The organism is Thorsellia anophelis DSM 18579 (genome assembly GCF_900111395.1).
Lineage (GTDB): Bacteria > Pseudomonadota > Gammaproteobacteria > Enterobacterales > Thorselliaceae > Thorsellia > Thorsellia anophelis.
The window spans coordinates 1-44,905 of record NZ_FOHV01000023.1 but is presented as its reverse complement, the minus strand read 5'-3'; the positions used below and the strand labels follow the sequence as shown (position 1 = coordinate 44,905).

Genomic DNA, 44,905 nt, shown 5'->3' with positions numbered 1-44,905 from the left:
AACTCTTCATCATCAACCATGTCACATTTGTTTAAGAAAACAAGAATGTAAGGTACACCTACTTGACGACCAAGTAAGATATGCTCACGTGTTTGTGGCATTGGGCCATCTGTTGCCGCAACAACTAGAATTGCACCATCCATCTGTGCTGCACCTGTGATCATGTTTTTAACATAGTCAGCATGTCCTGGGCAGTCAACGTGCGCGTAATGGCGAGTTGGTGTGTCATATTCTACGTGTGATGTATTAATTGTAATACCACGTGCTTTTTCTTCTGGTGCATTATCAATTTGTGAATAATCACGAGCTTGACCACCATAAGTTTTTGCTAATACTGTTGTAATTGCAGCAGTTAACGTTGTTTTACCATGGTCAACGTGACCGATAGTACCTACGTTCAAATGCGGTTTTGTACGTTCAAATTTTTCTTTAGACACGGCTGTGTTCCTCGATATAAAAGCGCAATGTAATTTATTTCACAATGCGCTGGTTTCATTTTAATAAAAATATAGGTGCATTCAGCTTTTAATTAAAGCTTACTTGCCTCTACGAGCTTCAATAATTGCTTGTGCAACATTTGATGGCGCTTCATTATACTTCAAGAATTCCATCGAGTATGACGCACGTCCCTGAGTTTGTGAACGTAAATCAGTTGCGTAACCAAACATTTCTGATAATGGTACTTGTGCACGCACAGTTTTACCTGTTGAGGTATCATCCATGCCTTCAATCATACCACGACGACGATTCAAGTCACCAATAACATCACCCATGTAATCTTCTGGTGTTTCCACTTCAACTTTCATGATAGGTTCAAGTAGAACAGGTTTCGCTTTCATGAAACCTTCTTTGAATGCCATTGATCCTGCTATTTTAAACGCTAATTCTGATGAGTCAACCTCATGGTATGATCCATCATATAACGTTACTTTAACATCCACAATTGGGTAGCCTGCAAGTACACCTGTTTTAAGTTGTTCTTGGATACCTTTATCAACAGCTGGGATGTATTCTTTAGGAATTACACCACCAACGATTTCATTGATAAATTCATAGCCCACACCACCTGGTTCGAGTGCTTCAAGGCGAATACGCACATGACCAAACTGTCCACGACCACCAGATTGTTTAGCATGCTTACCTTCTTGTTCAACCATAGAACGAATCGTCTCACGATAAGCTACTTGTGGTTTACCCACGTTTGCTTCAACATTGAATTCACGACGCATACGGTCAACAAGTACATCAAGATGAAGCTCACCCATACCTGCGATGATTGTTTGACCTGATTCTTCATCACTGCTCACGCGGAATGAAGGATCTTCTTGTGCTAAACGACCTAAAGCAAGACCCATTTTTTCTTGGTCAGCTTTTGTTTTTGGCTCAATTGCAACAGAGATAACTGGCTCTGGGAATTCCATACGCTCAAGGATGATTGGCTTAGCAACATCACATAAAGTATCACCAGTAGTAACATCTTTCAGCCCAATTGCTGCAGCAATATCACCTGCACGAATTTCTTTAATTTCTTCACGCTTGTTAGCATGCATTTGTACAATACGACCAATACGCTCACGTTTATCTTTAACAGAGTTAAGGACTGTATCACCTGAGTTAACCACACCCGAATAAACACGGATAAAGGTTAATGTACCAACAAATGGATCTGCTGCGATTTTAAATGCTAATGCAGAGAACGGTGCTTCATCCGTTGATTCACGTGTGTCAGGTGTATCTTTACCATCTGGTAAAAGTCCCTTTATAGCTTCAACATCTGTTGGTGCAGGTAAGTATTGAATTACCGCATCTAACATGGCTTGTACGCCTTTGTTTTTAAATGCTGAGCCACACGTTACTAGAATGATTTCGCTGTTTAATACTCTTTGACGAAGTGCATTAACAATTTCTTCCTCAGTTAAGTCTTCACCACCAAGGTATTTATCCATTAGCTCTTCAGAAGCTTCTGCTGCTGATTCAACTAAATTTGCACGCCATTCTTCAACTAACTCTTCCATATCAGCTGGAACATCTTCATAAGTAAAGGTTTTTCCTTTATCTTCTTCGCTCCAGTTGATTGCTTTACGTTTAACAAGATCGATAACGCCTGTGAAATTATCTTCAGCACCAATTGGTAATTGAATAGGCACAGCATTTGCAGCTAAACGTTTTTTCAATTGCTCAACAACGCGTAAGAAGTTTGCACCAGTACGGTCCATTTTATTAACAAACGCGATACGAGGTACTTTATATTTGTTAGCTTGGCGCCATACTGTTTCAGATTGTGGTTGAACGCCACCTACTGCACAGTAAACCATTACAGCACCATCAAGTACACGCATTGAACGCTCAACTTCAATTGTGAAGTCAACGTGTCCCGGAGTATCAATGATATTAATGTGATGTGATGGGAATTGATTTGCCATACCAGACCAGAAACAGGTTGTCGCAGCAGATGTGATAGTAATACCACGCTCTTGCTCTTGCTCCATCCAGTCCATAGTCGCAGTACCTTCATGGGTTTCACCCACTTTATGGTTTACACCTGTATAAAACAAAATACGTTCAGTTGTTGTTGTTTTACCGGCATCGATATGTGCGCTGATACCGATATTACGGTAAAGCGAAATGGGGGTTTTACGTGCCATTTTGTTCCTCTAATCCTTTTAACGTTTGCTTTCGGGTAAAACGGACTTACCTTCTTTGGTTTGCCCTTAATTTATTCATTTAAAATCTAAACTCCCAAAATAAATTATTTTGAGAGTCTTAATCATATTACCAACGATAATGCGCAAACGCTTTATTCGCTTCCGCCATACGATGAACATCTTCACGTTTTTTAACAGCAGAGCCTTTATTTTCAGCCGCATCACTTAACTCATTAGCTAAGCGAAGTGCCATTGATTTATCACCACGTTTACGAGCTGCATCCACAATCCAACGCATTGCTAAAGCATTACGGCGAACAGGACGAACTTCTACAGGCACTTGATAGGTAGAACCACCTACACGGCGAGATTTAACTTCAACTGTTGGGCGAACATTATCTAATGCAGCCTCTAACGCTTCTAGGTGCGCTTTACCTGTACGTTGAGCTAATGCATCTAACGCAGAGTAAACAATTGATTCTGCGATTGATTTTTTACCATCAACCATTAAGATATTGACAAATTTAGCCAATAATTCTGATCCAAATTTAGGGTCAGGTAAAATTTTACGCTGACCGACATCGCGACGACGTGGCATGGAAATACTCCGTTTAATAATTTCAGGATTGTCCAAAACTCATATAGATAAGTTTGACATTGTTTTTTTTAAAATTAACGTTTGGCCTTACTTAACGGAATCCATTAAGACTTAGGTCTTTTAACGCCATATTTTGAGCGTGCTTGTTTACGATCTTTTACACCTGCGCAGTCTAATGCACCGCGAACTGTATGATAACGCACACCTGGTAAATCTTTAACACGACCACCACGGATTAAAATCACGCTATGTTCTTGTAAGTTATGACCTTCACCACCGATGTAGGAAGTCACTTCAAAGCCATTAGTTAAACGAACACGGCATACTTTACGCATTGCTGAGTTTGGTTTTTTTGGCGTTGTCGTATAAACGCGCGTACAAACACCGCGTTTTTGTGGGCAAGCTTCTAATGCAGGAACGTTGCTTTTCACAACTTTCGATGCACGTGGCTTACGCACTAACTGATTAATTGTTGCCATTAAAAAATCTCCAAAGAGGTTCTACTGTGATTAAATGAGAGGGCAAACTCCCAGTTAATCGCCTTAAATAAACGTGTGATAACCCTTTTGCTTATCCAACAAAGAGTTATGTTATATCTCAAAATGAAAAATAACTGATAACCTTAATACGTTAAATGATAACAAAAAGGACGCAACATTCTATTCATCTATTGCCCGTATGTCAAGCGCTCTAGAAATGCAGTTACGCATAAGTTTAATATTCAATTTAGTATTAGGTAACATGCGGATTATTTATATATTCAGATTAAAAAACATGCGCATAAAGTGCAACCAACTGAGCTTGAGGGATTTGGTATGGTATCTGCAAATTGCACTTATTTTCGTCAAAACAACTTCAACGTCATCTACATAATTAGCATCCCTATCAGAAACACATATGTTACAGCAGGGATGTTAAATGAGACATGAATAGTTATTCTAGCTTGAATTTACTTAACGCGTGAAACATACTCACCACTTCTTGTATCAACGCGAATCACTTCACCAAGCTGCACAAAAAGAGGAATTTTTACGACTGCACCCGTAGATAATGTAGCAGGTTTACCACCTGTCCCTGCAGTATCGCCTTTCAGACCAGGATCGGTATCAACAATTTCAAGTTCAATAAAGTTAGGTGGTGTAACTGCTATTGGCTGTCCATTCCAAAGGGTTAAGATACACTCAGAATTTTCAACTAACCACTGCGCGTTATCCCCAACTGCTTTAGCATCAGCAGACAATTGCTCAAATGTTTGGTTATTCATAAAATGCCAGAACTCACCATCTGTGTAAAGATAATCCATATTTAAATCCATAACATCAGCACCATCTACTGATTCATTGGATTTGAACGTTTTATCTAATGTTTTACCAGATATTAGTTTCCTAACACGAGTACGGGTAAATGCCTGTCCTTTGCCAGGTTTAACAAATTCAGTATCTAAAATAACACAAGGTTCGCCATCTAACATGATTTTAAGACCATTTTTTAGGTCATTACTTCCATAAGTCGCCATTGGGGGCCTCTTTAAAATTTAAAAAATATACGTTTTAAGTTGAGTCATCTGTTGGTTTTTCAATGCTCAATGATTAAAGACAAGGCATAAAAAATTCAAAGCTTAAATTCTTTTATGCTATCTTTTAATATTCTATCATAGAATTAATATTTGTGTTGACGATTGTGCTTACCTTATTTAATGACTTCTTACCACTCTAACTAGGCGATACCTATTATTTTATTTACCGTTGCAAGTAAGATAGCATAGAAACTTATTCAGCATTTTACATACGATATGCACTAGAATATAAAACTTGAGAGCAGAAAGAAACCCATAAAAATCTATATATAGCAAACATAAATAAAACAGTTGAATGGGTTTATGCCCCATAATTAAGCCTACATTTTTGCACATACCTTCGCTAATATTGTTTGTGCATTTAGCTCATTACAAGATTAGTCTAATCTATTTTTTATTTCCTCTAATCATCCTATCTAATTTTTATTGCCCTTAGTAATATCAATGTAATATCAATAAAATTATTCAAACAATGTCATCTGTTTAAATATCTTTACCTTTTAGAGCTCTAATTCGATGATGTTCATTTTAGTATCAATAAGTAAATGAGTTCTGTATAATCAAAAATCATAATTTACTGTACAAGTAACCTATTAAGAGGGTTAAATGAAATTACTTAGTGAAACATTCAGCCAAAATAGTAATAACGCTTTTCATACGCTTGATTTGAATTATAACGGCAAGCTAATATCTGTTGAGTTATTTTTTCTTCCTGATTTCTATCAAAATCAAATTTTTCTAGATAAAGCAGCTCAACTTCTACCAAATTTAGAGCAACATTTACCTGAAATTATCAATTTCTTACATTTAGATCTACAAAATAACCCTAAAAGTACAGTAAGAGAGTACTGCATTTTTCATCTAGAAGAGTTAACCTCGGAAGTTTTAGCGAGAATATTTCCTAATACCCCACTAGACGCCATGACACCAGCATTTTTAATTGATAATTTCTTAATTGATGGTATGTTTCTGTGTGTAAATCAAAATGACGAACCACGTTTAATGATTGCTTTTGCTGTCAATACTGATTATTCGGATGAACTATTTACAGTATATCTCACGCTTGATGGTAAGTTATCTTCGATGAGATGGTAAAGCTAATCCATCAATGATTAAATTCAATTAAATATTCCTCTTTGCAAGCTCTGGTAATAATCAATGAGTGTGGCGCTTTAATCGACAATTAGTGAGTTTATACTAAATTATTTGACTGCTTAAAAAAATGACACAAAAAACTATTAATAATTTAACCATACCTATGACGCAGGTAGAAAAAACATCTATTCATAACTGGGTTCTAGACCTTAAGCAAGTGATAACAAACCCTTATGATCTATTAAAGCGCCTTGAAATCCCCCTTTCTGAAAAATTAGAAGCTGATATCCAAGCACGAAAACAATTCGCATTACGTGTTCCTATTGCATATTTATCACGGATTGAAAAAAACAATTTAAACGATCCTCTTTTCTTGCAAGTATGGACTGATGCAAAAGAATTAATTGACGTACCTGGTTTCACACTGGACCCATTAGAAGAACAGGACTCCGTCGCACCTGGTTTACTTCATAAATATCCCTCGAGAGTACTGATGATTCTAAAAGGAAGTTGTGCGATTAACTGCCGCTATTGTTTTAGGAGACATTTTCCTTATGATGCCAACCCCGGCAATAAGAAGACTTGGCAGCTAGCGATAGATTACATTAAAAACACCCCTAAGATTGATGAAGTCATCTTATCTGGTGGTGATCCTTTAATGGCTAAAGATAGTGAACTTGCCTGGCTATTTGAGAAAATTAATCAGATCCCTCATGTTAGAACAATCCGCCTGCACAGTAGATTAGCTGTTGTTATTCCAAGCAGAATAACTGATACACTTCTCGATATTTTTAGAGATTCAAATAAAAAAATTGTATTAGTAACACACATTAATCATTCGAATGAAATTGATGAGATTGTTATGGATAAAATGTATCGCCTTAAACAGGTTAACGTTTTATTATTAAATCAGAGCGTTTTACTTAAAGACGTTAACAATTCGTCATCAGCAATTATCCAATTAAGCCACAAGTTGTTTGAAGCAGGTATATTACCCTATTATTTGCATCTATTAGATAAAGTGCAAGGGGCAGCACATTTTTATGTTTCAGATGACTCCGCAAAGTTAATTATGAAAGAAGTAATTAGTGAACTATCAGGCTACTTAGTTCCAAAACTTACTAGAGAAATTGCAGGCCAAAAAAGCAAAACCCCTATCCATTATTATGACTGATAACGCTAAATTAATTATAACGGTAATCACTTTGCTCAAAAGGCAATACTGTTTAGTGTTGTTAAGAATATACTAGTTTTCGGTATTAACCCTTTTTATACCAAAGAGGCAAAGCAATTCTTTAGCTCTTTGGCATCTAAACATTATATTAATCAATATCCGATAATTTGAATTCTAAATTAATACCACTCACCATATCGTTTGATATAAATAGTTTTAACAATTTGCGTCAATGTCATATAAGCGACCATAGTTGCAACAAGCCAGTAAAAATAACTTCCATCTAATGGAATAAACCCAATACTTGATGCTAAAGGTGAAAATGGTAAGTAACACGCGATGGCGATGGCAATTGTTGTTGAAACCACAATTGGCCAAGAAGCACAGCTTTGAATAAAGGGTATTTTACGTGTTCTTAGCATATGCACGACAAGCGTCTGAGAAACCAAGCCTACGACAAACCAACCTGAGTTCATAATATCTTGCCCTGCAGTGCCACCATGAAGGGCATAAGCAGCCCCAGCACCAAAAACAGTCCACATTAAAATATAAGTACTAATGTCAAACACTGAAGAAGTCGGACCTAACCATAACATGAATCGACGAATATTGGGTGCATTCCATTTTCGAGGTGTTTTCAAAAACTCTTTATCCATTTTATCCCACGGTAAAACCATTTGTGATATATCATAGATAAGGTTTTGTATTAATAGATGGATAGCTAGCATTGGTTCCCAAGGTAACCAAGCAGAAGCAACCAGAACTGAAAACACATTTCCAAAATTTGAGCTCGCCGTCATATTTAAATATTTAAGAATATTACCAAACGTCTCTCTTCCTTTAACCACACCCTCTTCAAGCACCATCAAACTTTTTTCAAGTAGTATAATATCTGCTGTTTCTTTCGCAATATCTGCGGCTGTATCAACTGAAATCCCCACATCAGCATCTCTTAATGCAGGGGCATCATTAATACCATCCCCTAAAAATCCAACAGTATGCCCATTAGCTTGGAGAGCTTTAATTACTCTGGATTTTTGAAGTGGGGTAAGCTTTGCAAATAAAACTGTATTTTCAACTAATTGACATAGCTCCACATCATCCATTTTATCAATATCAGACCCTGTAAGAGGTTTATTCACTTCAAGGCCGACTAAATCACACACTTTCGCAGCAACAGATACTGAATCCCCTGTCAAAACCTTCACTGCAACACCATAATTCTTAAGTGCTAATATTGCAGCTTCTGCTGTTTCTTTTGGTGGATCTAAAAAGGTTAAAAACCCTCTTATCACTAACTGAGTTTCATCAGCAGTTGTATATTGACTCTTCGTTTCTTCATCCATTATCATTTTACTGGCAATAAGTAGGACTCTAAACCCGTCTTCATTAAAAAATTCAGCTTGAGATAAAATGGCATGTTTAGACGCTGCATCTAAGGGTTTAACTTGGTTATCATCTACAAAATGCGTACTAACTTCTAGCATCTCTTCTACTGCACCTTTAGTAATCATGATATGTTTACCATTAGGTTCACTTAATACTACAGAAAGTCTTCTTCTAATGAAATCAAATGGTAACTCATCAATTTTTTGATACACTTGGGTTCTATTAGGGATATCGGCATCAACAGCACCTTTAAGGATTGCCCTATCCATCAGATTTTTCTGGCCACTTTGATGAAACGAGTTTAACCATGCGAAGCTAAGAACATTCGAATCAGTTTGTCCTTTGACATTTAAATGATGCTCTAAGATGATATGGTCACGTGTTAAGGTACCCGTTTTATCAGTACATAAAACATCCATCGCCCCAAGGTTTTGCACTGAATTTAGTCGCTTTACCACAACTTTTCTTCGCGCCATGGTAATGGCACCTTTAGCTAAATTAGTTGAAACTATCATAGGTAGCATTTCTGGTGTCAATCCTACCGCGACAGCTAATGCAAATGTCAAAGCGCTCAGCATATCGCCTTTGGTATACCAGTTTATCGCAAAAACAATCGGTACCATTACAAGCATGAACTTGATTAATACCCATGAAACACTATTCACTCCTCTATCAAAATGTGTTTCAACACGTTTTTGCGTCGTCACATTTTTTGCAAGTGACCCAAAATACGTTTCGCCACCTGTTGCAATAACAAGCCCTCTCGCACTGCCACTAACAACATTTGTCCCCATAAAACATAAACTAGGCGCATCTAAAGCACCTAATTCTACATTTGACTCTTGTCTATTTGCTGTTTTAGCCGCAATTGCCCCTAAAGTATCGTATTTTTCTACAGGTAAAGCCTCTCCTGTTAGCACAGCTTGACTCACAAACAAATCCCTAGATTCTAGCAGCCTGATATCTGCAGGAATCATATCACCTGCTTCTAGTTGAACGATATCACCGACCACTAGCTTTTTCATTTCAATTTCTCTTAATACCCCAACTTCATTTTTATTCTCACGTCTTAGAACCGTAGCACGATTACTGACAAGTGATTTTAAATTTTCAGAGGCTTTACTAGAACGATACTCTTGAATAAACCTTAACAGTCCACTTAACGAGACCATGATGATGATAATCATAATACTGACCCAACTTTGGTCCTCAGGCTCAGCAAATTTTATATCTGTGAAGTAACTAATAACAGCTAGTCCTAATAGAACATAGATAAATGGACTATTGAATGATCTCAATAGTTGGACAATAAAATGAGGCGGAGCATCATGGCGGATTTCATTTAAGCCGTTTCTATGCAAGCGAGCGTCTGCATCTGATTGTGTTAATCCCTGATAATCAGAATTAAAAAATTTAACAGTTGCATCGATAGAGGGATTAGCCCATTTAACAACCTTGGCCTCTATCGTCTCGTTCTGCCGTAGCTTTTTGCGATCGGTTCTTTTACTAGTTCGATTTTTAGAATCAGCACCTTTATCGTGACTGATATTGCTATTTTTATCGATTTGATAAGTCATACTCACTCCTATAGCAGCACGATTACGCTGCTTATAGAAATCTGTCTAACTTAAGTTTGACGGGTTTGTAATAGGCGTGCGTATTCGTCCTGCATCAAAATACAGACTGTTCGATTAATGATTATTTGAATTACACTAGGGCTTTTGTAACGAATGCTCGTTATATATAAACCACTCGGATCATCGTCCATTATTCGTACCTTTATTAATGAAAAATATACAATTGATTTCAATAACATCTCAAATGAGAGAACTTTTGCGCTATACGTAACTGAAATAAATTGTTGCGATTGCTAAATTCACTAAAGCTTAGAATTATCAGCATTAAGTCGGTTTATAACAGACCTAAAAATAATCACTTTAGTTATCAAGCTTTATGAATTTAATTGATTTCATTATAAAAATCAAACCAAAGATATGTACAACTATTAACCAATCAGGTAATCATTTTTGCACCATACATATTGATAACACTAAACATAACAGTCTCATCTCCTAATTATCAATACTGTTAACGGACATACCCTCTTAATTTCTTTTACACATTGACATAAAGCTATTCACTTAAAAGCTAATGTACTTCTCGAATAAAAAATTTTCTCCCGTTATTTGTTTTGCAAACTGACCAAAAACACATCAATCAAATGGATTTATTAAAAAAAACATTGACGCACAAGGATTATGCCTTTATTATTCGCCTCGTTCTAAACAGTTACCTTTCAGCGGAGCGGTAGTTCAGTTGGTTAGAATACCTGCCTGTCACGCAGGGGGTCGCGGGTTCGAGTCCCGTCCGTTCCGCCAATTTATTAACCAATAATATAAATACTCCCCAATCTCTCAATTAAAGCCAGCTGTCTAGTATTTTTCCAACATATTGCTCATTTAATCTATGTTCTTGCTCTGGTACAACTGATAATTTTACTTTCCATTGTAATGCAATTTCCTTCATTACCTCTATAGGACATTGCCAGTCTTTTTCTCCCACATGAATTTCTAATTGTTTTGGAATAGGATAAAGCCCTTGAGATGTCATTAATTCAATTCTCTTAGACTGAGGTGGAATAAAATATCTCCCTAATTCTAAATTAATGACTTCTCCTATGATAGGAGAAAGCAATAAGACGCGCCCAATATAAGGTGAGATTTCAGCTTGTGCTTGTAAAAATAGATAGGCCCCAAATGAAATAGCAATAACTTTAGACGAATCAGACCAACAATAATTTGCCAGATCCTCCCTGACTATTTCAAGCTGTTTTTCAAAAGGGTATTTACCAAATTCACTTTCCAAATCTCTCCCTCTTAATGAGTACCCTCTTCTGATCAGTTCACTACCTAACCCTTCTGTCAATTGCCTTCCACGCCCAGGCAAGAGATAAATTGATTCTTGCGTCATATTACTATCCTTAAAAAATTCCCGAAAAAAAACGCTTGGCATAGAAATCTAAAACCAAGCGTTTAAATATTAACTAGTGAAATTTTAAAATTTCATTTTATTAAATGATCATTATAAAGCGTAACGTAATACCGCAACAACATTTGATGCACCAGCTGGTAATTCATTTGCACGCACAGCAACAATTTTAGCACCTGTTTCTAATGCACGCTTTGTGATTTCATCAATTACATCACCTTTTTCTGCACTCGACTTATCAAATAATGTCACTTTACCTTCTTCACAAATTAAACCTGGCACGCATGCATCAATATCAATAAGTAATGTGTCTACTGCACCATAAGTCACTTTACGTGCAACATCAGTTAAATCAAATGCAGTACGATTTTGATTTTGACGTTCTGTCACTAATGCTAAAGCAGAATCTAATTGAGCTTTATGGTGTTCAGCTAAGATTGGACGAGCTAAAGTCACGATATCTGCAACTGAAGTATTATCTGCGCTCAAGTTAACATGTTTTTGAATTAAGTTTGGTAATGTGCAGTGTTTTTTAAATAATGCAGCAATGTGATCAGTTGCAACTAAGATAAGCGGTTGATTGTTTTGTAAGTAATAAGGACGAAGCACTTGGTTAATATAACGTACGTACTGTACTAAACGCGCATTTTCTTTATGCATCGCTACTTGCCCCATTCCATCTGGATTAGCTAGCAAAGCATGCATCCCTTTTGAAGGCAACTCAGCGATATGCTCTTCAACTGATTGACCATTTTCAAAAAATTCGATTAAGCGGACGCTATTTTCAGTTAACACAAGTACATCGGCAGAATGAGAGAATGTAAGTGAACGAAGTAGTGGTTTAATATAAAAACGATTCGAAACTTCTACTCTTGAAGTCAAATCATTTGGTAAACGGTAAGTGATAATTTTTTCTGGGGTAACAAATACCGCAAGTGAGCTTGAATGTAAACGCCAAAATGAATCATCTTCTAATAGCTCATCAATTTGTTCGCTAATAAGAGCAAGGCGACGTTTATCAAGTTTGATTCCTTCTAGTTTCTGATACGCAGTTTTTGCTAAATTTGACAGCTCTACTTTGCTTGCATGCAACTCTTCTCTAAGAGGAGACGTCTTAACATAAATGCTCACGCATGCATCAGAATTCTCATTCGCTAACTGACTAATTTCAGAAACACAAGGCAAATCAATATGTAACATTTTTTTTCTCCAAATTATAATGAACATGCGTTTTTAATCTAATTTAAAAACGCATAAATACTTTTTAATACTAATAATCAAATCTTAAGCATTGATTACCAATCAATTGCATCACGGCTAATAGGACAAGTCATACAGTGGCCACCACCTCGTCCCCTTCCTAATTCACTACCAGAGATAGTGATGACTTCAATACCCTCTTTACGTAATAATGTATTTGTATAAGTATTTCTGTCATAAGCCATAACGACACCAGGAGATAAGGCAACTAGATTAGCGCCACTATCCCACTGAGTCCTTTCACGCATATAGGCATTTCCACCTGTCTCAATAACACGTAATTTTTTCAAGCCTAATGCAGCTGCAACAACATCAACAAAAGGTTTGTTTTCTTTCACTAATTCAACTCCTCCCGGTTTATCACTTGGATAGTAGGAATAGGTTTGAACATGATTCATGATATCTGGATATAATAAACACACATCCCTGTCAGCAAAAGTAAAGACTGTATCTAAATGCATTGCAGCTCTAAGTTTAGGCATAGCACACACGATCACTCGTTTCGCAACATTTTGAGCAAAAAGAGCTGCTGCAACTTGACTTATTGCTTGGCGAGAGGTTCTTTCACTCATCCCTATCAATACAACACCATTACCAACAGGCATGACATCTCCACCTTCTAATGTCGCACTGCCCCAATGCTGAGTAGGATCTCCCCACCATACGTTTACTTTTTCTTCACCAAAATCAGGATGAAACTTATAAATTGCTGAAGTTAGTATAGTTTCTTCATGACGAGCAGGCCAATACAGTGGATTTAATGTTACCCCTCCGTAAATCCAACATGTTGTATCACGTGTATAAAGCGTATTTGGTAATGGTGGAAGGAGATATTCGGTAATGCCTGCTGCATCTTTAACGATTTTAAGCATTTCTCCACCACGAGTTTCAGGAAACTCTTCGGTAGATAAACCGCCTATTAAAGTCTCTGCTAGTTGTCTCGCTGGCATTTCATCAAGATAAGAACGGACTTCATCTACCAGCCCTAATCCAATTTCATTAGGAACAATTTGTTGGTCTAAAATCCACTTCCTAGCTAGTGGATTTTCTAATGTTTCAGCAAGTAGATTATGCATTTCAACAACATCAACACCACGCTCACGCATTTTATTAATAAAATCAAAATGATCTCGCTTAGCCGTTTCTACCCATAAGACATCATCAAACAATAATGAATCACAGTTACTAGGTGTTAATCTTGTGTGAGCAAGACCAGGCGCACATACCATTACTTTTCTTAATTGACCAACTTCTGAATGTACACCGTATGCTTGATTTGTAGAACTAGACATAGACTTATCTCCTTCGTTGAGAATAATTAAGGTTTTTCTACTGAAATAGACGTATTAATATCATTTTCAATAAGAGGTACATCTGTAGCTTGACATTCATAGTGGCCATCTTCAAATAAAACAGTGACCTTGCCAAAACAATTATCAATATCTTCAATATCACTTGAAATCGGAGCTGATACATTAAAAATTGTACTTTTACCAGCAGCAATACCATACACTGTCACTACAGATGCTAATACAATTACACCAAATACAATGCTCTCAGATCGCGTAAACCATTTTTGTTTCTGCTCACGCTTAGCCAAAATATACATGATTGAGCCAGGTAAGAATATCAATACTGTAAGTAATAATTTTTCAATCCCTGCAGTTAATAACATGGCGAAAGAGTATAGTGTTGCAATAGATGCAATTATCAAATCGCTACGTTTTCCAAGTGGTTCAGTTGCGTAACTTGAGTCATTTATCAAAACTAATTTTGCAGCGTAGGCAGCAACTAGAAAATAAGGTATTAAACTTAATGAGCTTGTTAAATTCTGTGTAACAACGAATGCATCATTAGAAAAATAAGTTAAAATTAAAAAGCCTTGAATAGTCAGATTGGTTAACCATAAAGCAGCAGCAGGTACTTTTTTATCACTTTCTATCGCTAAACGTTTAGGAACAATATGATATTTAGCTGCAGACCATAAAACTTCAGCTGCTAATAAAGACCAAGATAAATATGCGCCTAATACAGAGACAATCAATCCTATTCCAATTAAAATTCCACCCCAAGTGCCAACTAATTCGGTGAGCAAACTCATCATAGAAGGATTTGGCATATTCGCTAATTGCTCTTGTGCAACCACACCATATGAAAGTAGAGTAACAAGCATCATAATACACAAAACACCAATAAATCCAAGAACCGTAGCGACACCTACATCTTGTCGATTTTTAGCGTATCTAGAATAAACACTCGCCCCTTCAATCCCAACGAAAACAAATACAGTAATTAGCATTGTTCTATTGACTTGGCTCATAATACTAGAAAAGCTATTATCCCCTGCACCCCAAAAATTTCCAGTGAATAGATCTAGCTGGAAAAAACGAATTAAAACTAAGATGAAAATAAAAATAGGCAGAATTTTTGCAATTGTGACAATCTTATTAAGACCAGATGCTTCTTTAACACCGCGTAAAATCAGCATATGAAATAGCCATACAGCAACGGAAGACACGATTAATGCTTGCAAACTGACTTCACCTGTAGGACCAGTAAAACCTGATAAAAATTTTAATACAAAACCAGTCTCTTCTGTTGGCACCCCACCAAAAACAGCCAAGGTGTTACTAATCGTAATCCAGTAACTTACATTACCGACGCAAGTACCAGCCCAAAAACCAAATGCTGCGATAAAACCGAGATAAGGACCAAATCCATCTTTTGCATAAGCAAAGATTCCTGCATCAATCTCTGGTTTTCTTTGAGCTAAGCGTTGAAATACGAAAGCTAGCATTAGCATACCCACACCAGCTATTGTCCAAGCAATCAATGCTCCAAGGACACCTGTTGCCTGTCCAAATCTTGCTGGTAAGGAAAAAATACCTGCACCAATCATGGAACCAACAACTAATCCAATTAGTGCGCCTCGACTCAATTTTTGCGGTGAATTGCTCATAATATATCCTTAGCTGAAATGGCAACGATGATAGTTTCATCAGAGAATTACCCCTTTGTTAGCTGATAATTCTATAAATGATTGGATATTAATTGTAACTAAAACAAGTAAATTGTTTTACATTAAATCACAACTAGTTCATTATTACATCATTGTTCTAGTAAATCAATTCCATATCGGCATTGTAATATAATAAATTGAATGAAACATTCTTGATGTAATTAATGCAAAATAATTGACATAGATCAATACAATCTAAACTAGAATAGGTTTGAGCATATGTCAATCGTATTTCAACGTATCATGAACCTAAAAGTAGAGCTCTTATGACGCTACTCAATCACGATTCTTGACGATATTTAAGGATAATTAACATGTCATTAACACAAAAAGTTGCTAAATCACCTTCTTATTTTGATGCGATTTTGCCCTTAATCTGTCTCATTTGTGTCGTAGCAAGCTCTGTCTACTTTTTTGGATTAGAAGCAATGTCTGGACCTTTACAAGTAGGCATTTTGATTATCATTATGCTAACTATCTTTATTCTTCTTAAAAATGGACATGCATGGGATGAAATTAGTCAAGCAGGGCAAAGAGGTATCGCTTCAATTACTGGGGCCATTTTTATATTATTGAGTGTCGGAGCTTTAATTGCAGCATGGAATCTTTCAGGGACTATTCCTACTTTAATTTACTATGGCATTAAAACTATCTCCCCCAATTGGTTTTATCCCATCGCTTTTTTTATTTGTGGAGTCACCTCACTCAGCATAGGGAGCTCTTGGACAACAGCAGGGACAATTGGGGTTGGTTTAGTTGGGCTTGCTTCTATGTTAGGTCTATCACCGGAAATCACAGCAGGCGCAGTCATTTCTGGTGCTTATGTTGGAGATAAATTATCCCCTCTTTCTGAAACCGCTTTGCTATCTGCGCAAATTAATGATGTGCCGATTTATGAACACATCAGTTTTCAAGCTAGAACGACCATACCAACCGCTATATTGGCATTAATTTTATTTTTAATCGTAGGAGTTATCAGTGAAAAACCTAATGTGGATGCGGCATTACTTGAGGCTGAATTATCTCAATTTGAAGCAATATACCGTATTTCAATTTGGAATCTCATTCCTTTACTTTTTCTAATAATATTGTCAATACTAAGAATTCCAGCGGTTTTAGCCATTTTGCTCTCTGCATTATTTGCCTGTTTTATGAGTATTTTTTTACAACCTGATATTTTAATTCACTTTGCTCAAAAAAGCTTTAATGAAACAGCAACTACTTTGGAAATAAGCTCAATTATTAAATCAATCTGGCTAGTTCTTGCTAAAGGGTTCTCAATTGAAACTGGGTTACCTGAAATGGATGCGCTTTTGTCTAGGGGCGGGATGCATAGTATGCTGATTACTATTTGGCTTATTTTAGTCGCAATAACTTTTGGAACGCTTGTTGATGAGTTTGGTTTGCTCAATAAATTGGTCACACCAATTTTAGTTAGAGCAAAAAGTACGCCTAAACTGATTGTTTCAGTTGTATTAACAGCGCTAGGGCTTAATGCTACTGCTGGTGATCAATATATTGCATTATTAATTCCAAGTAGATTATTTAAGAAAGAGTTTACTAAGCGAGGGTTGGAAAACAAATTGCTATCTCGAACTGTGGCTGATGCAAGTATCGTAACATCACCACTTGTTGCATGGAATTCATGTGGTGCTTATATGGCTGCAGTATTAGGCGTTTCAACATTAAGTTATATGCCATTTGCATTTTTTAATATTCTCGCTCCGCTAATGTCAGTTGCTTTTGCATTATTATTTTATAGAGCGCCTAAAAAGATTGATTAAACTATTTTTAATCCCCCACCCATACCGTAAATAAACTGCATACGTTATAGTGGGGCAAGCAATTAATAATATTTATTTTGAACCAAAAGCACTATTTTGATAATACCTTCAATAGTTCAGTCGCAGTTGCTTCAGAGGAAGCTGGATTTTGTCCTGTTACTAAAAGTGGGTTCACAGCAACATAACTCTGCCAATTAGCCGCTCGAATATAGTTGCCACCATTCGCTTTTAACATATCTTCCACTAAAAATGGTACGATTTCAGTTAATTTAACCGCCTCTTCTTCTTCATTTGAAAATCCTGTTACATCCTTCCCTGCAACAATATAATCTCCCGCTTGTGATTTTGGGTGTTTAAGGACAGCAGGTCCGTGGCACACAGCTCCAATCGGTTTATTTTGTTGATAAAAAGATTCGATTAAAGCAATTGAATCTTTATCTTCAGCCAAATCCCATAGCGGACCATGTCCTCCTGGATAGAAAATCGCATCGAATTCACCTGCATCAATCTGACTTAATACTAATGTGTTAGCTAATTGTTTTTTTAATTCATTATCGGCATGATAACGTACAGTTGAATCGGTCTGTTCCTCTGCACTATTAGGATCAATCGGTGGTAGCCCGCCTTTAGGAGATGCAATTGTTATATCTGCTCCTGCATCTTTAAATACATAATATGGAGTTGTAAATTCTTCTAACCAAAATCCTGTTTTGATATCAGTATTACCTAATTGTGCATGTGATGTCAGAACCATTAATATTTTCATCTTTTGGCCTCATTATAGTAATTGAGTGAGTTTGTATTAGTGTTGTGTTATTCGAATGTACATTCAAATTCCCCTTAAGAAATTCTATAGAGATAATACCGAACTTTTAATTATTCTGAAAATAATTTTTTTTCATAATGGATATTCAATTTTCGAATAATATATTTAACCAATTGGTAGTTTTGCTTGGAAAAAGCTTAATTTTGGCTGTTTGGGCATTGAAAAAAATAAGTAAATGCCAAAGACCTAACTAGACCAATCATCATAATGACCATAATAATATACGCTCCCTTATCAGTTAAATTAAGTATAAGTGATTTTGATAGGTCTAGAATGCCTGAAGCTAACATAACTTCAAATACACTATTAATTAAACTCGCTTTTTCAGTAATGGATAAAATTTGACTCTAAAAAGCAAAACGCTGCTCCTTTTCTTTTGATAATCAAAGTGCTGGAAAGCTCTAAATCTAACCTTGTTAGTGATTTGAGTATAACACCTTAAATCTTACAAGCATTCGATTTAAATTAAACGAATATAAAAAAGTTCATCCTATCTACTCTACGTGAAAATATAACTTGAGTTAATCATTTGACACCTCAGCAAAGTTAAATCTTAATGATTGAAATTTAAATCATACAGTTTGACTTATACAAATTATTTAACGGTTTTGTTAGAGATTTTCAACTAACAACTTTTAACCATTTGAGTTAAAGTTAATCTAAAATGATTTAGGTAAACTAATATAAATATCGAGGAGTGAAGTATGATTTCTATACGTAGGAGTCAAGACAGAGGAAAAAGTGATTTAGGGTGGCTGCAATCTTATTTTTCCTTTTCATTTGCAGATTACTATGACAGCAGACATATGAATTTTTCGGCGTTGCGAGTGATCAATGAGGATTTTATTGCCCCAGATAGCGGATTTGGCATGCATCCGCATAAAAATATGGAAATTCTGACCTATATATTATCAGGCTCAATTACTCATGAAGATTCTATGGGCAACCAGAGAACTTTAAGTGCAGGTGAATTTCAGATAATGAGTGCAGGTACAGGTATATATCACAGTGAATTTAACGCAAGTAAGACAGACCCATTACACATGTACCAAATTTGGGTCATGCCTAATCAAATGAATATTACGCCAAGGTATGATGAGCGTTTTCTACCAAAGTCTATTGGTAAGCAACTTATACTAGCTCCTACACCTACTGAAAATGCATTTATAATTAATCAAGATATGACCTTAACTCGCCAAATTGAAGTCGCTAATACAAAAGAAACGATCGAAATTACAGATAACAGAGCGCTTTATATACAAGTTGTGAGTGGTAAAATACGTGGAAATACAATTGAAGCACAGGCAGGTGATGCCCTTCTCGTCGATAAAGAATATCTATTAACGATAGAATTTTTGGTTGAGAGCGAAATTTTAATTTTTAACCTACCAAGCAACTGATTTAATGCCATTCTTTACTTTAAGGATTTTATACAGTTTCAACCATGATTGACATATTCCCTTCTCTAAATGAAGGGGATCCTTACTGCGGCTAATTTATTACTAACTCGCTTCGGTGGGTTCTTATTCCTAACTCCTGCCTTTAAGACATTGATCGAACAAGCAACATGCGCATTTTCTTCAAATCAACATTCAACGCATTTGAAATGCACTTATGTTAAGTGATTTTCTAGAAATATGAGAGCAGCAAGAACATGTTCTATTAGTATTTTTAAGTGATACAGCGATTAAATATCCACCTTGCCAGGCTAACTTATAGGCAAGTTGCCGTTTGCTGATTTAGACATGTTTGTTATCTTCAATACAGACTATCTCATGGTTTTGTATAATCTTATTGGCGGTTTGATGAAGATGATTACGCCAGATATTTGTTATTTTGGCATCTAACTTGTCTACTTTTCTCTTAGCTTTAAACCAATTTTTACTGAATTGTATTCTACACTTATCTTCCTGCCCTCCTCGATCAGAGTTTAAGGCGAAATTACTTAATATTAACGATAAATCATTTAACATTTCATGAGTTTCTAACTTAGACGATAAAACTAATGATTTGTAGTTCGCCACATTTCAGTCTAGAATCATGTAGTAAGAACTTTTTTCTGCCCCCTACTATGGAGTCATTTATTATGTCTGCAACACAATCATCACTTATGATAATCACAGGCGCCTCAAAGGGGCTTGGATTAGATATTGCTAAAATTGCGGTTAAAAACGGTTATGATCTCATTACCATAGCAAGAACGGATAACAATGAGCTCACATCACTTTACCACAATGGCTTACCTGTAGAACACATTATTGCTGATCTATCAGACAGCACTGCAATTGATGCGCTTTTGCCAAAGCTTACCAAAGCTTTATCCAAACAATATGATAACTATACTCTAATCAATAATGCCGGTACGGTTGATCCGATTGGTTTATTTAATCTTGATATCGATCACAATCAAATCACTACTGCTATACAATTAAATGTCACAGCACCAATGAGATTAAGCCAATTATTTATTTCAACATTAAAAGACAATCGAAGCTGCAAAAAGATTATTAATATCTCATCCGGTGCGGGCAGAGGCCCAGTTGCTGGCTGGGGAGTGTACTGTGCAACTAAAGCTGCCTTAGATAGGTTTAGCGAAGTGATTGCATTAGAGTCAAATGATGTTTTAGTCTCATCTTTAGCACCTGGCGTGATTGATACACAGATGCAATCGACGATTAGGAGTAAAGATATTTCTCAATTCCCAACTCTAAACCGCTTCACTGAATTACACGAAACAGGGAGTTTGGCATCACCTAATGAAACTGCACAAAAAATTATGCATTATTTACATAGCGATAGCTTTGGCAAAACTGTCATAGATGACATCAGAAACTATGATTTTTAAGACTAGGTGAGCTATTATCGGCTTTGGTAATTTTGCCTTTAAAAAAGTATCAAATTGTTGATTTAATATTTTGCCAATTAAACATAGAAATTAAGTAACTAAGAGATAAGATATTTTATCTCTTAGTAGGACTAAACCTATGCTAAACCTTGAATAATAACAAATTTTTCCAACAACTCTTCTTCTGTTTCGATATTATTAGGATCTACAATGATACAGTTATGAATTGGACAGACTGACTGACAGGTTGGTGTATCATAATGCCCTTTACATTCTGTACAAAGATTTGGATCAATCTCATAGATTTCCTCACCTAAGCTAATCGCATTATTAGGGCACTCAGGCTCACACATATCACAATTAGTACATTTATGAGTAATAAGTAACGACATAATTATACAACTTTAGCCATAGGGTTACGGGTATCTTGTCCTGGCTTGAAATTACGCATTAATAAAGCATATTCGAGCTCTATATCTTCTGGGATCGGAATATACACAATATGACTTTGTCCTTTTGCATCAGTAATGGATTCACCTTTTTTATTTTGCATTTCACTCAAATCAAAGGTGATATTGCCTTGAGGTGTCATCAATTCAAGGTTATCCCCTACCTCAAATTTATTTTTAACTTCCACTTCAGCAAATGTACCTAACCGAACACCTGTAAATTCACCCACAAATTGTTGCTGCTCAGAAAGTGAATACCCATACTCATAGGTTTGATAACTATCATGTGTATGACGACGTAAAAATCCCTCTGTATAGCCACGATGAGCTAAGTTTTCAAGGGTTCCCATTAAACTTTCATCAAACGGACGCCCAGCGACCGCATCGTCTATCGCTTTTCTGTAAACTTGAGCAGTTCTAGCACAATAGTAGAAAGATTTGGTGCGACCTTCAATTTTTAAAGAATGGATGCCCATTTTAGCTAATCGCTCAACATGTTGAACAGCACGTAGATCTTTAGAATTCATGATATAAGTACCATGTTCATCTTCAAATGCAGCCATTTTTTCATCAGGTTTCCCAGCTTCGCTCAGTAAAACAACTTCATTTGTAGGCTGGCCTACTCCAAGTGTAGGTTCTGTGCCTACTTCAACAACATCAATTTTTTGCGGCGTGAATTTTTCAACAATTTGCCCTGTTGAAGTGTCTTCTTTAGCAGTTTCAACATTATATTCCCAGCGACAAGCATTAGTACACGTGCCTTGATTTGGATCTCGTTTATTCATATAACCAGATAATAAGCAGCGACCAGAATAAGCCATACAAAGAGCACCATGGACAAATATTTCTAATTCCATTTCAGGGCAATTTTCCCGGATTTCCTCGATTTCCTCTAAAGATAATTCTCTAGAAAGGATGACTCGGCTAATACCTTGCTGCGCCCAAAATTTAACGGATGCCCAATTAACTGCATTTGCTTGAACCGATAGATGGATAGTCATAACAGGAAAATTTTCCCTTACCATCATGATTAATCCTGGATCAGACATAATTAATGCATCTGGATTCATCTCAATAATCGGAGCTAAATCTTTAATAAATGTCTTTAATTTTGCATTATGAGGTTGGATATTACATACAACGTAAAATTTTTTACCTTGTTGATGGGCTTCATTAATACCTATCGCCAAATTTTCATGATTAAATTCGTTGTTGCGTACACGTAAGCTGTACCTTGGCTGGCCTGCATAGACTGCATCAGCTCCGTATGCAAAAGCGTAACGCATATTTTTAAGACTGCCTGCTGGTGATAAAAGTTCTGGTTTAAAATTCATGGTATTCTCAATTAGGTTTCTGGTGATGAAATAAGAACAATAATTATGCTAAGACGATAAAATACCGCTTGGTCTATACTGTTCTTAGAAATATAATTTATTGCATAAACACAAATAGACCACTTACGATTAGTCAAGTAGTCATTTAATATAGGCTATTATCGAACGTGTAGACTTTTAGTGCAAGCATCATTGCTGTATTTTACCAACTTATCTGAAGTTCATGCCTCAGCTCAAAATATGACGAAAATAAATTACACAATTATTTATGGTAAGCATGAGACATTAACTTATCCGTCCATGCTATTCCTATCGCAGACAAAACAAATAGAGTGTGAATAATAACTTGCCACATAATCCCTTCAGAAGTGTTTAAGGTACAAGAAACCGTCACTTCAGTAGTACAAGCAGGCAGTCTGTCAATTTGGGAGGCTGAAATAAATGTTTTAAGTAAATGTATCGATGAAATACCAATAATAGCCATCGCTAATTTTACTTTTAACACGCTAGCATTAACGTGACTTAACCATTCAGGTTGGTCAGGATGGTTATCTAAACCTAATCTAGAAACAAATGTCTCATACCCACCTACAATCACCATAACGAGTAAATTGGAGATCATCACTACATCAATTAACCCAAGAACCATCAACATTACATCAGCTTCTTTTAGATCATTAATGTGTAAAATTAAATGCCATAACTCTTTACCAAACAATATCACATACACAACTTGTGCAACTATTAAGCCAAGATAAAGCGGTAATTGTAACCAGCGAGTTGCAAAAATCAAACGTGGTATAAAATTAAGAGATTTGGAAGAGTGTTGCATAGTATATTCGTTTCCAGTAGTCAGTTTAGAGAGTCTTTTAAAATTAAATTAAGATCAGTAGATAAGCTATTACTATATATTGGTAAATAAATTTTCCAATCTGAAGAAAGATTTAATATACCAACTAGCTTAAGTTATGCCTATATATTACTTGTATTGGTAATTTTAATCACAAATAGTTGCAGTTGCTAGTGCTTAAATATTATTTTTAAACCTTTTTTACCTGACTTGTATACGCCTTTCAAATAACAAAATGATATAGAAAATTTCTTACAACAAATAAATACATCGTAAATATAAAAAAGACATCAATATCAGAAGTATCGATTGATGCTTCAAGGATACTGAAAAATGCTCACAAATCTTGTCTTGCCATTAATTAGTCATTAACTTGGGACATCTTTTATGCTTTATAAATAATCAATTTTAAAGTATCATAGACCTTAGTAAGGAGTTTATTACTCAAACCATCTAATATCATGATATCACGTTGAACTAAACGTTACATTATCATCTAAAAAGAGAGTAAGTATTAGTTGAAATCAAAATAAAAAATCTCTCATAATTCAAAAAATGTATTTAAATATTCTTATGCAGATTATCTTTACCTGCTAGAAATATACATAAATTATTTGGATATTTTACTAAAAGGAATTTCACACTAAAATAATTGTGTTGCACAAGCAGATTCTTAAAGCGCTCTCGAAACGTTTGTAGAATACTATTTATTAACGCTACCTTAGTACTTTATTACAGGAAAAAACAATGACTCAGCCTGCCCCATCAAATAAAATGAAAAAATCTCTCGTTGCTTTAGGTATTATTGCTGTTGTAGGCTCTGGCGCCTATTTAGGAACAACCTGGCACATTAGCAAAGAAATGGATGCCCGCCTTGGTCGTTTTGTTGAGCAAACCAATTCTAAAATGCAAGAAAATAAATATCTTGTTATCAAACCGATTATCACCTTAGGTGAAGTTAAAAGTTCTTTTTTTACAACAGAATTTAAATTAAATGTTGGCATTGAAAATATCGAAAAACTTCAGGCTCAGCATAACTTAACAAAAATGGAAGAAAACGTTAAATCAGACTATCCTATTTATTCTGATGTAGAGATTGCAGAAGCGAAAACGGCAATAGAGAAAATGCCTGATGTTATTGATGTAATGGCTATTAACAATATTGCTAAGCATGGACCTATCCCTAATATTTCTTCGTTTAATTTCAAACCTGGTTTGATGTCGGTAAGTTCGTCGACAGGTTTTACAGATTTAAGCCCAGCTATTACTGAAAAATTAATACATGAAATATCGGATACTAACAAAGACATACTTAAAAACCATAACTACCTATCTGGAAATACTTTTGTTAGTTTTGCCCGTGAATTTCACTTACAATTCACTTCAGATGAGCTTTCATTATCCCAAGCAATCCCTACCCCAGCCGAAGATGACTATTTAGAAGAATCAAATGAAGCTGCATCACCTAAAGAAACCCTCATTGATATCAATGTTGGTAAAATCACAATTGACTTAACTGCACCAAGAGATATGTCTACACTTGATTTAAATTTTGATATTGGCAAAATCAGTGTTGTCTCACCTCAATCTAATTTAATCAACGCTCAAATTGATGGTATGAATCTTACGAGTGTTTTAAATCGAGGGAATGTATTATCTGGGCAATCTAACTTTGTAGTTCGTCCTATCAAGATTGAAACTGCTGCAAACCCAAACCTTACAAATAGTATAAGTTTTGAAGGACTCCAAGTAGATACAAACCGTTCAATAAATTCTAGTGGCCTAACCGCTAATGAGAATCAAAACATAGTATTATTACCAATTACAAACACTTCGTATGATACAAATTGGTTTGATGATTCTTATGAAATCAAAACATTCTCCTCATCAAATATAACTTTGAAAGCAATAGGCAAAGATGTATCAACTGATTTTTATCTTAAATATGAGCAATTATTAAAAAAAGATTTAAACAGAGCGCGTGAATTCGTTGTTACAGGAGATATTTATGGACTACTTGGCAATTCTAACAGCCCTGGTTACTTATTAGAACTACTTGATTTTTACCGTTCTATTACCGGCACAATGGATATGACTCTGGACCCGTTTGATATTAACTCTTCTACAAAAGCAGTATTTGAAGTAGGTAAAACCCCAATTGACAGAGATGACTTCAATCTTAAGGTGGGCACATCTAAAATAATCATTAACCGTGAATCAAACGAAGCGGATAAACCACTTAATTTTGGTGTGAACGTTATGAGTCTAAATATCGCTCATCATAAATACGATGATCTAGCGGAAGAAGATTCAAACATATCATTTACGTTAAAAGATACAGGTATACAGTATTCAGTCCCTCTTTCGAATATTTATCCTTACTCTTCAGAATACAAAATAGGGAACCTATCCGTTGCTAGCTCATTTACCCCCACAATAAATTTAACTAACCTTAATTTTGGGTCAAATCTAACCCCTTCAGATAATACTTTGGGTTATTTTGAATCTTACAAAATTGAAAATGCTAAATTTAGAGGTTTAGACTTAGGAGGATTAGATATCCAAGCCCATCTTACTAATATTGATAAAGCGGGCATTGACTTAGTTTTAACTAATTTTAAAGATGCATTTGCTGCTTACAAAGAAGCTTATGAAAAACCGTCTGAATCTACTGATAGCTTTTACATGGGAAATGGTGCAAATCTAGGGCAAGAATTAGCACTTAAGTTTAGTGATAATGGTCTTCAGATTGCTGAAACGATTTTATCTAAAGGAATTGAATTTGGCATTTCTCCTATTAAGTTAAATTCAGAAGCCGGCATGACATCACTTGATTTTAATCTTAAATTGAAGCCAATTACTGCTGAGATATTAAAGAACATCGATCCAGATGATACAACTAAAGCTTATTCCATTATTGATAATATGACCTTTAATTTTGATGCTGATATTGCGTACCTAGTAGATGTAGCTGCTAGATCAACGCTGATAATGCAATCACCTGGGAATGAAAATATTGACACCGCTGAACTAACCTCAATTAAAGAGATGTATAATGAAATGGCAAATGGTTTCATCAGTCAACCACCTTTTAATACTTTCTTAACTCAACCAAGTCCAGATAAAATCACATCACAAATTAGTTTCAAAGGTGGTAACGTGATGATTAATGGTCAAGAAATGCCACTTGAAGAGTTATTAATGGGTGTTGGTTTATAATCTTTAAAATGGTATTGATTTTTGCAGCTGAGTTTGGACATTAGATTTTTTAATATCCACAACTCTAGCTAAGCCATAAGGCTCGGTTATTAACCGAGCCTTATTATTTTATCCAGCCTCAATTGAGTTATATATACATTCATCCTAAAGTTCTACACTATTATAATACGGGAGTGTTAAATGATTATCCCATGGCAAGAATTGGAAACTGATACGCTTGATTCATTAATAACAGAGTTTATTCTAAGAGAAGGGACAGATTATGGGGATTACGAGGTCTCTCTGGCATCTAAAGTGAGAGAAGTTAAAGAACAGTTTCAACAAAATAAACTCGCTATCATTTGGTCAGAAATTAACGAATCAGTCAACATTGTACCTATTGATAGCATCCATTATATGGATGAATGATGCTACTAGTTCTTCAATATGGTTATCTTGGACTGTAGTATATTAAGATATCAATACCTAAATGGCCTCCCTTATTGTTGTTATCATTATTCGATAAAGGAGACCGAAATTAATAATGTTACCGCATCCACTGCGATTTCATTACAAACTACCAATATTATTTGTAATCAAACTCAGATTATTTTTGTTTTTTTGCCCAATAACCCGCTAAAATTGAACCTGATACATTATGCCATACGCTAAAGATAGCGCCAGGTAACGCACTTAGCTCTGTAAAATATTTGAGTCCAAGCGAGCTTGCTAGACCTGAATTTTGCATACCAACTTCTATCGCAACAGTACGGCAAATCGTTTCATCATATCCAAGCAATTTTGTACAGTAATATCCGCTTAATAAACCTAATCCATTATGCAAAATAACGCCGACGAAAACTAGCAAACCCACCGTACTCATCTTTGGTTGATTTAATGCAACCACTATTGCAATAATAAAAATTATAGAAATCATAGACAAACTTGTTAAGACATCACAAATCTTATCAACTTTTTGTTTCAATATCATATTACCTATAGCACCTAATATAATCGGCACAAAAATAATCTGCACGAGACCTTTTAATATCCCAATTGAGTCAACTTCAACTTTACTGCTCAGATACAATGAGATAATAATAGGAGTCAAAACAATAGAAAGTAAAGTTGATAGCATCGTCATACTCACGGAAAGAGCAACGTCGCCTTTAGCAAGATAAGTCATAACATTCGAGGCTGTTCCACCGGATACAGCACCCACCAGTATCATCCCAACCATAACATCCTGATCAAATCCCATTACTTTAGAAATTAATAACGCAAATAACGGCATGAGTAAAAACTGTAGTCCCACAGTTAAAAGAATAATGATAGGCTTTTTAGTTACTCGCTTAAAATCGTCAATACTCAATGTCAATCCCATAAAAAACATAATTGCCATTAAGAGATAATTAATCCACCCTTTAAATTCAACAAAAAAATCAGGTTTGAAAAACGCACAAATTCCAAATCCTATAGCCCAAAAAGGAAATAAGCCATTTATTTTTTTTAACATAATTTGTTCCCCTAAAAAATAAAAGCTGCACGATGGCAGCTTTTTGAATCAATTTACCTCTTTTGAGGCAACACTTTTTAAATCCTTTTAGTCACTATTTACAATCCATCTTTTTAAGCAATACAGATCCATTTGTACCACCGAAACCAAAAGAATTACATAACACATAATCTAGATTTTTCACTTGTCTTGCTTCATGTGCAACGTAATCTAAATCACATCCTTCATCAGGATTATCTAAATTAATCGTTGGTGGAACAGATTGATCTCGTAATGCTAAAACTGAAAATATGGTCTCGATTGCACCTGCTGCACCTAGCAAATGACCTGTCATTGACTTAGTCGAACTAACTAGTACTTTTTTAGCATCTTGCCCAAAAATTGTTTTAACAGCTTGAGTCTCAGCTTTATCACCTGCATTTGTAGAGGTACCATGTGCATTAACATATCCAACTTTTGAAGGTTCAACACCGGCATCTTTAAGTGCATTTTCCATCGCAAGCGCAGCCCCAGCACCATCTTCAGGCGGAGAAGTCATATGATATGCATCACTACTCATACCAAAACCAACAATCTCAGCATATATTTTCGCTCCACGTGCTTTAGCATGTTCATACTCTTCAAGCACAAGTATACCTGCACCATCTCCAAGTACAAATCCATCACGATCTTTATCCCAAGGACGACTTGCAGCAGCAGGATCATCATTACGGGTTGAAAGCGCTCTAGATGCACCAAAACCGCCTACACCAAGTGGTGTACTTGCTTTTTCACCGCCACCAGCTAGCATAACATCTGCATCTCCATGCATAATGATACGAGCAGCATGTCCAATATTATGCACGCCTGATGTACAGGCTGTTGCAATAGTAATACTCGGTCCTCTCAGACCATAAGTAATACTCAAATGCCCTGATATCATATTTACAATAGTAGATGGCACAAAAAATGGACTAATTTTCTTCGGGCCGCTTAGCACTAATGCGGCATGATTTTCTTCAATTAATCCTAATCCACCGATACCAGAACCGATAGCACACCCAATACGGGTAGCATTTGATTCATTCACTTCAATTCCAGAATCTTGCATGGCTTGTACACCAGCTGCGATACCGTATTGAATAAATAAGTCCATTTTACGGGCTTCTTTACGAGTGATGTTATAATCATCACAATTAAAATCTTTGACCATGCCTGCAAACTTTGTCGCAAAAGGAGTTGTATCAAAATGTTCAATGAGGCTTATGCCACTCTGACCGGCTAATATGGCTTGCCATGTGGATTCAACGGTATTGCCGACAGGAGTTAGCATGCCCAGACCGGTCACGACTACTCGACGCTTAGACACTGCGCCCTCCAAGGATAGTTGGGGTAGGTAAACAATAAATGTAATTAGTCGAGGCGATCAAAAGACCGCCTCTAAGCTTCTGATTACTGCAAATTAGCGTTAATAAAATCAATTGCTGCCTGAACAGTTGTGATTTTTTCAGCTTCTTCATCAGGAATTTCTGTGTCAAATTCTTCTTCTAAAGCCATAACTAATTCAACTGTATCAAGTGAATCTGCACCTAAGTCTTCAACAAAAGAAGCTGAATTAACAACTTCTTCTGGTTTAACACCTAGACGTTCAATAATGATATTCTTAACACGTTCTTCGATAGCGCTCATACTTGTAAATTTCCTATCAAACTTCGCTTTCGCGATGGTTCTTGTAATTTATTAATGGAAAAAAAACACAAACTGCTTAAATAAATCAAGCTCGCATATTCTACACTATTTTGCTCAAATTTATGCAAAATTATACAAAAAGATGCGCTAGGTTAAACCATTAACATGCCACCATTGACATGTATAGTTTCACCCGTTATGTAGCTTGCCTCTTCAGAAGCAAGGAAAGCTACAACATTAGCGATTTCTTTAGCCTCTCCTAAGCGCCCTGCTGGGACTTGGGATAATATGTTTGACCGTTGTTCTTCCGTTAGTGCTCTGGTCATATCAGTTTCAATGAAACCAGGAGCAACGACGTTTACCGTTATGCCACGAGAAGCGATTTCTCGTGCCAACGATTTGCTTAGACCAATCACAGCAGCTTTAGCAGCCGCGTAATTAGCTTGCCCAGCATTGCCCATACTGCCGACAACTGAGCCAATAGTAATAATGCGACCAAAACGTTTTTTCATCATAGCTCGCATTACTGCTTTAGAAAGGTAAAAAACAGAATTTAAATTAGTATTAATAATATCATTCCATTCATCATCTTTCATACGCATCATTAAATTATCACGCGTAATACCTGCATTATTCACTAAAATGTCAATTTCACCAAATTCAGCACGTATTTTTTCTAACGTTTGCTCAATAGATGAGCTATCTGTCACATTTAGTACAAATCCTTTCCCATCTTTGCCTAAATATTCGCTAATTTTATCAGCACCAGATTCAGATGTTGCTGTGCCAAGTACGGTAGCCCCTAAACTAATTAATTTTAGTGCGATTGCTTGTCCAATACCACGGCTTGCTCCCGTAACTAATACGACTTTACCTGTAAGATTCATATATGACTACCTATTAGTTTAAAAAAAATATTATGTTTAAGTCAAGTTTAAATAGATTCTATTGATTTTGCTAAAGCTGTTTGAAGGCTATCTGGGGTATTAACCGCTAAGCTTTCTAATCTTTCATCAATACGTTTAGCAAGACCAGTGAGTACCTTACCAGGCCCCATTTCAATCAATTGTGTCACACCTTGCTCTGCTAAAAACTGCATGCTTTGAGACCATTTAACAGGATTATAAAGTTGCCTTACCAGTGCATCTTGAATACTTTTCGATTCTGTGAGCATGGTCACATCAACATTGTTGATTACTGGAATTAAAGGTGAGTTTAATGAAATTTTTTCAAGTGCCGATTTAAATATCTCTGCGATTGGCTTCATTAATAAACAATGAGAAGGTACACTAACTGGTAGTAGTAATGCACGTTTTGCACCAGCTTCCTTACATAAAATATTCGCACGTTCAACAGCTTGCTTATTTCCTGCAATAACAACTTGCCCTGGAGAATTATAATTAACAGGTGAAACAATTTCATTTTCAGCTGCAATATCACAAGCTTCTGCTATTTTCTCATCAGACAAGCCAATGATAGCCGACATAGCTCCTTCACCTGCGGGTACTGCCTGCTGCATAAGTTGGCCTCTTAATTCAACAAGCTTGATAGCATCAGCAAAAGGTAATATTCCTGCACATACGAGTGCAGAATATTCACCTAGGCTATGTCCCGCAAGATAATCGGCTTTAGGTCCATTTAAGCTAGCCCATAGTCTATAAATTGAAACGGAAGCAGCTAAAAGCGCAGGTTGAGTATGTTCTGTTTGGTTTAACTTAGCCTCAGGCCCTTCCTGCGTCAAAGCGAAGAGATCATAATTTAATACATCACTTGCTTGTGCAAACGTTTCCTTAATGATTGGGTATAAATTAGCAAGTTCCTTTAACATACCAAGACTTTGAGAGCCTTGGCCTGGAAATACAAATGCAATTTTACTCATAAAGTTATCCTTTTTATCTAAACTTTAAAATCTGACGAGCGCAGAGCCCCAAGTAAATCCCCCACCGAAAGCTTCTAGAAGGATTAACTGCCCACGCTTAATTCGTCCATCTCTAACAGCCTCATCTAATGCTGTTGGTACAGATGCTGCAGAGGTGTTACCTAATTTATCTAGAGTTACGACAACTTTTTCCATTGGCATACCTAATTTTTGCGCCGTAGCACTTATAATGCGTAAATTAGCTTGATGTGGGACTAACCAGTCTAACTGATTATTTTCAATTTGATTCGCTCTAAGTGTTTCTTCTACTACATTTGCAAGTTCGGTCACAGCAACTTTAAATACCTGATTTCCAGCCATAGTCAAATATGCTTTTTCATCCGCTTTTTCTCGGCTTTGATTTGGAAGAGTTAATAATTCAGCAAATTTTCCATCTGCATGCAAGTGGGTAGATAGAATACCGGGTTGCTCAGATGCACCAACAACAACAGCCCCTGCGGCATCACCAAATAAAATAACAGTACCTCTATCTGACTTATCAACTGTGTGGGCTAATCTATCAGCACCAATGACTAAGACATTTTTAGACATTCCGGACTTTATAAATTGATCTGCAACACTAAGCGCATAGCAAAAGCCAGCACAAGCTGCTGCAATGTCAAATGCACCGATGTTTTTTAAACCTAATTTGTGCTGTATCTCACATGCTGCGCTTGGAAATTGATGGCTATGTGACGTTGTTGCCACGATAATTAAATCAATCTCATTTATATCTATACCTGCCATGTCAATAGCTTTTCTTGCTGCTTGTTCTCCCATATAACTAACAGTTTCTTCATCGTTAGCAATCAGCCTCTCACGGATACCTGTTCTTGCAACAATCCACTCGTCAGTTGTTTCAACCATCTTTTCCAAATCAAAATTTGTTAGTTTTTGTTTAGGTAAATAACTACCTGTACCTAGTATTTTACTATATGTTGAATTGGACATAGATTAGCGATCCTAATATTTGGGGATGAGTTGAGGTAACGACTGAAAATGTAGCTAGCCTATAGGTTAAAAGGCATTATTAAAAAATACATTTAAATCTTTCATTGAAGTGTTAGATTGCGCAATAGCATATCATTCATTGCACTTTGACTGCAGGCTTTTGCCATTCCGATAATGATTTGAATTCCAAATTATTGCTTTAGGTTTAATAACCTAAAGCAATCTCTATATCAATATTACTTATTGATTACTTTACGGCCACGGTAATAACCATCTTTAGTCACATGATGACGTAAATGGGTTTCACCAGATTCTTTATCAACAGATACAGCTGCAGTTGTTAAAGCATCATGTGAGCGACGCATACCACGCGCTGAACGAGTTGGTTTATTTTGTTGAACTGCCATGGATTATACTCCTAAACTTAAATAAATTTTATAAAAAAGCATGTTATATGCTTAGTGTTTTTTTAATTGAGACAAAACTGCAAAAGGATTTTTCTTATCACTGTCTGGTAAAACTTCACCAAATGTTCTTACGAGCTCAGGAACATGACAAACGTCAAGCTCATGCTTTGTAAACATCGGTAATGATAGTAAAAATTCATCCTCTATTGCATTAACCAGATCTATTTCACCCCACTCATTTACCATTACTGGCTCATACTCATAGGGTAATTTATCTGCTAATGCAATATCTTTCAGTGGGCTTAAATGAAATTCAACACCCACTGTTTTCTTAAATTTCTCATTGCAACGTTGGCAACAGACAATCACTTCTATATCTGCTTTGCCGTTTATCACAACGCGCCTTTCAAGATCGAAATCAAAAGAAACTGACACATTAATATCACTCTCTATTGATTCAACCGCTTCACCAAATCTAGATTTAAACAACGATTTAGCATATACCCCTGAGTAATCAATACGCTTTTGGGCGCACTTTAAAGCATCAAAGGTAACCGGTATTTTTTTTGCAAAATTAATATCAACATTATTCATAGGGCGCGCATAATAACCATCTCTTAAGAGATAGTCAAAAATAAATATTAACGACGATCACCAATAATACGTAACAGCATGATAAATAGATTAATAAAGTCTAGATATAATGTTAGCGCACCAAAGATTGTATATTTTCTAAACGCAGATGCATCGGTAGGATCAATCTGTTCTCCGATTTCTTTTAATTTTTGAGTATCATAAGCAGTCAGCCCAACAAAAACTAAAACACCTACATAGCTAATAATAGAGGCCAAAACACTGTCTACTAAAAAGATATTAACGATAGACGCTAAAATAATTCCAATAAGCCCCATCATTAAAAAACTACCTAACTTAGTCAAATCCCTTTTAGTAGTATATCCTATAAAGGTCATTGCACCAAACATACCAGCAGCAACTATAAATGCGCCTAAAACTGACTCATGTGTATATTTCATCACAATCGCTGACAAAGTCACACCAGTTAACGCAGAATAAAGCATAAATAATACAGTTGCAGTTCCAGCACTAATCTTTGGCATTGCCCAAGATAACGCGATTACAATACCTATTTGTGCGAAAAATAAAACAAATACAAACATCCCATTTGCTTGTAAAAAAGCATTAAACTCTTCTGGATTTCTTAATAAAAGAAATGAAACAAAAGCAGTTAAACCTATACCAGCGGTCATCCATGCATATACATTTGCCATGTACGCTTGTATGCTTCCGCTTACACCTTGGACAATCGAGCCGTTTTGATTCTTTCCAAACTGGTTCATTTTTAAATCCTCATAAATTCAAAAAAATAAAAAGTATACAACTTCACTTATTCTAGTATACCAACCTGTGCTAATTTAGCACATTACTCAAATGATTTCAGCATCAATCTGATTTTTTTTTATACGGGTATAATTCTTTGCGAGAATAAGGTTCAGTTTCACCATTTTTTCTGGTTTTAAGTAATTTTAATATCCAAGTATATTGTGATAAATCAGGGCTGACTAAACTCTCAACAGCTACATTCATAGCCCGAGCAGCGCTTTGGTCATCTTCTTGCCAAATTGAGTCCTCCATAGGTGGCAACACCTTAATCTTAAGCCTATGGATTTTATTACAATAACTAGGGAATAAAGGTATTACAATTGATCTACTTACTTTGGCAAGTTTCCCAATGGCAGGTAATGTTGCTTTATAAGTGCCGAAAAAATCAACAAACTCACTATATTCTGGACCATGATCCTGATCTGGTAAATAATATCCCCAATATTTTTCTTTTATTGAAATAATAAAAGGCTTTATACCGTCTTCACGTGCATGCATTCTCCCACCAAATCTTCTCCTTGCATAATTCCAAAGGTAATCGACTAACTCGTTACGCTGATGATGAAACATTGCCGCCATAGGATATCCCTTTGCTGCTAATAACATTGCGGGGATATCTACAGCCCATCCATGTGGAACCATAAAGATTGCATTTTGACCTGATTTAATAAGTTCTTCAATATGCTGATATCCATCCCAATCAACTCTTTTAAGTACTGTTTCAGGCGATTTAATGCTTAATTCAACCATCATAATCATGCACTGTGGAGCAACAGCAAACATCTCATCAATGATGTTCTCTCGCTCTCCTTCGCTTTTTTCAGGAAAGCAATACATCAAATTAATTTGAGCTCTTCTCCTTGCACTTTTAGCTATTCGCCCTACTCTTTTGCCTAAATTTCCTAAAAATTTATCCCTACCTCTTATAGGTAAGTAAGCGGTTATTATCATTAATAGAACAAGAAGCCATACTCCCCAATATTTTGGAGTGATAAATTGCCACTTAAATTGCGGAATAAATTCTTTATGCTTTTTGGAATTGATTGTGTTGTTCATATCTAATTAAATAAGGTTTCTTCTATGAAAACGATATTGAGTCATCGAATTAGTATTCAATATCGTTTTTTCGGTAGGCGGAATTAGAATGTTAACTGTTTAAGAACTGGTTCGATATAAGCTTCGAATTCTTTTTTCTCACTGCTTGACATACTTTCTGTTCTGGGTAAATTAGCCTTAAGTGGGTTTACTGCTTTCCCATTAATCCAAATTTCATAATGTAAATGTGGTCCTGTAGAGCGTCCTGTATTACCAGACAGCCCTATTTTTTGGCCTCGTTTAACCTTCTCACCAGGTTTAACATGTATGCTTTTAAGATGCATGTAACGAGTTGTATACTGGGAATTATGTTTAATTGTGATATAGTTACCGGCTGCCCCATCTCGTTTTGCAGCAATAACGGTACCATCACCAACAGCAAGAAGTGGTGTGCCGATAGGCATAGCGTAGTCAACACCGTTATGTGGTGCTATACGCTTAGTAACAGGGTTTAACCTTCTTGGATTAAAATGAGAGCTCACCTTAAATGCTTTATTAGTAGGAGTTCTCAAAAAACCTTGAGAAGGGGCGTATCCTTCTTCATTATAAAACTTACCATTTTCAGCCTTAAGCGCATAATAGTCTTTACCACCAGATTGAACCCTGACGCCTAGCAATTGGCTTTGTTCAATTTTACCATTTAACGATTCTCTTGAAAATACAGCAACTATTTTGTCACCTTTTTTAAGTTTATTTGTATTAAATTGCCAACTCAAGGCCCGAGTGATTGCACTAACTTCTTTTTTAGATAGTCCGATCAATTTTGCTGATTCAGATAAACTAGCAGTAAGCTCACCAGTAATAAGATGATCACTCCATTCACCTTGTATGATATCTTTCACTTCAGTAAATTTACCATCTTCTAAAGCATAGGTTCTAGTTTCTCTTTTTGAAACTGCCCATGTAAGTGTATTCAAATCCCCTTCTTCATTTAATTCCCAAGAAAGAGTTTGCCCTATTTGTAATTTAGCAAGATCTTTATTTGATTTAGTTAATTTGGCAATTTCGGAAATATCAACACCGTATTGGTTAAGTACGCTACTTAGAGTATCACCTGATTGTATAATATGCTCAAATTTAGTTTGATCGGTTGGTTGAACACTTTCACCCTCGATTTCTTCTGGATAAAAGGGAAGAACGTCATAAAATTCGCTATCTGGACTCAGTGCCATAGACGGTATAGATTCTTCTGCAGAAAAAAGGTCAAAACGATCGATTAAATGAATAGAACTATCTTGGTTCGGATTCAAAAAAGCAATACCAAATGTAATAATAGAAATGGATACCAGTAACACCCTATGGATTCCTGGTAAGTTAGAAAATACATTTGCAGAATTTTGTATCAGTTTAATTGGCACAAGCTGGTCTCTAATTCAAATTACAAATTTTTGTTATTCGCTTGGATTAACAAGTTATAAAAATAGAAATTATCTAATCCAAGTATTTCTTTTACAAGCATATCAATCATATTCCTTGTAAATGCTATACAGTAGTTTTATTATTTTGTTAAGTTATAATGACTAAATGCTATACTCAATCAGGTTACTTACTTAATAGATTACCATTAATAAACGAAAGATAAACAAACTTAAATGTAAAAACTTGCAAATATCAACTTACTTTGACAAAAGTTTCCTCGGAAAGTTCATATTTCACTTGAATTTTTACACTCAAATAGAAACAATCAATGTCACTAACTGAATAATTTAATCATTTTGTTACATTGTTCTTATATTACTAACTCAAACAAAAGGATAATATAGATTTATGACCCTGCTAAATCCAGAAACCATTACACAAGAAATAATTGAATTACAAAGCAAAATAGCTTATCAAGAACTTACGATAGAAACACTTAATCAAATGATAGTAAAACAACAATTTGATATTGAAAAACTTGAAGCACAATTCAAATACATTTCAAGTAGGCTGCAAGGAATAGAACCGTCATTAATGGCAATGCCTCATGAAGAAACGCCACCACCACATTACTGATGGTTTAACAGCATTTGCACATAAATAAATTATAATATTAATCCCTTAAATTTTATTATTGCATATCTCGTGAAGCTTCCAAGCAGTCAATATAATGTTTAATTGCTTAATAATACCTATTAAATAAATTAAATTTCAGTTGATAATAACTTAGTAAAAAGTGATTTATTATTTTGTAACTGATATTCTGTTTTCAACTTTTCAGATCGTAATATTGCTTTTAAATCACTAAGTGCTCTCTCGAAATCATCGTTGATAATAACGTAATCATATTCATCAAAATGTTCGATTTCTTTTTTTGCTTGTTTCATTCTAAAATCAATGGTTTCATCACTGTCTTGGCCTCGTCCCTTTAGTCGTCTTAATAGTTCTTGATTAGAGGGTGGTAAAATAAAAATAGACTTAGCTGATGGCATCTTATTTCTAATTTGCCTTGCTCCTTGCCAATCAATGTCTAAAAAAACATCTACACCTGAGGCAAGAGTATTTAATATAGCATTTTTAGACGTACCATAATAATTCCCAAAAACTTCAGCATGTTCTAAAAAATCATCTTTTTCAATCATTTCAAGAAATGTTGGCTTATCAATAAAATAATAATGCACACCTTCTTGTTCGGCCTCTCTTTTATTTCGAGTTGTATGGGAAATGGATACTTGCGCTTCGTAAAGCGGATGATATTTTAAATACGCTTGAATAAGACTAGATTTTCCAGCACCACTTGGCGCAGAAATAATGTAGAGTGTACCATTTTGAGTCATAGTTTTATCCTGTTGTGTTATGCGTCTTTAAAAACTTCTAATAATTTAAATCTTAAGCAAATTAGTTTCATGTCAAATGAAAATAATCCAAATTCTTCAAAAAATTCTCGAGTGACTTTTTGCCAATATGCCAAAGTTAAATCACCCTCACCCTCAGCCCTTGCATGGGCTTCATCAACTTTTAAAAAAGTGGTCACGAGCACGTCAGTAATTTCTACTGAACATGCAGGCTCTGAATCTGCGCCAATAATCACAAATGCATCTCCTTTTTCAGGAATGTTATCAGGTTCGTATAATGAACACGTTGCAGTTTTTATCCCTAGAACAATTAATTCTATGAGTTTATCTGCTTCTTCATCTGTGCTTCCAAATGTCCAACGCTCTACATGCTCATAGTGAGGGGGTATGATCTTCATTATTGATCCTGTGTATTATCATGTTTAATTATTAAGAGTAAGAAAGGTATATCTTTACTCAATTTGTAGTTATATCTATAAGCTCGCTTCTATTTTGCCAAATTTTACTGTATTTAACCAGCCTTTAACATATTGCATTGAATTTTAATATTAAACTAATAGAATTCTTATTTAATTGCAATTTTCTTATTCTAAATTTTACTATCAATTGTATTTTTGTATAGAATATCAAGATTAGTAGAACAATCTTTTCATTCAATATTAACAGAGGAACTTATGGCAAAAGCAAATGAAATTAAACGAGGTATGGCAGTTAGTTTAAATGATAAGCTTCTTTTAGTAAAAGACATTGATGTACAGAGCCCTACTGCTAGAGGTGCAAATACATTATATAAGATGCGATTCACAGATGTGAAAACTGGCCAAAAAGTAGAAGAAAGATTTAAAGGTGATGACCAAATTGATTTGATTGATCTGTCTAGGCGTGCAGTGACTTTTTCTTATATCGACGGCGACGAATATGTTTTTATGGATAAAGAGGATTACACTCCTTACTCTTTTAAAAAAGATCAAATTGAAGATGAATTACTATTTATGCCTGAAGATGGTCTTGATGGTATGCACGTGTTGACCTGTGAGGGGGAAGTCATTGCTCTAGAGATGCCTCAAACAGTTGATTTAGAAATTATTGAAACGGTGCCAGAAATGAAAGCTGCTTCTGCAAGTTCACGGAATAAACCTGCTACAATGAGTACAGGCCTTGTTATTCAAGTCCCTGAATACCTTTCTAATGGAGATAAAGTTAAAATTCATATTGCAGAAAAGCGTTATATGGGCCGTGCAGATTAATCACAAATACTAAGATTTCTTTTCTGGCTTTTTTGGTAAATCTCTACGAGCCAGAAAACAGTAATTTAAGTCTTAATTGGTTAAAATCCAATTATTGAAGATTCTACTTGCCATGTTGTGTTAAAATCTGCATCGTGACTTAGACAGATAACTATAATAATGAATATAAATTATAGAGTATTTTAGCCAAAATATTTCATCTCGACTAAGAGTATTAATCTTTAAGGGAATTTATGCATGCGTTTTTACACTAAAGCTTCCATCATAGTATTGACTTTGATTTTAGTATCAATACTCTTTCTCTATGCGATGCCTCAAACAAAACAACTTGGCCCCTTGTTTGCAAAAATTGTATCTTCTCATGCTGGTTACCAAGTGAAATTTACTGATGTACAGCACTCTTTCTCACAAAAAGATACACTTACAGTTAATAATGTAGAGATTAAATCCAATTCTGGAGATATTATTCTTTCGGCAGAAAAACTGGTATTAAGAATCAAAAATTGGACTCAAATTAGTGATAATTTGGATTTCAAACTAATCTATGTTGAAAATGGCATCATTAATGTTGATAAAATCATTAATGAAACTTCAATTAAAAGTGATAGCCTTCAGCTAAAAAACATCAGAGCAACAACTAATGTTAATGGTCTAAAAATACAAGCAACAGGTCTTACAGCTCAAGTATCGCCTTGGAATAATAATGAATATAACTGGTTATTACATGATAATGACTTAGCGCTCTCTGCGAAGACTATCCGAGTATTCCCGTCTAGTGATAGCCTTTCAAATGAATTTCAAATAGATGGTATTTTAAACAATATAAGATCTACATTAGGTGATCGCTTTGAATTCAAAAATATTATATTAAAGTCTAAACGTTTAGAAGATGTTATTTTTATTAATGAACTTGGGTTAGATTGGTTAGAAGGTAGCATTACCGCTAAAGCTAGAATTCAACCCCAAAAAAAGTGGTTTTTTGATTATCTGTATATCGATAATATTACGCATCATATTAATCTCTCAATTGATGAAATCATTAATAGCATAAAACCTACATATGTTTTTAAACAGGCAACATTCACTAATTCTACCCTATCTGGAAAAGACTGGAATTTAGAAAATGTTTATATCGATCTTAAAAACCTAGAGTTTGATAGCAACCAGTTGCAAGGAATGAATAACGAAGAAAAACCGACTGGTGATATCTCACTTACTGCTGATAAACTTACATGTAGAGATCTTAATTTAGACGATGCGAATTTAATACTAAGCTTAAAGGATAATGCTTGGTCAATAAAACAAGCAAGTGCGAATCTTTTAGAAGGCTATATTGCGACAACAGGGCATTATGATATTATTGAAAACTCTCTTATTTTAGACTCTATGGTTGCAAATAATTTTAACCTAAATTTGCAGTCATTGCCTGAAGAGCTTTTAGTATTTACCCAAGCCTTAACTAGAGTAAAAGTGCTCACAATTTCAACTCTACAACTAAAAAACATTTCAATACATAGTATTCAAGATTTTTTACCTTGGCAAATCAAAAATATTACTTTGGATGGCAAATCTTTGAAAATAATTGACAATTACAACAAAGGGTTTCATTCTGGTTATTTTTCATCTGTAATAAATGATTTATCTATTAACTCTATTGATTTCTCGATTGGTGCATCTTTCCAAGTATTAGCTGATAAATCAAAAATTTTAGTACATGCACTAAAAGCCGCAACCGATAAAGGTGTTATTGAAATACCTTCGATTTCTATTGACAGACAAAAGCCTGCTAACCTTAAATTTAACTTAAACGCTCAATCTATCGACAGGTCAATTTTTGAACGTTGGTACTGGCCTAAACTTCCTCTTTCACATGCGCAAGGTGATTTAGTTAATTTTGAACTTGAAGCAAATGGAATCATTCCAGATAATTTATCAAATACGCTTAGCCAGCTGTCCACGCAAAAAAGAAGTGAATTGACTTTTAATTTAGTTAATAGCTTACAATTATCTGGGGTATTATCTGTTTCAAATACAGCAGAACACGGACTGTCTGACTTAAGATACTCCTTAACTCAAACGCTTTTAAATGGTGAAGTAATCGAAACAAACTATCAAGAACAACCCTCTGTAAATCATTTAAAAGAGTTACTAGTAATTAATCAAAATGCTAACTTAAGCCAAAAACTTGCTATGCAAGCACAAATTGAAAAACAAATTTATGATCAAATCGATCTGCTATTTGGTGAATATGAAACTATCTTAAATACCAAAATTGAACAAAAATTAAACAAATTAAGAACTGCACCTTTTTTCGAAAGTCAATCAGATTAAAATTATCGTTTAAAAAACTTTTACGAAATGCAGTATTTTTAATTCATAGCCTCTAATTAATATGAGGCTATGTTTACTCTAATCTGATTCCAAAACTTCTAATAATTCCAGCCAATCAGCCTCTGCTGTCTCTAATTTTTTTCTAATGTCTGTTTGTTCATTAAGATATTGCTGTAAGATTTCTTTACGTTCTGGTGCATAAAGCTCATTATCAGAAAGTGCTAGCTCAATTTCAGCTAATTTTTTTTCATAAAGAGCTACTGACTTCTCTAATTCAGCAATTTTTTTACGCAAAGGCAAACTTTGTGCGCGTTTTTCAGCTTCATTTTTTTTCTGCTCTTTTTTGCTGGCTGAGTCAACTGTACTAGTCTTATTTGTAAGTGGCTTAGTATCAGATTGTGTCTTTTTCGTTTGATTAATTTTCTTCTGTTGCTCATTTAGCCAACGTTGGTAATCCTCTAGATCACCATCAAATGGTTCAACTTTACCATCATCTACCAAATAAAATTCATCCGTAACTGCACGTAATAAATGCCTATCATGTGATACAACAACCAGTGCCCCCTCATATGCAATTAAAGCATCTGTAAGCGCATCTCGCATCTCTAAATCTAAATGATTTGTTGGCTCATCTAGTAATAACATGTTAGGTTTCTGCCAAATAATCAGTGCTAAGACTAATCTAGCCTTCTCTCCACCTGAAAAATTTTCTGTAGGCTCTAAAACTTTGTCTCCATGAAAGGCAAATCCACCTAAATAGTTACGAAGTACTTGATCAGTTGTCTTTGGTGCAATTCGTTGAAAATGAAGTAATGGTGAACCTTGCGGATCTAAATACTCTAATTGATGTTGAGCAAAATACCCTAATGCGACTCCTTTAGCTAAGGCAATTTCACCCGCAGTAGGAGAGAGGTCGCCGGCTAACAATTTCACTAGTGTGGACTTACCTGCACCGTTTCTACCTAATAATCCAATCCTAGAGCCTGGAACTAAATTGAGTTTGATAGATTGAAGAATAGTGACATCTTTATACCCTGCACTCACTTTTTCCATTTGCAAAATTGGATTAGGTAAACTAATTGGTTTTGGAAATTGGAATTCAAATCCTCTATCAATTTTTAATGGTATTAATTCATCCATGCGCTCAAGCATTTTTATTCTACTTTGTGCTTGTTTAGCTTTTGAGGCCTTCGCCCTAAACCTATCTATGTAACTTTGAAGATGAGTGCGTTTTTCAGCTTGAGCTTCAACAGCGGCTTGGTGTTGTGCAAGTTTCGTTGCTCTTTGTCGCTCAAAATCACTATAATTGCCCGTATACTCAAAAATTTGCTGTCGTTCGATATGCAAAATTTTATCGCAAATAGGATCCATAAAATCCCTATCATGTGAGATTAATATTAATGTGCCAGGATAGCTTTGTAGCCATTTTTCAAGCCAAATAACCGCATCTAAATCAAGATGGTTTGTTGGTTCATCTAATAATAAAAGATCCGAACGGCAAATAAGTGCTTGTGCTAAGTTTAACCTCATCCTCCAACCACCAGAAAAATCTTTAACAGGGCTATTAAGTTGATGTTCGCTGAATCCCAATCCAGCCAATAGCTGTGAAGCTCTGGAGTGAATAGTCCAAGCACCAATAACATCTAATAACTCATGTATTCTTGCTATTTCATTACCATCGTTCTGCTCCGTTGCCTTCTCCAATGCAGCTGATAATGATCTATACTCCCTGTCACCATCAAGCACGTATTCAATAGCAGAAATATCAAGTGCAGGTGTATCTTGTAATACCCAAGCAAGTGACCAATTTGAAGGAAAATGTAAGCTTCCTTGCTCTGGCTGTAATTCACCTTTAATTAAAGAGAGTAATGTCGATTTACCACATCCATTTTTTCCTACTAATCCAACTTTTTGATTTGGATTAATTGTTGCTTGACTGTTATCAAGCAACACCTGTACACCACGCCTAACCTGTAAATCTGTTATTTTGATCATTTCGCTTCCAAGAATTTACTAGAATAACTTCTATTTTTTATATACAACTGAATATTATGAAACATATCATATCACTATGGAGTTTTTTCGTATTTTTGAAGGGTTGACATTGAAAAATCATGTAACACTATAATTAGATTATATCACTCAAAATAATTTGAGTACTGAATTCTTAATATTAACGCTATTTTTTATTAAAAGTAAAACTATATTAGTTAAGCAAAATTATACTCACATTAAAACTATTTGAGAGCTTTGCATTTATGCTCTGCATCTCGCTAGTTACATCAAAAATCTATTTTTTAAAAAATAGATTTTTGGAAAAATTTTTTTTCCTGTTTTTTTGATCATTTTTTTCAAAAAAAACACTTTTTTCGCGTATTTATAGGCATATTGACCCTTTTTTGTTCCATTTTTTGCCTTTTAGGCAAAATTTAGGCGTATTTAGTCTGTAAATCGTCTAGTTCTTTTTTAATTGTTTTGGCCCTCTGGAGATTTAAAACAATACAACGCAGCGTACAGCTTAGCGCATTTCTAACTAGCCCCTTATATCTCGCTTGTCCCATCCCAAT

The 44,905-nt window shown here is 35.3% G+C and carries 39 protein-coding genes and 1 tRNA gene; 11 read left to right on the top strand and 29 right to left on the bottom strand.

The features are described from left to right. The 5 genes from BMW37_RS11400 to efp form a co-directional block, all read right to left on the bottom strand. Nucleotides 1–437 (bottom strand): GTP-binding protein (locus BMW37_RS11400; RefSeq protein WP_143047641.1); only part of this gene is annotated, 437 nt, incomplete at its 3' end. Nucleotides 438–536: 99 nt separating this feature from the next. Continuing rightward, on the bottom strand, nt 537–2,645 hold the full coding sequence (fusA, locus tag BMW37_RS11395) for an elongation factor G (RefSeq protein ID WP_093321161.1): 2,109 nt from the start codon (nt 2,643–2,645) through the stop codon (nt 537–539). Between the two features lie 127 nt (nt 2,646–2,772). Beyond that, complete coding sequence (gene rpsG, locus BMW37_RS11390) at nt 2,773–3,243, bottom strand: 30S ribosomal protein S7 (protein ID WP_093321158.1); 471 nt, start codon at nt 3,241–3,243, stop codon at nt 2,773–2,775. A gap of 104 nt (nt 3,244–3,347) precedes the next feature. Further along, complete coding sequence (gene rpsL, locus BMW37_RS11385) at nt 3,348–3,722, bottom strand: 30S ribosomal protein S12 (RefSeq protein ID WP_093321156.1); 375 nt, start codon at nt 3,720–3,722, stop codon at nt 3,348–3,350. 470 nt (nt 3,723–4,192) lie between these two features. After that, entirely contained in the window at nt 4,193–4,759 is a 567-nt protein-coding gene (efp, locus tag BMW37_RS11380; RefSeq protein ID WP_093321153.1) for an elongation factor P, read from the bottom strand. A gap of 666 nt (nt 4,760–5,425) precedes the next feature. On the opposite strand from efp, the gene BMW37_RS11375 reads away from it, so the two are divergent. Both BMW37_RS11375 and epmB read left to right on the top strand, forming a co-directional pair. Beyond that, nucleotides 5,426–5,914: a DUF2004 domain-containing protein gene (locus BMW37_RS11375; protein WP_093321150.1), complete on the top strand. Its 489-nt coding sequence runs from the start codon at nt 5,426–5,428 to the stop codon at nt 5,912–5,914. Nucleotides 5,915–6,077: 163 nt separating this feature from the next. Then, nucleotides 6,078–7,088 (top strand): EF-P beta-lysylation protein EpmB, encoded by a 1,011-nt coding sequence (epmB, locus tag BMW37_RS11370; RefSeq protein ID WP_093321167.1) that lies wholly within the window; start codon nt 6,078–6,080, stop codon nt 7,086–7,088. A 179-nt stretch (nt 7,089–7,267) separates the two neighbouring features. Here the strand turns inward: epmB and mgtA are convergent, their stop codons facing one another. Continuing rightward, on the bottom strand, nt 7,268–10,054 hold the full coding sequence (mgtA, locus tag BMW37_RS11365) for a magnesium-translocating P-type ATPase (protein ID WP_093321148.1): 2,787 nt from the start codon (nt 10,052–10,054) through the stop codon (nt 7,268–7,270). Between the two features lie 724 nt (nt 10,055–10,778). On the opposite strand from mgtA, the gene BMW37_RS11360 reads away from it, so the two are divergent. Then, nucleotides 10,779–10,855 (top strand) — tRNA-Asp (locus BMW37_RS11360). A 40-nt stretch (nt 10,856–10,895) separates the two neighbouring features. Here BMW37_RS11360 and BMW37_RS11355 read toward each other — a convergent pair. From BMW37_RS11355 to BMW37_RS11340, 4 genes are all read right to left on the bottom strand, one after another. Further along, complete coding sequence (locus tag BMW37_RS11355; RefSeq protein WP_093321145.1) at nt 10,896–11,447, bottom strand: hypothetical protein; 552 nt, start codon at nt 11,445–11,447, stop codon at nt 10,896–10,898. Nucleotides 11,448–11,558: 111 nt separating this feature from the next. Further along, nucleotides 11,559–12,665: a baeRF3 domain-containing protein gene (locus BMW37_RS11350; protein ID WP_093321142.1), complete on the bottom strand. Its 1,107-nt coding sequence runs from the start codon at nt 12,663–12,665 to the stop codon at nt 11,559–11,561. Between the two features lie 95 nt (nt 12,666–12,760). Continuing rightward, on the bottom strand, nt 12,761–14,017 hold the full coding sequence (gene arcA, locus BMW37_RS11345; protein WP_093321140.1) for an arginine deiminase: 1,257 nt from the start codon (nt 14,015–14,017) through the stop codon (nt 12,761–12,763). Nucleotides 14,018–14,043: 26 nt separating this feature from the next. Then, nucleotides 14,044–15,687, bottom strand: coding sequence for a basic amino acid/polyamine antiporter (locus BMW37_RS11340; RefSeq protein ID WP_093321137.1), 1,644 nt, complete (start codon nt 15,685–15,687; stop codon nt 14,044–14,046). A gap of 371 nt (nt 15,688–16,058) precedes the next feature. Between BMW37_RS11340 and BMW37_RS11335 the strand changes: the two genes are divergently transcribed. Continuing rightward, on the top strand, nt 16,059–17,528 hold the full coding sequence (locus BMW37_RS11335; protein ID WP_093321135.1) for a Na+/H+ antiporter NhaC family protein: 1,470 nt from the start codon (nt 16,059–16,061) through the stop codon (nt 17,526–17,528). Nucleotides 17,529–17,619: 91 nt separating this feature from the next. On the opposite strand, the gene BMW37_RS11330 is transcribed toward BMW37_RS11335, so the two are convergent. Continuing rightward, nucleotides 17,620–18,294, bottom strand: a complete 675-nt coding sequence (locus tag BMW37_RS11330; protein WP_093321132.1) for a type 1 glutamine amidotransferase domain-containing protein — start codon at nt 18,292–18,294, stop codon at nt 17,620–17,622. A gap of 764 nt (nt 18,295–19,058) precedes the next feature. Here BMW37_RS11330 and BMW37_RS11325 point away from each other — a divergent pair. Then, nucleotides 19,059–19,754 (top strand): pirin family protein, encoded by a 696-nt coding sequence (locus BMW37_RS11325; RefSeq protein ID WP_093321131.1) that lies wholly within the window; start codon nt 19,059–19,061, stop codon nt 19,752–19,754. Nucleotides 19,755–19,946: 192 nt separating this feature from the next. Here BMW37_RS11325 and BMW37_RS15995 read toward each other — a convergent pair whose 3' ends face one another. Next, nucleotides 19,947–20,093: a zinc ribbon domain-containing protein gene (locus tag BMW37_RS15995; protein ID WP_143047642.1), complete on the bottom strand. Its 147-nt coding sequence runs from the start codon at nt 20,091–20,093 to the stop codon at nt 19,947–19,949. A gap of 347 nt (nt 20,094–20,440) precedes the next feature. Between BMW37_RS15995 and BMW37_RS11315 the strand changes: the two genes are divergently transcribed. Beyond that, nucleotides 20,441–21,199, top strand: a complete 759-nt coding sequence (locus BMW37_RS11315) for an SDR family NAD(P)-dependent oxidoreductase (RefSeq protein ID WP_177168654.1) — start codon at nt 20,441–20,443, stop codon at nt 21,197–21,199. 137 nt (nt 21,200–21,336) lie between these two features. On the opposite strand, the gene BMW37_RS11310 is transcribed toward BMW37_RS11315, so the two are convergent. From BMW37_RS11310 to BMW37_RS11300, 3 genes are all read right to left on the bottom strand, one after another. Continuing rightward, nucleotides 21,337–21,591 (bottom strand): YfhL family 4Fe-4S dicluster ferredoxin, encoded by a 255-nt coding sequence (locus tag BMW37_RS11310; RefSeq protein ID WP_093321123.1) that lies wholly within the window; start codon nt 21,589–21,591, stop codon nt 21,337–21,339. 2 nt (nt 21,592–21,593) lie between these two features. Continuing rightward, nucleotides 21,594–22,982, bottom strand: coding sequence for a prephenate-dependent tRNA uridine(34) hydroxylase TrhP (gene trhP, locus BMW37_RS11305; protein WP_093321120.1), 1,389 nt, complete (start codon nt 22,980–22,982; stop codon nt 21,594–21,596). Between the two features lie 262 nt (nt 22,983–23,244). After that, nucleotides 23,245–23,814, bottom strand: coding sequence for a TIGR00645 family protein (locus BMW37_RS11300; RefSeq protein WP_093321118.1), 570 nt, complete (start codon nt 23,812–23,814; stop codon nt 23,245–23,247). A gap of 765 nt (nt 23,815–24,579) precedes the next feature. On the opposite strand from BMW37_RS11300, the gene BMW37_RS11295 reads away from it, so the two are divergent. Beyond that, nucleotides 24,580–27,051, top strand: coding sequence for a DUF945 family protein (locus BMW37_RS11295; RefSeq protein WP_093321115.1), 2,472 nt, complete (start codon nt 24,580–24,582; stop codon nt 27,049–27,051). 180 nt (nt 27,052–27,231) lie between these two features. Then, nucleotides 27,232–27,459, top strand: coding sequence for a YheU family protein (locus BMW37_RS11290; protein ID WP_093321112.1), 228 nt, complete (start codon nt 27,232–27,234; stop codon nt 27,457–27,459). Between the two features lie 178 nt (nt 27,460–27,637). Here BMW37_RS11290 and BMW37_RS11285 read toward each other — a convergent pair whose 3' ends face one another. The 11 genes from BMW37_RS11285 to mepM all read right to left on the bottom strand — a co-directional run bounded on the left by BMW37_RS11285 (nt 27,638) and on the right by mepM (nt 37,338). Then, nucleotides 27,638–28,546: a bile acid:sodium symporter family protein gene (locus BMW37_RS11285; protein ID WP_093321110.1), complete on the bottom strand. Its 909-nt coding sequence runs from the start codon at nt 28,544–28,546 to the stop codon at nt 27,638–27,640. Between the two features lie 94 nt (nt 28,547–28,640). Then, nucleotides 28,641–29,894: a beta-ketoacyl-ACP synthase II gene (gene fabF, locus BMW37_RS11280; RefSeq protein ID WP_093321107.1), complete on the bottom strand. Its 1,254-nt coding sequence runs from the start codon at nt 29,892–29,894 to the stop codon at nt 28,641–28,643. Between the two features lie 83 nt (nt 29,895–29,977). Continuing rightward, nucleotides 29,978–30,214 carry an acyl carrier protein gene (acpP, locus tag BMW37_RS11275; RefSeq protein ID WP_093321105.1) on the bottom strand — a complete coding sequence of 79 codons (237 nt, stop codon included), beginning with the start codon at nt 30,212–30,214 and terminating at the stop codon, nt 29,978–29,980. A gap of 152 nt (nt 30,215–30,366) precedes the next feature. Next, nucleotides 30,367–31,101: a 3-oxoacyl-ACP reductase FabG gene (fabG, locus tag BMW37_RS11270; protein WP_093321103.1), complete on the bottom strand. Its 735-nt coding sequence runs from the start codon at nt 31,099–31,101 to the stop codon at nt 30,367–30,369. A gap of 47 nt (nt 31,102–31,148) precedes the next feature. Next, nucleotides 31,149–32,093 carry an ACP S-malonyltransferase gene (gene fabD / locus BMW37_RS11265; RefSeq protein ID WP_093321100.1) on the bottom strand — a complete coding sequence of 315 codons (945 nt, stop codon included), beginning with the start codon at nt 32,091–32,093 and terminating at the stop codon, nt 31,149–31,151. A 24-nt stretch (nt 32,094–32,117) separates the two neighbouring features. Further along, nucleotides 32,118–33,083 carry a beta-ketoacyl-ACP synthase III gene (locus BMW37_RS11260; protein WP_093321097.1) on the bottom strand — a complete coding sequence of 322 codons (966 nt, stop codon included), beginning with the start codon at nt 33,081–33,083 and terminating at the stop codon, nt 32,118–32,120. Between the two features lie 236 nt (nt 33,084–33,319). Further along, nucleotides 33,320–33,490, bottom strand: a complete 171-nt coding sequence (rpmF, locus tag BMW37_RS11255) for a 50S ribosomal protein L32 (protein ID WP_093321095.1) — start codon at nt 33,488–33,490, stop codon at nt 33,320–33,322. A gap of 51 nt (nt 33,491–33,541) precedes the next feature. Continuing rightward, nucleotides 33,542–34,084, bottom strand: a complete 543-nt coding sequence (locus BMW37_RS11250) for a YceD family protein (protein ID WP_093321092.1) — start codon at nt 34,082–34,084, stop codon at nt 33,542–33,544. A gap of 47 nt (nt 34,085–34,131) precedes the next feature. Further along, nucleotides 34,132–34,848 (bottom strand): Bax inhibitor-1/YccA family protein, encoded by a 717-nt coding sequence (locus BMW37_RS11245; protein ID WP_093321090.1) that lies wholly within the window; start codon nt 34,846–34,848, stop codon nt 34,132–34,134. A 103-nt stretch (nt 34,849–34,951) separates the two neighbouring features. Beyond that, nucleotides 34,952–35,935 (bottom strand): lauroyl-Kdo(2)-lipid IV(A) myristoyltransferase, encoded by a 984-nt coding sequence (gene lpxM / locus BMW37_RS11240; RefSeq protein ID WP_483887622.1) that lies wholly within the window; start codon nt 35,933–35,935, stop codon nt 34,952–34,954. A 95-nt stretch (nt 35,936–36,030) separates the two neighbouring features. Then, complete coding sequence (mepM, locus tag BMW37_RS11235; protein WP_093321164.1) at nt 36,031–37,338, bottom strand: murein DD-endopeptidase MepM; 1,308 nt, start codon at nt 37,336–37,338, stop codon at nt 36,031–36,033. A gap of 415 nt (nt 37,339–37,753) precedes the next feature. Between mepM and BMW37_RS11230 the strand changes: the two genes are divergently transcribed. After that, nucleotides 37,754–37,981, top strand: a complete 228-nt coding sequence (locus tag BMW37_RS11230; protein ID WP_093321086.1) for a SlyX family protein — start codon at nt 37,754–37,756, stop codon at nt 37,979–37,981. A gap of 128 nt (nt 37,982–38,109) precedes the next feature. Here the strand turns inward: BMW37_RS11230 and gmk are convergent, their stop codons facing one another. Together gmk and BMW37_RS11220 are read right to left on the bottom strand one after the other, a co-directional pair. Continuing rightward, a complete protein-coding gene (gene gmk / locus BMW37_RS11225; protein WP_093321084.1) occupies nt 38,110–38,742 on the bottom strand; it encodes a guanylate kinase in 633 nt (210 codons plus the stop codon). Between the two features lie 17 nt (nt 38,743–38,759). Continuing rightward, the gene (locus BMW37_RS11220; RefSeq protein WP_093321082.1) at nt 38,760–39,158 is read right to left on the bottom strand and encodes an ASCH domain-containing protein; all 399 of its coding nucleotides are present in this window, start codon (nt 39,156–39,158) and stop codon (nt 38,760–38,762) included. 276 nt (nt 39,159–39,434) lie between these two features. Between BMW37_RS11220 and efpL the strand changes: the two genes are divergently transcribed. Next, nucleotides 39,435–40,007, top strand: a complete 573-nt coding sequence (efpL, locus tag BMW37_RS11215) for an elongation factor P-like protein EfpL (protein WP_093321079.1) — start codon at nt 39,435–39,437, stop codon at nt 40,005–40,007. 237 nt (nt 40,008–40,244) lie between these two features. Further along, on the top strand, nt 40,245–42,338 hold the full coding sequence (locus tag BMW37_RS11210; RefSeq protein ID WP_093321077.1) for an AsmA family protein: 2,094 nt from the start codon (nt 40,245–40,247) through the stop codon (nt 42,336–42,338). A gap of 78 nt (nt 42,339–42,416) precedes the next feature. On the opposite strand, the gene BMW37_RS11205 is transcribed toward BMW37_RS11210, so the two are convergent. Continuing rightward, entirely contained in the window at nt 42,417–44,333 is a 1,917-nt protein-coding gene (locus BMW37_RS11205; protein ID WP_093321074.1) for an ABC transporter ATP-binding protein, read from the bottom strand. Nucleotides 44,334–44,905: the final 572 nt, after the last annotated feature.

Coding starts and splice junctions, on each gene's coding strand:
- BMW37_RS11300 (WP_093321118.1), bottom strand. CDS start 23,814: ATGCAACACTCTTCCAAATCTCTTAATTTTATACCACGTTTGATTTTT.
- rpmF (WP_093321095.1), bottom strand. CDS start 33,490: ATGGCAGTTCAACAAAATAAACCAACTCGTTCAGCGCGTGGTATGCGT.
- acpP (WP_093321105.1), bottom strand. CDS start 30,214: ATGAGCGCTATCGAAGAACGTGTTAAGAATATCATTATTGAACGTCTA.
- arcA (WP_093321140.1), bottom strand. CDS start 14,017: ATGTCTAGTTCTACAAATCAAGCATACGGTGTACATTCAGAAGTTGGT.
- gmk (WP_093321084.1), bottom strand. CDS start 38,742: ATGACTCAAAATGGTACACTCTACATTATTTCTGCGCCAAGTGGTGCT.
- BMW37_RS11310 (WP_093321123.1), bottom strand. CDS start 21,591: ATGTCGTTACTTATTACTCATAAATGTACTAATTGTGATATGTGTGAG.
- BMW37_RS11325 (WP_093321131.1), top strand. CDS start 19,059: ATGATTTCTATACGTAGGAGTCAAGACAGAGGAAAAAGTGATTTAGGG.
- trhP (WP_093321120.1), bottom strand. CDS start 22,982: ATGAATTTTAAACCAGAACTTTTATCACCAGCAGGCAGTCTTAAAAAT.
- mgtA (WP_093321148.1), bottom strand. CDS start 10,054: ATGACTTATCAAATCGATAAAAATAGCAATATCAGTCACGATAAAGGT.
- BMW37_RS11295 (WP_093321115.1), top strand. CDS start 24,580: ATGACTCAGCCTGCCCCATCAAATAAAATGAAAAAATCTCTCGTTGCT.
- BMW37_RS11330 (WP_093321132.1), bottom strand. CDS start 18,294: ATGAAAATATTAATGGTTCTGACATCACATGCACAATTAGGTAATACT.
- fabD (WP_093321100.1), bottom strand. CDS start 32,093: ATGAGTAAAATTGCATTTGTATTTCCAGGCCAAGGCTCTCAAAGTCTT.
- BMW37_RS11285 (WP_093321110.1), bottom strand. CDS start 28,546: ATGTTAAAAAAAATAAATGGCTTATTTCCTTTTTGGGCTATAGGATTT.
- BMW37_RS11350 (WP_093321142.1), bottom strand. CDS start 12,665: ATGTTACATATTGATTTGCCTTGTGTTTCTGAAATTAGTCAGTTAGCG.
- BMW37_RS11250 (WP_093321092.1), bottom strand. CDS start 34,084: ATGAATAATGTTGATATTAATTTTGCAAAAAAAATACCGGTTACCTTT.
- BMW37_RS11375 (WP_093321150.1), top strand. CDS start 5,426: ATGAAATTACTTAGTGAAACATTCAGCCAAAATAGTAATAACGCTTTT.
- BMW37_RS11205 (WP_093321074.1), bottom strand. CDS start 44,333: ATGATCAAAATAACAGATTTACAGGTTAGGCGTGGTGTACAGGTGTTG.
- fabG (WP_093321103.1), bottom strand. CDS start 31,101: ATGAATCTTACAGGTAAAGTCGTATTAGTTACGGGAGCAAGCCGTGGT.
- BMW37_RS11210 (WP_093321077.1), top strand. CDS start 40,245: ATGCGTTTTTACACTAAAGCTTCCATCATAGTATTGACTTTGATTTTA.
- epmB (WP_093321167.1), top strand. CDS start 6,078: ATGACGCAGGTAGAAAAAACATCTATTCATAACTGGGTTCTAGACCTT.
- rpsG (WP_093321158.1), bottom strand. CDS start 3,243: ATGCCACGTCGTCGCGATGTCGGTCAGCGTAAAATTTTACCTGACCCT.
- BMW37_RS11230 (WP_093321086.1), top strand. CDS start 37,754: ATGACCCTGCTAAATCCAGAAACCATTACACAAGAAATAATTGAATTA.
- efp (WP_093321153.1), bottom strand. CDS start 4,759: ATGGCGACTTATGGAAGTAATGACCTAAAAAATGGTCTTAAAATCATG.
- fusA (WP_093321161.1), bottom strand. CDS start 2,645: ATGGCACGTAAAACCCCCATTTCGCTTTACCGTAATATCGGTATCAGC.
- BMW37_RS11335 (WP_093321135.1), top strand. CDS start 16,059: ATGTCATTAACACAAAAAGTTGCTAAATCACCTTCTTATTTTGATGCG.
- efpL (WP_093321079.1), top strand. CDS start 39,435: ATGGCAAAAGCAAATGAAATTAAACGAGGTATGGCAGTTAGTTTAAAT.
- rpsL (WP_093321156.1), bottom strand. CDS start 3,722: ATGGCAACAATTAATCAGTTAGTGCGTAAGCCACGTGCATCGAAAGTT.
- BMW37_RS11315 (WP_177168654.1), top strand. CDS start 20,441: ATGTCTGCAACACAATCATCACTTATGATAATCACAGGCGCCTCAAAG.
- BMW37_RS11245 (WP_093321090.1), bottom strand. CDS start 34,848: ATGAACCAGTTTGGAAAGAATCAAAACGGCTCGATTGTCCAAGGTGTA.
- BMW37_RS11290 (WP_093321112.1), top strand. CDS start 27,232: ATGATTATCCCATGGCAAGAATTGGAAACTGATACGCTTGATTCATTA.
- BMW37_RS11355 (WP_093321145.1), bottom strand. CDS start 11,447: ATGACGCAAGAATCAATTTATCTCTTGCCTGGGCGTGGAAGGCAATTG.
- BMW37_RS11220 (WP_093321082.1), bottom strand. CDS start 39,158: ATGAAGATCATACCCCCTCACTATGAGCATGTAGAGCGTTGGACATTT.
- BMW37_RS11260 (WP_093321097.1), bottom strand. CDS start 33,083: ATGTCCAATTCAACATATAGTAAAATACTAGGTACAGGTAGTTATTTA.